This window comes from Clostridium collagenovorans DSM 3089, assembly GCF_900130005.1.
GTDB classification, from domain to species: Bacteria; Bacillota; Clostridia; order Clostridiales; family Clostridiaceae; genus Clostridium_D; species Clostridium_D collagenovorans.
Map to the genome: position 1 here is coordinate 1 of NZ_FQXP01000015.1, position 42,482 is coordinate 42,482.

Here is a 42,482-nt window from a genome sequence, read left to right on the forward strand (position 1 = left end):
GGTGTAAGTATGGTAACATATTCAGCTGACCGATACTAATAGGTCGAGGACTTGACCAAAAAACTCTTAGCATTATGCAATTTTGAGAGAACATCTCAACAATTGAATCTGGTGACAATAGCGTAAAGGTAACACCCCTTCCCATTCCGAACAGGCAGGTTAAGCTTTACAGCGCTGATGGTACTGCAGGGGAGGCCCTGTGGGAGAGTAAGACATCGCCAGGTAATATGATTCACTAGCTCAGTCGGTAGAGCACATGACTTTTAATCATGGTGTCCGGGGTTCGATCCCCCGGTGGATCACCAAATCCTAGCTTATTAGCTAGGATTTTTTATTTTTTGTAGGTTTATTTTATAATAAGTAATATCTATGTTTTTATAATATCTATGTTTTTTAGAATAAATAATGGATGAATAATATTTGTAGTTTTTTCTTAAGATGAATCATACTTCTAGGTATTTATTAACTAGGTATTTGTAAATTGAAATAAACTAAATCTATTTAAACTAAGATGTTAATGTAAACTGCGCAATATTTTAATGAATATATTAAATAAAAGTATATTTAGGGTAAAAAATATATTCAAATTTTAGTTATTATTGAAAAAAACTATAAATAGAGAATAATTTATTATAAAATACATTATTTTTAAAAAAAGTCTTTTAATTTCAATAAAAGTATGTTATTATTATTAATGTAGTCGGAAGACATGATCTACTAGCTCAGTTGGTAGAGCACATGACTCTTAATCATGGGGTCCAGGGTTCGAGCCCCTGGTGGATCACCAAAAGCACTTAGTTTAAATACTAAGTGCTTTTTATTTTTTTGATTCTAATTATAAATTTTAATTTTAAAATTGAAGTTTAACTGAAGATTTTTAGATAATCTCAGCAACATAGTTGTGTGGATATATTGGTAAGGTATAAACAAAGTAAGTAGTTAATTCAATATAAAAAGAATTTTTAAATTTTAAAAAGAGTTTTAGAATTTTGATAAATAATTAATAGTTGATAAATAATTAATATAGGGAGTTTTATAAAAATTACTACAGAAATTACCTTTATAAAATCAGCTATAACTTAATATAATACATAGTTAATATGGTGATTTTATAATATAATTGTAATGTATACATATATATGATTTAAGGTTTAATAATATATAGGGTGTAAATTTAAAATAGGAGGATTACTTATAAATTATATTTGATAAGATGGTTTTTATATTATTTATAGGTATAAGGGACATATGAATTTTAATTTAATATTTTCTTTCCCTAATATAGGGATAATTGATAACATATTTAAGTTCTTTACAGATAATTCTTATAGCAATTTAATTAGATTAGGCTTTGCTATATTAACGTTTTTCTTATTTATTCTTATGAAAAACATGTTCACTAAATATGTTTTAAGATTGGCAAAAAAACTTACTGATAAAACTAAGTTTGTTATGGATTCAAAATTATTAGAAGCAGCGGAGGGTCCTGTAAGAGCTGGATTTATGATTTTTGGTATTTATATGGCTGCGGTTATTTTGGGTACTGACTATAAAATAAACATGATAGTTGCACATAAATTTTTAAGGTCAGCTATAACAATACTATTAGCTAAAATACTTATAAATTTTGCGGATGACTCATCTTGCTTTTTTGATGGTATAAAGGAAAGGTTCGGAATTAAGATAGATAAGATTTTAATTCCTTTTATATCTAAGACAATTAAGTTAATTATATTTATATTTGCATCTAGTATAGTACTAGCTGAGTGGAATATAGATATTAAGATGTTAGTTACAGGCATTGGACTTGGAGGTTTGGCTGTGTCATTAGCGGCTAAGGATGCAGCAGCTAATATAATAGCAGGTATCACTCTAATTGTAGAGAAGTCTTTTGATATTGGTGATTATGTAATGGTTAATAATATTGAGGGTTCAGTTGAGGAGATCTCTTTTAGAAGTACTAGAATTAGGACTGTAAATAAGGAGCTTATAACGATTCCTAATTCATCTATTGCTAATGCACCTATCATGAACTTTACTAAGAGAGACATGAGAAGGATGAGTTTTATTATTGGTGTTACTTATGATACTCCAAGAGAGAAGTTAGATAGATGTATTGATAAGATTAAGAATATTTTAAAGTCTCATGATAGAATTAATAAGGATGATATAATTGTTGTCTTTGATAAATTTAATGATAGTAGCTTAGATATAATGATTAGTTGTTATACTATAGGAAATCTTTTATCTGAACATTTAAAGATTAAAGAAGAGGTTAACTTTGAGATTATGGATGCTCTTGAGAATCTTGGCGTTAGTGTAGCATTCCCTAGTAGAAGTTTATATCTTGAAACTCCATTGAGCTATGAAAATAAAAAGGATGTTTTAGATGATAATGAGGTTAATTATAAAAATATAATATCATAGTATAATATGAAGTATATATAACCAATTAACATTTTTATACATAGGAAAACATATATTAAGAAATGATTTTAGTTATTAAAGTCACTTAATTATTAGAGAAACCACACATAACTGGTAGCAAGAACTAGTTAACTGTGTGGTTTTTTGCTTATTTAAACAATACTTATTTTTGTTGTAACATTGTTATAATCTATTTTAATTATTTATATTATATAATTTTAGGCAAGGAACGATTTAAAGTTTTAAAGTAATGTAAAGGAGCTTTTAATATATTTATTTTAAGATTACAATTTAGATATTAGATATTACTTAGTTAGTAAACCTATATATAAGTTGTATAAACTTTAAACAGTTGGTGTAGTACTCCTTTAGTATTTAAATATATTTAATGCTTTAAATTTGATTTTCATTCTAATCATGTATTTCATCATAATATTTATTGTAGATAATATGAAAACTAAGCAAAACCTAAGTAAAATAAAGTATAACGACAATATTTTATTGAGTGAATTTATAGAATATTACTAAATTTAAATTAGAGTTAAATTATTTAAAAAATATATTGATGTAGATATAAAATTAGTATATTATAAGTAAGGTTTAATATATATGAGATCTAAGGAAATTAGGATATTTAAGTAATACGCTTAAATGAGTACAAGCTATTAGTACAATTTATAAACTTTGAAGTATCATAAAGAGGTATTGCAAATGAGTTTTTAATTAGGTCTTTATAGGGTTAAAGGTTTAACTCTATAACTTAAGGGAAGGAGTTTAAATATATTTTATATGAATTTAAATTAAAAGTTTAAGTTTTAATTTAGAAGTATATTTATTGTATATTGATCTTTCATTAAATAGGCTTCATTTCTTTTTAGAACTTTATAGTTAAATATTAAGACTTAACTAGGATATTATAATATAGTTTTAATATTATAAGGTATATAAGTAATTTTGAATACAATCTAATATTTAACAATGTAGATTAAATGTTGGACAGATATATATAAATAATGTAAAAGATAAAAATAAGGTGGTGGGATTATATGTTTTTATTAAGTCTTTTTGAATTTGTTGGTACGGTTGCTTTCGCTATTTCTGGTACGCTTATAGCTATGCAGAAAAGGCTCGATCTTTTTGGTGTTTTAACTTTAGCCACTATTACAGCAGTAGGTGGAGGTATTTTTAGAGACGTTATACTTGGGCATACTCCTCCACAGGCTTTAAGAAATCCATTTTATTGCTTACTTAGTATTTTCACAGCTATAGTAATTGTAATTATATATCCTTGGTTGATTGAACGTGGTATAAAGATATATAGAAAAAAATATAACCAAGAGGGTTTAGACGAAAGTTCTATTGATATAGAAATACAACAAAAGATACAAATGTTTCGTGGAAGAACTGAAATTTTAAGAAAAGTAAATGTATGGGTTGATGCTATAGGATTAGGTGCTTTTACAGCTGTTGGTGCTAATATTGCTATGACTCATGATGCATCTAACGTATTCGTGGTTATTTGCATGGGTACTATAACAGGAGTAGGTGGAGGAATAGTTAGGGACATGTTTGTACAGGATATTCCTATGGTATTTAAGAAGGAAATTTATGCAGTTGCATCTGTATTAGGTGCCTTTGTACTTTGGTTATTTCAAAAATATATACCAAGCATTAATGCCTTATATGTTTCAGCTTTTGTAACAATATCTTTTAAGCTTTTATCTATAAGATATAATTGGAATTTACCTAAGGCCACTTTAGATAAGCTACTAATAAAGCATAGAATGTAGATTTATTTAACTTAAAAATTAAGCTACGAGTATATGATAATAAATAAGGCTATTTTAAAAATTAGATATTAGATATAAGTGAAAGTAGATATTTTATAGTAAATAGTAAGATACAATTTTAAATTATAATTAAGATAAAGAGCATAGAAATGAGATGAAAATCTTACTTCTATGCTCTTTTATTTGTGTATTATGTCCATTGTATATATTTGTTTTTAAGCTTAAAATAAGTATAATGTTATAAAATTTGAATTAAATATATAGTTATGCAATAAAATTGTATTAGATATTAAAAAAGCAACTATATTATAATAGTAGCTATCTTTATGATAATAGCTTAATTACAGTTATTTAGTAGTTATACATTTGAGTGTGTATATAAGAAGTGTTATTTAAACTATAGAGATTAATGAGAATTTATATATAGCTTTGGTCAGTGATAAATAATTTTTAGAAAGGACATTAGGTATGAGAAAAAGGATATCAATAGGAATTATTTTAGGGCTTCTTTGTTTAACTTTTTTAACTAATTATTATTTTAAAATTGAATATGGATTAAATATTATAAGTTACATAGAAAGGGCGATGCCTATAAGTAAGTCTGAAAAGCAGTGGTTAGATAATCATGGACCAATAATTTATGGTTCGGACCAAAGCTCTCCACCTCTTAGATATATAGATAATGATAACCAATACACAGGTTCTGTAGTGGATTATATTAGAGCTTTATCAATAGAAATAGGACAAGTTATAGAGTTTGTTCCACTAAAAAATTGGGATGAATCTTTATATAATGTTGCAGAGAGTAAAAAGGATTTTTTTGATTTAATACCTTCATATGAAAGAAGCAATGCATTTGATTTTTCAGATCCTATATATGTACTTAAAGGGGCTATAGCAGTAGATAAGGATAATAAGTCAATTAATTCTTTGAATGATTTAGCTGGAAAGGAAGTTGCCATTCCAAAGAATGATTATGCAATAGAATTTATTAATAATAATATCAAGGATGTAAAGATTATTTATACTAAGAATTTAGAGGATGCACTTAAGTTATTAGGTGATGGAAATGTTGATGCAGTTGTTGGAGATGAGCCTGTTTTAAGATATTCCTTAGATACTTTATCTTTAAGGGAAAAAGTCAGAATATTAGAACAGGTAATATATGATGAGGATGCTGTTTTAGCTGTACCTAAGGGTGAAAAGGAACTTCTTAGTATATTAAATAAGGGGATATTAAGTGTAAAGAAAAAAGATATTCTAAGTAATATTGATAATAAGTGGTATGGAGTTTCTTTACCATTAAAGCGCTCAAATACAAAGAAACATATTACTTTAATATGCTTAATTTTTGCTTCAATAATCTCTGTAATAGTTTATATTTATCATGCTATTAATTTAATATTAAAAAATGAAATTGATAATAAAACAGCAGAACTAAATAAAAGTAAAAAACAATTACAGGTTACCTTTGATGGATTAACCCACCTTCTAATAGTATTAGATAAAAGATTAAATATAATAAATATAAACAAGGCTTCATGCAACTTTTTAAATAAGCCAAGGGAAAAAATAATAGGTAAAAACTATTCTATCTTGAAAAGGGGTTTTCAAACAAAGGAGTTGGATGAAGTAATAAACGAAACCTTTACTCAAAAGAAAAACCTAAAGATAGATTTTAATTATAGGAAGAAGATATATAGGGTAAGCACATTTATATTATGTGAACAAGAGGAGCCCTTAGAAAACATATTAGTTATGATAGATGATATAACTCAGGTAAAGATGGGTGAAAGAAAGCTAGTATATGAAAATAAAATGGTGGCAATTGGTCAATTAGCATCAGGAGTAGCTCATGAGATACGAAATCCTTTAGGAATAATAAGGAATTATGCTTATTTACTTAAGGTAGATACTGAGGAGGAGGAACAATTAGAATATATAGATGTAATAGAGTCATCTGTTGATAGAGCCAGTGGTATAATAGATAACTTATTAGACTTTGGAAGACTATCTGATAATGAATATTCAATTATTAATATAAGTAGATTTTTAAAGGGAATAGCTAATTTAAATAAGAAAGCATTAAAGGATAAGAGTATTGCCCTGGTAATAAATTGTAATAACGAATTAGAGTATAGTGTAAATCAAGGCTCTTTAAAGCATGTTATTTTTAATCTGTTATCTAATGCCATAGATGCTGTAGATAAGGGGGGAGAAATCATTATTGATTGTGAAGTTAATAATGATAACTTAGAAATTGAATTTATTGATAATGGCAATGGTATAAAGAAAGAGGACTTAGAGAATATATTCAATCCATTTTTCACAACTAAGTTAGACAAAAAGGGAACAGGGCTAGGATTATATATAACTTATACGGAAGTTAAGAAGTTTGGAGGAAACATAAGTGTTAGTAGCAAAGTTAATAAAGGAACAGTATTTCATATAGACATTCCATGGGGAGGGGGTAATTAATATGGCTAATTCTTTAAGTAATTTAAGAATTATGGTTGTAGATGATGAGGCTCATCAAAGATTAGTTCTTAAAAAAATATTAGAGAAGAAGGGATATTTTGTAGAGGTTGCATCAAATGGAATAGAGGCATTACAGAGGATAAAAAGTGAAGCATTTGACTTAGTCTTAACTGATTTAATAATGGATAACATGAATGGTGTTGAGCTTTTAGAAAAAATAAAACTATTTGATAAAAGCATAGAAGTAATTTTGGTTACGGGCTATGGAAGTATTGAAAATGCAGTAGATGCTATGAAGAAGGGGGCTTTTTCTTACTTTGTAAAAAGTCATGATCCTAAGGAGCTTTTAGATGAAATTGATAAGGTAGAGAAAAAAATTACAAGTAATAATTACTATGAAGATTTTGGAGCTATAAGTGAAAATTTTATATTAACAAGTAAAAATAAGAAGTTTCAAGAAAAGTTGAGTATGATAAAGAGGGCAGCACAAAGTAATGTTAACATATTACTTCTAGGAGAATCTGGAGTTGGTAAAGAGATTATAGCTAGGTATATACACAGTTGTAGTGAAAAGAAAAACGAAAATTTTGTTCCAGTAAACTGTTCAGCTTTTTATAAAGGACTTCTAGAATCAGAGTTATTTGGATATGAGAAGGGTGCTTTTACAGGAGCAAATGAAAATAGAAAAGGAAGATTTGAAATAGCTAATAATGGAACCTTATTTTTAGATGAGATAGGAGATATATCCTTAGAAACACAGGTTAAGTTACTTAGGGTTATAGAAAATAGGACTATAGAAAGGATAGGAAGCAATAAGGGTGTTAAGGTAGACTTTAGACTTATATCAGCTACTAATAAGGAGTTAAGTGAAGAGGTCTTAAATGGTAATTTTAGAGAAGACTTTTTTTATAGAATAAGTACAATAATAATAAAGATTCCTCCATTAAGAGAGCGTAAAGAGGATTTAGAAGATTTTATTGAGTATTTTTTCAATAAATCTCAAGAAAAGTTTAAGAGATCTTTAAAGGGTATAAGTAAAGAGGCTATGAATTTTCTACTTAACTATGAATATAAGGGTAATATAAGAGAGCTTAAAAATATAATGGAACGTATAGTAGTTTTATGTGATAGTGATTATATAACTTTAAAGGAGCTCGATATATATAGCTTAAAGGACTCTAGAGAAGAATCTTGCAATGAAGAACAAATATCAATAGGTGATATTAAGTTTCTAAAAGATATGAGAAGAGAGGTTGAGAGTAAGTATATAAGAAGGGTTATTGAGATATGTGATAATAACATATCAGAAGCAGCTAGAAGGTTGGGGATAAGTAGAAGGCAGCTTTTTAATAAAGTTTGTGAATATGAAATAAAATAAAAATATATGTTGACAAAGCAAATGAGAACAGTTATCATATAGGTATAGTTGATAAAGGTTATCAACTAACCTTAAAAGACTAGTGTACAAATTAATTAACATATAATCAAACCTTTTTAATTTTAATGATCCTAGTAAGCAAAGCTGACTTACTAGGTATTTTTTTATCTATTTTTAAAATGAGAAAAAAATTTCCTACCCCTGAGAAATAAATTTCCTAAATTTATGAAAAGATCAATAAATGAGAAAAAAATTTCCTAGCTTAATAAGAATTAAGCTAGGAAATTTTTATTTTGTAGGAGTTTTAATAATGGCTATATAAATAATTTTACTCTAAGAAAAATTACTAAAGCAGATTGCCATTTATATAGAGAACTCAAGACCTTTCCTTGGTATGCGATTAGAAGTAATTCTGTAAGTCAGAATTTGAGATAAGGTTATTTAGGCATAAAAGAAATATTATTTTTTTAAATTTAGTTTTAATTCTAGTTAAAGTTAAAATTTGGCATGAGAATTGCTATATAAAGGTCAAAGGCAACTTAGGGAGGTGATTATATGTGGACAGTAATAACAAATAATAGCTATGTTTATGAAAAGTTTAAGGATGATTTAAATGTAGTTTATCTTGATGATGGGTCTTACATGGAGGTTTTATATAAGGTTAGGGATAAGGTGCATGAAGGATTTAAGTTGCTAACACATCCTTTAGCTGGGAGCATAAAACCGAATCAAACTCCTTATAGATCTGTTGTACTTCAGGAGCAAAAGCAAGGTTTAGATTTTTATAGTTTACAGTTAGTTGAAAATAGTATTAGTTCTGCTGAAAAATTTTTAAAGATGAAGGCTCTACCTAAGTGGAGTGATAAAACCTTAGGTGATTTTAAAACTATAGATTTGTCTTTAGTAAGTGGAGCAGTTGCAAATAAGTTTATTAATAAAATTCAAATATATTAAGGGGGTGCTCTAGTTTGAGATTAGAACTAGGTAAAATACACATTAATGATGTGCAATTTGGAGAGGTAACAAAGGTTGAAAATGGAGTTTTGTATGTAAATTCAGAGGAGATAAAGAGGATTGTCCTAGAAGACGATATGATTAAATCAGTAAAGGTTGAACTTGCGAGACCTGGTGAATCAATAAGAATAGCTCCAGTTAAGGATGTAATAGAGCCAAGAGTAAAGGTTTCAGGTAAGGGTGCTATTTTCCCAGGTATGATAAACAAGGTTAAAACTGTTGGTAGTGGTAGAACTCATGCACTTGTAGGCTCAACTGTTATTACCTGTGGTAAGATTGTAGGTTTCCAAGAAGGTATTATTGATATGTCTGGACCAGTAGCGCAGTACACTCCTTTTTCTAAAACTAATAATGTATGTGTAGTTTTAGAACCAAGAGAGGGCTTAGAAACTCATGAATATGAGGGAGCAGCAAGAATGGCTGGTTTAAGAGTTGCAACTTATATAGGTGAGGCAGGTAGAAATGTTGAACCTGATGAGTTAGTAGTTTATGAAACTAAGCCTTACTTAGAGCAGGTTAAACAGTATCCTGATTTACCTAAGGTTGGGTATATACACATGCTACAGTCTCAAGGGTTACTTCATGACACTTATTATTACGGAGTAGATGCTAAGCAAATAGTGCCTACACTAATGTGTCCTACTGAGATAATGGATGGAGCTATAACTAGCGGTAACTGTGTTGCTCCTTGTGATAAGGTTACAACATTCCATCACTTAAATAATCCAGTTATTGAGGATTTATATAAGAGACATGGTAAAGATGTAAACTTCATTGGTGTTATTTTAACTAATGAAAATGTATTCTTAGCTGATAAGGAAAGATGCTCAGATATGGTTGGAAATCTAGTTGAGTTCTTAGGACTAGATGGGGTTTTAATAACTGAAGAGGGATATGGAAATCCAGATACAGATTTAATGATGAATTGTAAAAAAGCTACTTTAGCTGGAGCAAAGGTTGTTTTAATAACTGATGAGTTCCCAGGTAGAGATGGTAAATCACAATCATTAGCAGATGCGACTTCAGAGGCAGATGCCTTAGTTTCTTGTGGACAAGGAAATATAATTATTAACTTCCCTCCTATGGATAGGGTTATAGGAACTCTTGATTTTGTGGAAACCATGATTGGTGGATATGAAGGTAGCTTAAAGGAAGATGGAAGTATAGAGGCTGAACTTCAAATAGTAATTGCAGCTACAATTGCTAATGGATATAACAAGTTAGCAGCTAGAACTTACTAAGAAGGGGGAAGAGTAATGGAGAAATTAAGAGTAGTTCATTATATAAATAACTTTTTTGCTGGAATTGGAGGAGAAGAAAAGGCTGATATTCCTCCTATGATAAAGGAAGGTGCTGTAGGGCCAGGATTATCTTTAAATGCTAAGTTAGGTGATAATGGAGAAATTGTTGCTACGGCTATATGTGGTGATAGTTACTTTGGTGAGAACTTAGAGGAAGCTAAGGATGCTTTAATATCAATGATTAAAGTTTACAATCCTGATGTATTTATAGCTGGGCCAGCATTTAATGCAGGAAGATATGGGGTTGCATGTGGTACCATTGCTAAGGCTGTAGAGGAAGAGCTTAAAATACCAGTAATAACAGCTATGTATAAGGAAAACCCTGGTGTGGACATGTTTAAAAAGGATTTACACATAATAGAAACTGCTATATCTGCTGCAGATATGAGAAATACAGTTCCTAAGATGGTTAAGCTTATTTTAAAAATGGCTAAAGGGGAAGAAATATTATCACCTAAGGAAGAGGGATATATTGAAAGAGGTATAAGAGTTAATTACTTTAGTGATAAGAGAGGTTCAGATAGAGCTATAGACATGCTTTTGAAAAAGGTAAAAGGAGAAGAGTTCACAACAGAGTATCCAATGCCTGTATTTGACAGAGTTGATCCTAATCCAGCGGTTAAGGATTTAGCTCATACAAAGGTAGCTATAGTTACATCAGGTGGAGTAGTTCCACAAGGAAATCCAGATAGAATAGAATCATCAAGTGCTACTAAGTATGGAATTTATGATATTACAGGAATGAACTCATTAAGTGCAAATGACTTTATGACTGTCCATGGAGGTTACGATAGAGCATTCGTTACCAAGAATCCTAACTTGGTTGTACCTTTAGATGTTATGAGGGATTTAGAAAAGGAAGGAGTTATAGGAGAACTTGCTAACTATTTTGTAACAACAACAGGAACAGGTACATCAGTAGGTAATGCTAAGGGATTTGGAGAGGATTTTTCTAAAAAGCTAGTCGCTGATGGTGTGGGAGCAGTTATATTAACTTCTACATGAGGAACTTGTACTCGTTGCGGTGCAACAATGGTAAAAGAAATTGAAAGAGCAGGAATACCTGTAGTTCACGTTGCTACAGTAGTTCCTATTTCCCTTACAATAGGTGCCAATAGAATAGTACCAGCTATAGGAATACCATATCCTTTAGGAGACCCTCATTTAGGAGAAGAAGGAGATAAAAAGCTAAGAAGAAAAATAGTTGAGAGAGCATTAAAGGCACTTCAAACAGAGGTAGAAGAACAAACTGTTTTTGAAGGTTAAGATTTAAAATATAAAGCTAAGTATTGAAATATGACGTTCATTTAATTAAAAGTATGTGAGGATGTTTCATTAAAAGTAAATATATAGGTATAAAGTAAGGCTTAAGATTAAAAGCTTGTAACTAATATTATATAAATCTTTAGTGTGACATCCTCATAAATAAAGGAGATGTTCATATGGAAAAGACCAGAGAATCATGGGGTAGTAGATTTGGATTTATTATGGCTACAGCTGGATTCGCCATAGGACTAGGAGCAATATGGAGATTTCCATATATGGTTGGAGTTAATGGTGGAGGAGCTTTCTTAATAGTATATATTATTTTATCAGCAGTAATAGGTATTCCACTATTTATAGCAGAAGTTACCCTTGGTAGAAAGACTCAAAAGGGTCCTATATTAGGAATGAGAGATCTAACTAAGAAGGGAAGTCCATGGCGTGTGATTGGATGGCTAGGTGGTATAGCCTCACTAATGATTATGAGCTATTATGTTGTCATTTTAGGCTGGATGGTAGCGTATTTAGTTAAGATGATTACTGGAGAGTTTGCAGGCGCTAGTACAGTGCAGATTCAAGCAATTTATAGTTCATTTACAAGCAATATGCCTCAAGTTACTTTCTATACTATTTTAGTAACCATATTATTAGGTATTATAGTTACTAGAGGATTGAAAGATGGTATAGAGAAATATTGTAAGGTATTAATGCCAGCGTTATTTGTACTATTAATTGTTTTAGCAGTAAAATCTCTTTTATTGCCAGGTGCAATGGAGGGGGTAAAATGGTATTTAACTCCTGACTTTTCAAAGATAAATGGACAGGTAATATTAGCAGCTCTGGGGCAAGCATTCTTTGCAATAGGAATAGGAGTTGCTACTGCATTTATATATGGTAGCTATTTAGAAAGAGGAAAAAGTAGCATACCAAGTGATTCAAGTATTATAGTTTTAGCTAATACTATGATTGCTATTGTTGCAGGACTTATAATATTCCCTGCTATTTTCTCATTAGGATTATCACCAGATTCAGGTCCAGGACTTGTTTTTGTAACAATGCCTAACTTATTTGCTCAAATGACTGGTGGAAGAATATTTGGTATTATGTTTTTCTTTCTTGTAGTAATTGCAGGATTAACTTCAGGAATGGGATATTTAGAAGCAGTTGCAGTATGTATTTCTGAAATATTTAATATAGATCGTAAAAAATCTACTTTGGTGGCACTTGGTACTATATTATTAATGAGTATATTACCTATATTATCATATGGTCCACTTAAGGATGTATTAATTGGAGGAAGAAACTTCTTTGACTTGGCAGACTTTTTATCAGGAAATGTATTAATGCCTGTTGGGGCGTTGATAATATCTTTATATACAGCCTTTGTATGGAAGTTTAAAAATTATAAGGAAGAAGCCAATCTTGGATGCGGAAAATTTAGAATTTATAATTGGTGGAAACCAGTAGTAGTATTTGTTATTCCTGTAGCTGTTGCAGTTATAATGGTAACAGGATTAATATAATAATTAGCAATACACAATCCCTTTAAAATAATTACTAGATACAAAAAAAGGCTCATGAATTCATCATGGGCCTTTTAAATATACTAAATTTAATTATTGCTCATTTATTATTAGAAGTTCTGAGGCTATACCCATATATCCATAGGTAGCAACTACATAGTCCTCCTTCTTAAGTAATTCAGGAGATAGAAGTTCTCCATACATGTTTTTTATTACTGTAGTATTAGTAATATTTACGTGGATTTTATCAAATTCATCTTTATATAGTTTCTTTCCTTCAACTGTAAGAGTAAATAAGCCCGTGTCTTTGCATATACGGCTTATTGCACCTACAGTAGCCATGAGGTTATTACTCTCTAAATACTCCATAAGTATAAGATCAGTTCCTTTCATAAAAATTAAAATTAAGTTATTTATTACTAATACTAATTTATGAGAAATACTATGAAATAGTTCATCTTATAATAACTATATTTATTAAAATAAAAAGTATTTTTTATAAGAATGATTAAGAGAAAGTTTAGTGCTATTTCAATAACGAAAATGTTTACATATAGTGAAGCGTTAAAAAAATCAATGTAAGTATTATAGTAATGCATAGGAAGCTTTTGCTATAAAAACTCGAAAAATTAGAATAAATGTTATTTACAAAAAGTTTATTTTAAATTAATATATAGATAAATACACTATATATTACTAAAAGAACAATTAAATGTATTAAAGTTCGCAAATAAGAAATTTTAAAAAAAGTCATATCAGAGAGACCTCAAGAGAGAATTAAAACATTATAAGTTTAATTTATATTGATCTTTACTTATAGAAAAACTCTATAGATAATTCTAAACCTATACGATATTCCTATTAATACCTTATTATTATATAAGTTTATTAGATTTTCTTATATAATTTTAAGTGTTAAGAAATTAACTATGACAGTGGAGGGATGCTTTTATGAAAGAATGTATAACTGTTGCAGTTGCGGGATTTGGGTTAAGAGGTAAAACTTATTCAGAGTTTGAGAAGTTAAGTGAAGGAAAAATGAAGGTTGTTGCTGTTGCAGATATAGTAGCAGAAAAGGTTGAGGAAGCAGCTAAGGAATATAATATTTCTAAGGAAATGTGTTTTACAAGTGCTGAGGAGATGTTAAAACATCCTAAGCTTGCAGATGTTATGTTTGTTACAACTCAAGATAGGCAACATGTAGCTCAGGCGGTAAAAGCAATAGAACAGGGTTATGATGTTTTAGTTGAGAAACCTATATCTCCAGATTTAGAAGAATGTTTAGAATTACAAAGTAAAGCTCATGAGTATAATAAAATAGTAACAGTATGTCATGTACTTAGATATACTAAATTCTTTGAAATTATAAAGAAATGTATTGATAGCGGAAAGTTAGGGGAAATAAGAACAATCCAAGCTATAGAGAATGTTGGATATTACCATCAGGCACATAGTTTTGTAAGGGGAAATTGGAGAAATTCTATAGAAACAAGCCCTATGATTTTAGCTAAAAGCTGTCATGACATGGATATATTACAATGGCTTATGGGTAAAAGATGTGAAAAAATATCTTCCTTTGGAAGTCTAAGTTTATTTAAAGAGGAGAATGCTCCAGAGGGTTCAACTGATAGATGTTTAGAGGGCTGTAAATGTAAAGAGTCATGCCCTTATGATGCAGAAAAAATTTATATAAGTGACAAATTAACAGGTATAAGACACGGAGCTAAATGGCCTTGTGAAGCTTTAACTTTAAATCCATCAGAGGATAGAGTATATGAAGCTTTAAAGACAGGACCTTATGGACGTTGTGTTTATAAATGTGATAATGATGTTGTAGATCACCAAGTAGTAATAATGCAATTTGAAGATGGTTCAACAGCAGATTTTACAATGACAGCCTTTACAGAAAAGTGTAGTCGTCAAATTAAAGTTATGGGAACCATGGGAGAAATAATTGGTGATTTAGAAAACAATATAATCAAAATATGTTACTTTGGTAAAGAAGCTGAGATTATAAATGTTAATGAAGTTACATCTTCATCAACTTCTAAATTAGGCGGACATGGTGGAGGAGACGAAGGATTAATTAGAAATACTGTTGATGTGTTTTTAGATAATAATCCTGAGAATAATCTTACATCTATAGATGCATCAGTGCATAGTCATGTTATGGCTTTAGCAGCAGAGTACTCAAGAATCAACAAGGGAACTTTAGTTGATTTAACTGATTTTATAAAAAAAGAACAGTATAAAGAACTTTAATATAGACCTATCAAAAGCATATATTTATAATAAAATTTTAAGTTTATGTAGTAACTTTTTAAGATATAAGAAAATTATATAAATGGCTATGAATTTAATCTTTATAAATTTATAGCCTTTTCATAAACTTAAGTTCAGCTCAAAAAATAAACGGAAAACATTTATAAATATTTTACAAAAATAGTAATAAAACTTAATCTTGTTCATAGTATATATAGAATTTAAATTTATATTAATGGGGTAAGAAAAAATGAATATGAATCAGGAAGGTAAATCAAGGGGACAGCTTGGAATAAAGGACTTATTAGTAAATAGTGTAGACGGTTTTAAAGACAATATTTTAGGAATCCTATGTATAATGGGGATATTATTAGTTCTACCTATGATAGTATTAGGAATGCTTATGGTACCACTTGCTGGAATGATAACTTTTACTTTAATAAGTGGCTCAACTAATGCAATTGGTAGCATTATATTACTTGTTTTGGCCATTGTATTTATTTTTGGAATTTTAGGAAACATATTTATGGTTGCGGTTGTAAAGTTAATTCATGAAAAGGAAGGTTATATGGGGTATGGCCCATTAGATGCAATTAAATTTGCTATGGGGAAAATTAAAACTATTACTGTATTAGTTTTATTAATAGTTGCGATTTCTATATCAGCAACTATAGGGGTAGGTCTTATAGCAGCTATTCTTACACTTATATCTAAGACGGTAGCTGGAATATTCCTTGTAGTTGCAGTACTTGCATCAATTATGTTATTTATATATGTAACATTCTCATATCAAGCTATTGCTATACATGAATTAGGTGCAATAGATGCTCTAAAATATAGCATAAATATAGTAAGAGGTAGATTTGGTAATGTATTCTGTAAACTTCTTGTTGTTGCTGTAATTGGAGGTATAATAGACTATATACTAGGATTGATTTTTGGTGATGCAGGGGCTGCAAGTTTTATAGCTAGCATTATTACTGCTATTATTAGTCAATACCAAGTTATCTATCATACACTTATGTTTAAGGACTATGATCAAGAAGATAGCAGAGTAATGTAAGTCTGAGGATTGAAATGTAAAACTAAAATGGCTTTTATATAAATAGAGTTTTTTAAGAGGAGTAGGTGAGGAGCTTATTCCTTTTATTTTTTATAATTTTTATTATAGACATTACAATAGATGAATAGAAACTTTAAAGTATAATTATTTTGTATAAAAGGTGATGAGTAGAGGTATAAAGCTTTTTACTAGAAGTTATTCATTAGGATATTAGATAAAATTTATAAAATATGACTTATGTAAAATATATTAATTGTAATTAAGTTTTTTTGGTTATATAATAATAACAAATATATACATAAATTCTATATAATAATTTAACTTCAATATGAAAGAAATATATTAAAGGGGGAAGATTTATGGAAAACACTGTTGAGAAGGATATGGTAATTAGAGAGCTACAAGAAAAAATTCATATTATCAGAGGAGAGTTTGCACAAACTGACGCTATAGTAAAAAGTATGATGGATGACGATAAAACATCTGATGAAATTAGAGAGAGATTTAACTTTCAAAGATGTAAGTTAGAGGGATTAAGAAAACAGTTAGGAGATTTAGAAAGAAAACTAGTTGCTGAAAGAAATAGATAGATATAAGATCGAATATATAAATATAAAAAATTGCATAGATAGGGGTGCTATCTATGCATAATTATAGGGAATTATTATTTATATATATATGTAAGCTTTTTTAAAAGCCAATTTCCTAAAAAAAGATGAAAAACAAAGGGGTGTTTTTCATCATAATAAAGGGATTTTAGGGGTATGATTAAAAATTTATATAATCTCTAAACTAAAAAATTCTTAATGAATACTCTTAATCCATTGGTTTAATCATCTGAATCTCTTTATGTCTTCATTATAGTACAATGAACAGGCTAAGAAGTTACGTAAAAGTAAAAAATGGTTACAACATAAAGAAGTTTTTGTAACTGTTTTTTTAAGTGTGAATAAGCAATGAATATATAGTAATAATAGGTATAAATTCTTAACAAAATACATTAAAATTATAAATAAATAATATAAAACACTGTGAGTTAAAAAAACAATAAAAAAGTTTAGTGATGTTTGTCGACAAGCTAAACTTTTTTTGTTGCTTAAAAGTCCTCTATATATTCTAATAAACGACATTTGAATATATAGAGGTAAGATTCAATATAAAGTAAATATAGGTATTATTAAAAATGTAGAACATTAATTAGAATTTATACAATAATTGAAATATTGAAGATTAACTTTTAGATTTTAATTTTAAAGATAAAGTTAGGCAATAATATTAATAAAAAAGTTAATACGAATGCAATTAGAAATATAAGAATAATTTTCCTAAGTAGTTAGTTATTGAAGAATTTATATGTGAATTAAATATAAGATTTCATCAAATACTTAAGTGTAGATCTTAAATATAAAGCTTCAGAAATTATAAAATTTATTTAATGCTTTGAAGATGTAATATTAAGATTTTGAGTAAAACTTTGTTAAGAGGTGATAACTTTATGATGAAATTATTTAAGCTTCTAAAACCATATAAATTCTTAGTAATAGGAGTTTTTATATTGGTATTTTTTCAGGCACTTTCAGATTTATATTTACCTAACTTAATGTCTGATATAGTAAATACCGGTATAGTAAATGGAGATACTAGCTATATAACAAGAACAGGAGGATTTATGCTATTAGTAGCTGCAATAGGTGCTATTTGTGTAATTGCATCAAATTATTTCGCATCTAAAGTAGCAGTTGGTTTTGGTAGAGATTTAAGAAAAAGTTTATTTGAAAAGGTTGAAACGTTTTCTTTAGAGGAATTTGATAAATTCGGAACATCTTCATTGATAACTAGAACTACTAATGATATAAATCAAATTCAACAAGTACTTATAATTATGTTGCGTATGATGATTAGTGCTCCAATGATGGCAATTGGAGGCTTTATCATGGCTGTATCTAAGGATGCTAAATTATCACTTATAATATTAGTGGTTATACCAGTTGTTGCAGTGATTATAGGTATTATTGCTAAGATGGGTATACCTTTATTTAAGAGTATGCAAATTAAATTAGATAAGTTGAACTTAGTATTACGTGAACAATTGACAGGAATAAGGGTAATAAGAGCTTTTAACCGTATAGAGGTGGAAAAAAAGAGGTTTTTTATAGCAAATAAAGATATAACAGAAACCGCTATAAAGGTTAATAGAATTATGGGGGCTTTAATGCCAGCTATGATGTTATGTATTAATATTACTACTATCATAATAGTATGGATAAGTGGTAAACGTATAGATATAGGGGCAATGCAAGTTGGAGATTTAATGGCCTTTATACAATATTTAATGCAAATAATGTTTTCATTGATGATGCTATCAATGATGTTTGTATTAATTCCTCGTGCCTCTGTTTCAGCAGATAGAATAAATAAGGTATTAGATGAAGAGTTAGACATAACTGATCCTAAGATAGAAGAGGATTATAGTAATAAAAGAGGGTATATTGAATTTAAGGATGTATGCTTTGCTTATCCTGGAAGCTCAAATTATGCTATAGAAAATATAAGTTTTTCTACAAGCCCTGGGGAAACAACTGCAATTATAGGTGGTACAGGATCAGGAAAATCAACTTTAGTTAACTTAATTCCTAGGTTTTACGATGTATTAGAAGGGACTATATTAGTTGATGGAATAGATATAAAGGATATGTCGCAGGAGCATCTTAGAGATAAAATTGGTTTTGTGCCACAAAAAGCAGTTTTATTTTCAGGAACAATAAATGAAAATATTAGATATGGTAAAGAGGATGCAACAAAAGAAGAGATAAGAAAAGCTGCTGATATAGCTCAAGCTAGTGAGTTTATAAATAATATGGAAGATGGATATGAATCAATGATATCTCAAGGTGGTACTAATGTATCCGGTGGGCAAAAACAACGTCTATCAATAGCAAGAGCTTTAGTTAGGAAACCAGAGATATATGTTTTTGATGACAGTTTCTCAGCACTAGATTTTAAAACGGATGCAAAATTAAGAAAGTCACTTAAAGAGGAAACTAAGGACTCCGCTGTAATAATAGTTGCTCAAAGGGTAAGTTCGATTATGGATGCAAATAGAATTATAGTCTTGGACGATGGAAAGGTTGCTGGAATTGGAACTCATAAAGAATTATTGGAAAACTGCAAAGTTTATTATGAGATAGTTTCATCACAGCTTTCAGAGGAGGAACTAGAAAATGAAAGGAAATAGCAATTCTAATAAAGGCCCTATGGGACATGGTCCTAGAATGGGAATGCCAACAGAAAAGGCAAAGGATTTTAAAGGAACCTTAAAAAGACTTTTATCTTACTTAAAGCCACAAGGATTTAAATTGACTTTAGTATTTATAGCAGCAATTTTAAGTACATTATTTACTGTTTTAGCACCTAAAGTATTGGGAGAAGCTATTAATAAATTATTTGAAGGAGCTGTATCAAAGATAAATGGTGTACCAGGTGCAGCTATAGACTTTCAAGCAATATATAGAATCTTATTTATACTATTAGGGTTTTATGTTTTAAGTTCAGTTTTTTCATATATTCAACAGTATATAATGGCTACGGTTGCCCAAAATACTGTTTTTAATATGCGTGATGATATAAATAATAAGCTTGCTCGTTTACCTTTAAAGTATTTTGATAATAACACTCATGGAGAAGTATTAAGTCGTGTTACCAATGATATTGACAATGTAAGTAGTACTCTTCAACAAAGTATAACGCAACTTATAACTTCTGTTATAACTATTATTGGTGTATTATACATGATGTTTACTATAAGTGGAGTTATGACTGTAATAGCCTTAATAACCCTACCATTATCAGCAATAGCTACAAAATTAATTGCTGGGAGATCTCAAAAATACTTTGCAGGTCAGCAACGTGTCTTAGGGAATTTAAATGGTCATGTTGAGGAGATGTATACAGGTCATAAAGTGGTAAAGGCATTTAATCATGAACATACTTCTATAGAAACCTTTAATGAAATAAATGAAGAGCTTTATAATGTTGGATGGAAGGCTCAATTTATATCCGGGGCAATAATGCCAGCTATAAACTTCATTAATAATTTAGGCTATGTTATGGTATGTGTTTTAGGTGGTGTTCTTGTAACACAAGGAAGAATAAATTTAGGCGATGTTCAAGCATTTATTCAATACTCTAGACAATTTACTCAGCCAATAGTTCAAACAGCTAATATTGCAAATATACTTCAGTCTACAGTAGCTTCAGCAGAACGTGTATTTGAAGTTTTAGATGAAGCAGAGGTTATTCCAGATCCTAAAGAACCTATAGTTTTAGAGCAATTTAGAAAAGCTGATAATGGTAAAGAGGTTGAGGTGAAATTTGAACATGTTAAATTTGGATACAATGAAGATCATATTTTAATAGAGGATATGAATTTAGATGTTCACAAGGGAGAAACTATTGCTATAGTTGGACCAACAGGAGCAGGAAAAACGACTTTGATAAATTTATTAATGCGTTTTTATGAATTAAATGGTGGAACTATATACATAGAAGGTGCAGATATAACCAAATTAACAAGAGCTGAATTACGTAGCAAATTTGGTATGGTTCTTCAAGATACTTGGTTATTTAATGGGACTATTATGGAAAATATAGCTTATGGAAGAGAAGGAGCAACTAAAGAAGAAGTAATTGAAGCTGCAAAGATGGCATATGCAGACCATTTTATAAATACCTTACCAGAGGGATATGACACAGTACTTAATGAGGAAGGAACTAACATATCTCAAGGGCAAAGACAGTTGCTTACTATAGCTCGTGCCATTCTTGCTAATCCATCAATACTAATATTAGATGAGGCAACAAGTAGTGTAGATACAAGAACAGAAGCTAATATCCAAAAGGCTATGAATGCCTTAATGGAGGGAAGAACAAGTTTTGTAATAGCTCATAGATTGTCTACTATAAAAAATGCTGACTTAATATTAGTAATGAAGAGTGGTACAGTAATAGAACAAGGAAACCATGAAGAATTAATGGAGAAACAAGGTTTCTATGCAGATTTATATAATAGTCAATTTGCAAACAAAAATTTAGGTGAAGCTATGTAATAAAAAAATGAGACTGCAATAGTAAGAGCTACGATTATGATATATTGCACTTAAGGTTAAAACAATATATTATAAAAGGCTTCTTAATACAGTCTCATTTTTCTTTAATCAGAGTCAAAAAATATATGTGATATAAGAATTAATATATATCTTGCATTAAGTAAACTTCACTAATATTTTATAAGTTAAAAAAATTAACATGTAATAAATTAAGATGATGTAGATTTAATATTACAAAGTATAATACTTAGATGAAATTTTCTTAATAAAACCTAATTTTTATTTTTTGAAAGTAAGTATAGCTTCTAATAAAATAAGATCCTCTGGAGTAGTAACTTTAAAATTAAGCTTGTTGCCCTTAGCGAACTGAACTTTATTACCTAATTTAAACACTAATTGACAATCGTCAGTAGCATCTATACTCTCACTCTTTAAAGCTACATTATGAGCTTTCATAATTAACCCATATTCAAAACTTTGAGGAGTTTGAGCTAAAAACAATTCACTTCTATCAGGAACACTAGAAATAGAGCTTTTGTCAACACTTTTGATTACAGTATCTGAACTAGGTATAACAGTGTTTACAGCCTTATATTTTTTAGCTAAAACTATATTATCATTAATTATATCTGAAGATACTAATGCCCTAGCACCGTCATGTATAAGTACAACGTCATTTTCACAGCAAATATCTTTTAAGTAAGTAAGACCTTTAAACACTGATTCTTGTCTTGTAGTTCCTCCACTTATAATATCTTTAACCTTTGATATGTTAAAATCATCAATCCATGTTTTTAAAGTTAATTTGAAATCTTCTCTACAAACTACAATGATATAATCTATATTGGCATTAGAATTAAAAGCATCTAATGTGTGGATAATCAATGGTTTTCCACATATATCAATAAATTGTTTAGGTAAGTTACCACCAACTCTAGTTCCGCTTCCACCAGCTAACACAATAGCAATATTCATACTTTATCCTTAGTGAGAATAAGTACCTTTAGTACAAATAACCCACTAAATCCTCCCCTCTCTCTTATTGCGTACTTGTATATGTTTAATAAGCACATTAATATTAAAATCTTAATACAGTTAATGAAAATAGTAAACATTTAAAAATTTCTAAAATAGGTATTTACAAATTCAATTTACTATGGTAGCATGGTAGCATGATAAAGTTAATAAAAAAACACTGTGATAAGAAATAGTAGAAATGAAGAGTCTTTTACAGAGAGTTTCCGGTTGGTGAGAGGAGCATAAGAAGTCATTTTGAACACATCTTTGAGTTGAACACCGAAACCTAAATAGGAAGTAGACTGTTTCCGGGTGCGCCCGTTATAGTGCCGGAGTATAAGCTATTATAAATAGCCGTACTTTTAGAGGTTAAGTAGGCGACTATTTAACAAATAGAGGTGGGACCGTGGAAGTGAATACTTTCGCCCTCTAAGTTTTTAAGAAACTTAGGGGGCGTTTTTTATTGCATAAATGAACCCTAAGGTAATGCTAAGTAACTTTAATAAAATTATTTTAGGAGGAGTTTGAAAATGAAAAAAAATCTATTAAAAGTTGTGGCAATGCTTATTGCTTGTTTATCTATTTTATTTAGTCTTACTGGGTGTGGCAAAGCTAAAGATAAGGGAGAAGCTAACTTAAAGGATGAAGTGGTTATTGGTATGGATGATACCTTTGTACCTATGGGATTTAGGGATGATAAGGGTAATATAGTTGGCTTTGATGTAGACCTTGCAAGGGAAGCCTTTAAAAGAATGAATAAGAAGGTTAAGTTCCAACCAATAGATTGGTCTATGAAGGAACAAGAATTAAAAAATAAGAATATCGATATGATTTGGAATGGTTATTCTATAAATGAAAAGAGAAAAGAACAGGTTGCTTTTACTAAGGCATATTTAAAAAATAGACAAGTTATTATAACCTTAAGTGAATCAAAGATTAATTCAAAGGAAGATTTGAAGAATAGGGTAGTTGCAGCACAAGCAGAATCAAGCTCCCTAGAAGCTATAAATTCAGAACCAGAGTTAGTTAATCAATTTAAAAATGGAGAGGTTGTATTATTTGATACTAACAATGATGCTTTAATGGACTTAGAGGCTGGGAGAACAGATGCAGTAGTGGCTGATGAAATAATGATTAGATACTATATAAAAAGCAGAGGAGAAAACAAATATAAGATACTTAAGGATGACTTTGGAGATGAGGAATACGGTATAGGTATTAGAAAGGAAGATAAAGAATTTTTAAAGGAACTAAATAATACCTTAGATGATATGAAAAAGGATGGAGCTATGGGAGAAATATCAATAAAGTGGTTTGGTGAAAATATAATAAATACAGAAGAGTAAGGAGGAGTTTGAAGTGGAGTATATATTTAGTTTAATCCCCTCTATGGTGGAAGGATTAGGAGTTACTTTAGAGGTATTTGCAATAACTTTAGTTTTATCGATTCCTTTAGGAATAATAGTAGCCTTAGCTAGGCTTTCTGAAATAAAAATATTAAGAGTAATAAGTAGTTCTTACATTTATATAATGAGGGGTACTCCCTTACTACTTCAATTAGTAGTAATTTTCTTTGGATTTCCTATTTTGAATATTTCACTTGAGAGGTTTACGGCAGCTATTATAGCCTTTGTATTTAATTATACAGCCTACTTTGCAGAAATATTTAGAGGGGGGATTAAGGATATTGATGAAGGGCAGTATGAGGCTGCTGAGGTTTTGGGATTTTCTAAGATATATACACTAAGAAAGATTTTAATTCCACAAATGATAAAGAAGGTCTTACCCTCAGTTACTAATGAAGTTATAACCTTAGTTAAGGATACTTCACTTATATATGTAGTTGGTATTTCGGAACTACTTAGAGTGGGGAAGATCGCTAGTAATAGAGATACATCACTTATACCTTTATTTTTAGTTGGAGCAATATATTTAGCTATAATAGCTATTTTAAGTAAGCTATTAAGTGGTATTGAAACTAAATATACCCATTATAAGTCATAGAAAGGAGGAGTAGTGAGCTAAGGTGTTACTTACAATTACACACCTTCACTAAATTTAAAATATGATAAAGGTAAGAAATATAAATAAAAGCTTTAAGGGAATACAGGTTTTAGAAGATGTATCCTTTGATTTAGAACAGGGAGAGATTCTTAGTATAATTGGACCATCAGGAGCGGGAAAGACAACCTTATTAAGAACTATCAATGCTTTAGAGAAGTGTGATAATGGAAATATCTATATTGATGATAAGTGTTTGTGTAAAGATGGTGAATATATTAAGGGTAAAGAGCTAAGAGAAATAAGAAGAGATTTAAGTTTTGTATTTCAAAGTTTAAATTTATTTCCTCACATGACCGTTATGGAGAATATTTCAGAAGCTGTTATAAATGTCTTAGAAGTTAATAAGGCAGATGCACTTAAGAAGTGTGCGGAGATACTTAAGAATCTAGGGCTAGAAGAAAAGGAAAATAGCTATCCTTATGAACTATCGGGAGGACAGAGGCAAAGAGTTGCAATAGGACGAGCATTGGCAATGGAACCTAAGTATATATGCTTTGATGAACCAACATCTGCACTTGATCCAAGCTTAACATGCGAAGTAGCTAATATTATAAAGGGGTTAGCTAAAGACGGTATAGGAATATTAATCATTACTCATGATATGGAGTTTGTGAGTAAGGTTTCTACTAGAGTTTTAGAGTTAGGATCTGGTAAGGTTAAAGTAACTAACTAATATATAAAATAAAAGATAGCCAAGGATTTTATAATTACAATCTCTGGTTATCTTTTTTATTATATAAATATATTATAGATTTAATTCAACAATAAACTTTAATAAGTTAAGTATATTTTTATATGTTAATATCAAGATTTAAATAGCTAGTACCATTAATTGAGTGAATTTCTTTAGGTATTATATTTATTCTTTTGGAAAATAAAGGACCTGCAATAACTAATGTGTGATACTCCCCATTTTTACCCCAAACATCTACACCTTTAAGTTCTAGTTCTTCTATTAAACTCTTATTTAGGTGGCGTCCTAAGTAGCTTGTATCTAAAACCTCATCTTTAACAGCTATAATTATAGCTTCAAAACCTAAATCTAAGAATTCAGTTAATAAATCCTTTGAGTTGTTATCAGATAGAGGATAACAAGCTTCTATGTCATATTTAGAACAAACCTTACTATTCCAGTCACTTTCAGCAATTACGTCTGTTCCACCAAAAACTCCAAAGTCAATAAATAAGCTTTTAAAATTTTCAAGAGAAGATAAAAAAGTTTTTTCGTAATCATCTTCAGTAGCTTCAGCTATTTCGATTGGAAGATTTAAAGACTTAGCTTGAGCATAGATTATATCTCTAGAAAGCCTGTGATTATAAGAATTTTCAAATTGGTCATCAAATAATGTAAACAAAAGTTGAGGTTGGCCTCCTTGATCTATGGCTCTATATAGTGACAAACAGCAATCCTTTCCTCCGCTCCATAAACAGAAAAAGGGTTTATCCTTTATATCTACAGTCATAATATGAACTCCTTTTTAATAAAAATTTATTTTATATACGTAATGTTAAATATATAAAATTTATTAGTTAAACTTATTATATCATTTTAAAAAAATAAAATTCTACAAAATCATAATAAATGTATATAAATTACTAAAAAATTCAAAGTTTTAATAGATAGGTTAAAATTTAAAAATGAAAATTACCCTATATTTAGTTATAGTTATTGATATTAAGTTAGTTTTTTAACAATATGTAGGTTTATTTAGTATAAAGATTTACTTATACAAATATACATCCAATAAATTAGTACTAAGTTAATTATCTAGTGTTGTATAAATTATATAAGTTAAAAAGTTAAGGTGGTATAAAGGTGTTGCTTAAAAATTAAAGAGATGCTTTTAATTTTTAAGCATCTCTTTAAACTTAACATATAACAGTAAAAATCTATAATTTAGAAACTTTATATATTTAGGGATTTATGTAATTCAAGTAAGTAAGTATTTATTTAATTATTTTTAGTATATAACTTGGATCGATAAATTAAAATTCAGTAGCTTCATATATTAGCCATGAACTTTTAATCAGTGAAGTTCATGGCTATAAATTAATGATTTTTACTAAAGTGATTATCTATTTAAAGTGATTTTCTATAAATATCGCTTATTAGTTCAGGTGTAGCTTTTACAGGTGAACAATCTAGCAATAATCCTAAGCTTGGGGTATTGAAAGTTAAATCAGTAAGTTCACTTATGTGATCTTCTGTGAAGCCATGGTCTTTAAGTGTGTCTGCCACTCCCATTTTTGCAAGCCAAGATTTAACTCCAGCGGCTACCATATCAGCTTCTTCTTTAACACCTTTTATATTAGGTACTATTGGACTTAGAACAGTTGCTAAAACCTCTGGTTTAGCTTCATAAGTATATTTTACTATTGGAGGAAGTATCATTGATAATCCCAATCCATGTGCTAAGTCTGGTTTTATTGCACTTAATGGATGCTCAAGAGCATGAGTTAAGTGTAGCAAAGTATTATCAAAAGCTATACCTGCAATTAGTGAAGCATAAGTTAAGTAATATCTAGCTTCAATATTATTACCATCTTCTAAAGCTAATGGTAAGTATTTAGCTATTAACCTTACAGTTTCTTGAGCAAGCATGATAGAGTAAGGATTAGCTACAGTTGTAGTTGATGCTTCAATAACGTGATTCATAGCATCTATTGCAGTATATGCAGTTTGATTTTTAGGAAGTCCTGTCATTAAAGCTGGATCATCTATTGAATACATAGGATATCCTAAATCGTATGCAGTACAAGGTTTATATTTCTTTTCAAGAACACTAACAACGGCAAATCTATCTCCCTCTGTTCCAGTTCCATGAGTAGTATTTACTGCAATTACAGGAAGAGCAACTTCAGGGGTAAATTTATATTCAAATAAGTCAGAACATGTTTTATCTGGATAGTTAACCATAATAGCAGTACTTTTAGCAGCATCTATTACGCTACCACCACCAATAGCTATTATAGCTTTAGCACCTAATTTACGTGCCATATCAGTAGCTTCATCTACATGAGTGGTTGTTGGGTTTGCAGTAATTTTATCATATAATACGAATTCAACATTGTTTTCATTCAATGCCTTTTCTACATGATCCCATGCACCAGTTTTTTTGTAAGAAGCATGACCAGTAATAACTATAATTTTGTTTATGTTTTTACTTTTAAGTTCTTTTACTATATCAAAGATTTTAGTTATAGCACCAACACCTAAGTATACAGTAGACTTACATCTTATTTCAGCGATTTGATTTAATGATAGAGTTTGTTCCCACATAATAAAACCTCCTAAAATAAACTTTGTTTGTTATAATTTTAACAAAATAACTTTGTTAAATCAAGAGAAAAATGCTATATTAAAGAAATTTTAACTTGTTTTTAATAAATACAAGAGTCAATTTCAATAATTCCACTCTATAGTATATGCAATACTTTGTTAAAATATTATAAAAGAAGTTTGTGGAAAGAGGGAAAAGAGCGTGGATTAAGAAGAGTGAAAGTGTGGAGAAACTTAGACAAGCTATATCCTATAGTGCGGATAAGTTAAGAAGAAGGAAATTATGAAAATGCATGAAAGCTCAAAAGAGAAGATTAAGCAAAATGATTTATGAATAGAAATAAAAAATGAAATAAAAAAATAAAGGATAAGGGGTAATTAGGAATAGGTAAATGAGAAGTGAGTAAAGATAAGGTAGGATTGAAGAAGTTTAGATTTTTATAGAGTAATTATATTTTGGATAATAATAGAGGTTTTTCACATTATTTATAGAAATCTATTTATAGTAGTTTTTTATAAGACTTATATGTTTTATAATAGTTATATAGTAGTTAATTAGTTTTGGCACAATAATATATTAAAAATGAGTAGGTGATTTTATGATAGAAAAGGATTTGCTAAAGAAGCTTTGTTTAACTAATGCACCTAGTGGGAGAGAGGATTTACTTTATCCTGTTATAAGGGAAGGTTTCATGCCTTATTGTGATGAGGTTAAACAAGGAAACTTATATAATACCTATGCTATTAAAAGGGGAAATGGAAAGGCTAGCATAATGCTTATGGCTCATGCTGATGAGGTATTTTTATACGTTACAGAGGTATGTGAAAATGGTTTTTTAAAGTTTGTAGGGGTAGGTATTGATGCTAAAACGCTTGTATCTCAAGAGGTTTTAATTCACGGAAAAGAAAAGATAGATGGAATTATAGGTATAAAACCACCTCATTTAATGAGTGATGAGGATAGAAAGGCCGGAGTTAAAATTGAAGATCTTTTAATTGATACAGGTAGAAGTAAGGAAGAAGTAGAGAAAACAGTTAAAATAGGCGACTTTGTTACATTAAAAAGGGATTTTCATGAACTTTTAAATGATAACGTTGTTTGCAAGGCTTTAGATGATAGAGTTGGTATAGCTGCTATGTTTAGTTGTGCTAAGGAACTTCAAAATATAAAACATGATTTAAATGTTTACTTTGTAGCATCTTGCCAAGAAGAGGTAGGACATAGGGGAGCTAAGATGAGTAGCTTTGATTTAAATCCTACATTAGGTATAGCAATAGATGTAACCTTCGATAGTGGAAATATGGGATATAAGGGAACAGAAACTAAGCTAGGTAATGGCCCGGTTATATGTATTGGACCTAATATACATCCAAAATTCAGAGAGAAGTTAACTGAAATTGCAAGGGAGTATGATATTCCTTATCAAGTTGAGGTGGAAGCTGGATGCACAGGAACAGATGCTTGGGATATTCAAACAGTTAGAAAGAGTATACCAACACTTCTTATTTCAATACCTCAAAAATATATGCATACTACTGTAGAAATGATTAATATGCAAGATGTCTTAAATACAGGAAGAATAATTGCTAAATTCATTGAAAAGGTAGCTAGTAGTGATTTGGAGGAATTATTATGTTATTAGAAAAATTATCTATGGCACATGGACCTTCAGGTTATGAGGGGGATGTAAGAAACATTATAAAAGAAGAAATAAAACCTTATGTAGATGAAATTAAGGTTGATTTAATGGGTAATATAATTGCTCATAAAAAAGGAAATGGACCTAAGGTGCTTTTAGATGCACATATGGATGAGGTTGGATTCATTATAACTAAATATAATGAAGATGGTACTTTGAAGTTTGCATCTTTAGGTGGAGTTAATGCTAAGGTAGCACCTTGTAAGGTTGTATATATAGGTAAAAATAAAATTAAGGGTGTAATTGGTTTAAAGCCTATACATCTTCAAAGTGCTAAGGAAAGAACTAGTGCCTTAAGTTATGATGATTATTGCATTGATATAGGAGCTAACTCTAAGGAAGAAGTTAAGAAAGTAATTGCCTTAGGAGATTACGCTATATTTGATACTGTCTTTGGTGACTTTGGAAACGGACTTTTAAAAGGAAAAGCCTTTGATGATAGAGTTGGTTGTGCAGTTCTAATAGAAGCACTAAAGGAAAACTATAATTGTGATTTATATGCAGCCTTTACAGTGCAAGAGGAAATAGGAGATAGAGGGGCACTTATATCTTCCTATGAAGTTCAACCAGATATAGGATTAGCATTAGAAGGAACTATTTGTGCTGACATGGCTAATGTTCCAAAACATTTAAGAGCTACAGAGATTGGAAAGGGTCCAGCTATTTCAATGATGGACAGAACAAGCATTTTTGATAGAGAGCTAACAGAGAAAATAATGAAGGTTGCAGAGGACAGCAATATACCATATCAACGTAGACGTGCAACAGCAGGTGGAAATGATGCTGGAGCTATGGTATCAACAGGGGTAGGAGCTAAGGTTGCTACTATTTCTGTTCCATGTAGATATATACATTCTTCTGTTTCTGTTATTAGTAAAGATGATTTTGAAAATACTACGAAGCTAGTTAAAGCTTGGCTAAAATCTTTTAAATAGGGTGGGTTAGATATGAAAAAGATGTTAATGGATATAATAAATTCTTTTAGAGTAAGTGGAAGTGAAACTGGAGCAATAGAAGTAATAAAAGAGCAACTTAAAGATGTAGATTGCAAAATAGAAGAGGATTGCTTAAAGAACTTAATTGTTAAAATAGGTAGTGGAAAAGAAAAAATAATGTTCACAGCTAACATGGATGAAGTTGGATTAATGGTAACTTATATAGAAGATAACGGTTTTTTAAGAGTAGAGAACATTGGAGAAGTTGAATGTTCAGAGGCTGTAGGTGCTTTTGTAGAATTTGCTAATGGAACTAGAGGTAGAGTCATAGCTGCGAAGGAAAAACCTAACTTCTCAGATTTATTTATTGATATAATGGTTGAAAATAAAGAAGAAGCTACTAAGCTTGTAACAGAGGGCGACATTTGTAAATTTAATTATCCTTCTTTAAATAAAAAGGGTAGAATTCAAGCATCAGGACTTAATAATGCTTTAGGATGCGTTGCTTTATTAAAGGCTATAAAAGAATTAGAGAATCCTTCTAAAGAATGTTATTTTGTATTCTCTTCTCAAGGTGAGCTTGAAGGAAGAGGAGGAAGAGCTGCAGCCTTTAGTATAAGACCAGATGAATGTGTTGTGGTATCTACTCATGGAGCAGGTGACTTCATAGGTGGAGAAGGAAAAATAGAATTAGGTAAAGGCCCAGTTCTTAGAATAAAGGATAAAAACTTAATTGCTTCTCAAGAATTAAGAGAGGAAATAGAAAAGGCAGCAGAAAAGGATAATGTAAGTCTACAATTAAATGTAGGAACTGAAACATCTGAGGGAGGTCCTATTCATAAAGAAGTAGGCGGAATAAAAACAGCTGTATTAGCAGTACCTCTTAGATATAAAAAGTCATTAGTATCTATGGCAAGTGCTAGTGATGTAGAAGATGTAGCAACTATAATAAAAGCTTTATGCTAGGGCTAGAATATATACTAATCTCTTAATATTGAAAAACAATTTTGAAATATTATCAATAAAAGAGAATATAAGTTTTTTGAAGATAAAAATCTAAAATGACTGAAAATAAGTATAGTTAAAGAGATCAACATGAAAAAAATTATAATATATGTAGGTTTAATATTGTAAAGTATATATATTTAAAGAATAAGTTTTTATCATATGTATCTTTAATTATTAAATAAAATGTAGATAATCAATTTAAGATTACTGCAGGTAATTAGTTTAAACTTAGTATATAAGTTAGGTATTAGAAGTAAAAAAAATATAAGATAAATTTTAAGCTTCATGTGGAGATGGATTCTCTATATGAAGCTTATTTATTTATAGGGTAGAAATATCAAAGATTAAATTTGTAGTAAATACAAGATATTATGTGTTATGCATGAATATTGGATTAAAGATATGTATTAAAAGTCTAGTATTAATAAAATGTTTTGAGGTAGATATATTGTTAGGAAAATATAAATAAAATATAAAATAAATGTAAATAAAACTATAAAAATATTATATAATAAGTAGTAATAAAAGTTTTAAGTATATAATGATCTCAACAAGTAAATTCATACGCAATAAAAATTCTGAATAATCTGACAATATAAAAAGAGCTGGTTTTATTTAAATCATCAAACAAAATTTAAGGGGATTAAAGCAAAAAATAAGTGGATGTGAAGCTGTACATTTTATTAAGGTTTAAATTTATAGGTAGGTAAATTGTATAATTTTAAGGGGGAAGTTATATGGTGTCTTCAGTGATTAGTGGCGAAAATATGAAAAAAAAGTATAGCCTAGGAGAAGTAGAGGTTATAGCACTTGATATTGACAGTCTAAAAATAGAAAAAGGTGACTTTATCTCTATTATGGGGCCTTCAGGCTCTGGAAAGTCTACGCTTTTAAACATATTGGGATGTGAAGATGAACTTACAGATGGAGAATTAACTATAGATAGTAAGAGTGTAAAGGATCTATCTAAAAAGGAGATTAATAAACTAAGAAGGGAAGATATAGGGTATGTATTTCAATCCTTTAATCTATTAGCTCATTTATCAGCAATTGAGAATGTAATTTTACCATTAATACCTTATAAGACAAGTTTTAATTTAAGAAACAGAGGAGAGGAACTTTTAAGGAGTGTTGGATTAGAAAATAGAACTAAACATTTACCATCTCAAATGTCAGGTGGAGAGCAGCAAAGATTAGCTATTGCTAGGTCGCTTATAAATTCACCTAAAATTATAATTGCAGATGAGCCAACGGGGAATTTAGATACTAAGTTTAGGGACGACATAATGAATATATTTGAAAAGCTTAATAATGATGGATATACAATTATAATGGCAACACATGATATGGAGGCAGCTAAAAGAGCAAAAAAAACTATTTATTTAAGAGATGGCAAGATAATAAAAGTTGAGGTAAATAATAATGCTGAATTATATATTTAAGTCAATAAAAAAATATAAGGGAAGTTTTATATTTGTAATGGTTGGTTTATTTACTATATTCAGTTGCATTCCTGTGGGAATAGCATCCTTATATACATCTAAAGCTATAATCACAGAGGATATAGAAAAATACGGAAGAGGTCAGTATGATATTCTGGTTAGAAATGAAGATTCTATAACTGCTTTAGAAAAGGAAAATAAGCTTATAGAAGAAAATTATATTGATGGTATTAAGGGTTCAATATCCTTAGATAATTATGAAACTATAAAAGGAATACCTGGTATTGAGGTAGTTGCACCAATAGCATCACTTGGATATTTTGCTGATAGCAATAGTACTTTAGGTGTTACTTTACCAAGGGATGATAAGGGTTATAAAATAAAACTTGATTATGTAACTTCAGATGGGGTGAAGGATTATACAATTAAAAGTGGTGAGGTTTTTGCGATTCCAACTATTAGAAAAAATATTTTAACAAGGGAAACAACACAACAGGGTATAGTTGATATAGCCACTACAATTAGAGAAAATGGTTCTGTGAATGAGCAAACAACTAATAGTAGTACAGACCCTATTATGCCATATTGTCTTTCTTATGGAATTGGTATGTATAGTACTTATTTTAAGGGGAATATGTCTCAAGTATTTTATGGAGATAAAGAAGATGAATATGGAGCATTATTTTATAAGCCGGAGTATTTTAATTATATATTAGAAATGCCTAAAACATGGTCTATGTTAGTAGCAATCGACCCAGATGCAGAAGCTAAATTATCTGGTATTGATAGTTTTATAGAGGAAGGGATATATTTAAAGAATGGCGAGATTAAAGAGCGTAATGAAAGAATTAGCGAGTTTAGTGATTTAAGAATAAATTATAATGAAATACCTATAATTAGAAACACATCTGCTACTTATCCTTTTAGTGTAAATATGAAAATAGACAAACTTGATATAGATAGACATAAGGGAGAGAAATTATTAGAGGATAACCTTGGGGATCATAAAAAATTAGAGGAGTATGATGTTTCACGAGTAGATTTTGAAGAAAATAAGGATAATCCATATTTAAAATTTAAAGATTCTACTTATGAAAGTATTAATAATATAGGGGTTTTATCTTCAGAAGAAAAAACGATTGATTTAACAGAGTATATTACTCCCTTTAAACCAGTAAATATTGATGTAGAGCCTCAAAATGATTGGAAATCTGAGACTGGAAAGGTTTCACCTAATATTTATCAAGGTACAAAATATTATTCTTCAACTCCACTTGAGTACAGCAAAAATGGAGAAGAGATAAGTGTAAAAGCTAAGAATGCTATTGGTGACCTTCTTGTTTTTAGAGAGTTAGAGGAGCATGGAGAAGAGGTTAAAGCTATAGTAGATAATAATAAAGCTGCATTTAAGTTTACCACTGTAGGATCTTTTGATGGTGGAAAATTGTACAACAGTGATGAAGTAAAGTTAAATGGGACTCCACTTGGTATATATGGAGACACTTATTTAACTCAAGTTGAAAATGAATATGGAGAAAAGGTAGAGAATAAGAAGGTATACCCAACCTGTGTACCAGGAACTATTGCTTCATCAGTACCTCAAGGCTATACAACATTAGAGGCGGCGACGCTTATTAAGGGAGAGAATCCAATTGATGCAATAAGAGTTAAAGTTGCTGGAATTGATAAATATGATGATATAGCAAAAAGTAAAATTCAACAAATAGCTATGGAAATCAATGAAAAGACAGGGCTTCATGTTGATATAGTGGCAGGAAGTTCCACACAAAATATAGTTGCATCAATAGAAGGAAAAGGGGAAGTTCAAGGAATAGGAAAAGTTATTCAAAGGTGGGTTACACTTGGGACAGCTTTAAAAATAACAGACTCATGGGATATGATAGGCTTTATATTAGTAATGTTATTTGTTATATGTGGTTTTTTATTTATAATAAATAGAATAAGCTCATATTTATTAACAAGAAAAAATGAAATCCAGATATTAAAGAGTGTTGGATGGGGAGATAAGGAAATAGCTAAGGTTATATGCGGGGAGAATATTCTAGCATCAATTATTTCTAGTGCCTTAGTTATAATTATGACTATAATTTTGAATATGAAATTTGAAATAAAATTCTTAACAGAAATAGTAACTGTAACACTAATAATAGGTAATTTATTAGTTGTTTTAATTTCATATTTATATCCATTAATAAGTAGTCGTAAGAGAATAAGTTATAGAGGGAGTATGTTTAATGATTCTTTAAATAAAATGATTATAAATGAAGTAATAAGAAACAAAGGTAGATATATTCTTACTGTAACTCAAATAGCATTGAGTGGAGCACTGGGAATATTCACTTATCTATCTTTACAAGCAACAAGAAATAATATAGGGAATACGGCTTTAGGAAGCCAAGTAAACTTATCAACAAATAACATGGCTTTAATTTTAACTATAGGAGCCTTTGCATTAATTATATTTACAACCTTTGATAGGTTTTCTTCTATAGTAGAAAGTAGAAAGAGAGAAATAGGAATACTAAATACCTTAGGATGGGATAGATTAAATATTGGGGTTGTGATATATGGCTCACTTATTTTAATAGCCTTTATTGGAAATGTAATAGCTTTTATAATAAGCTTGAGTTGTTATGATGTATTATATTCTCAATTACCTATAACGACTTTTAAATTAATATTACTTATAATATTAATGTTAGGATTAAGTATAGTAAGTGGTGTAGTTCCATTAATTAAAGCAACTAATGCTACAATTAATGAAAATATGAAGAATAATAGATAGACTTTTTTATATAAACAAAATGAAGTTGTCATAAAAAGAAATATAAAAACAATAAAATAAGTTATTTTAATTAAATAACCCATCGTATTGTTCTTATATATTTTAATATGATAACTTCATTTATTTTTTATAATAGGATTTTAAAATAAGTAATTGTATAATTAGGCATTATAAAATAAAAAAAGTAATGGATAAGTAAAAAAAGTAAAAATTATATCAAAGGTAATATGTGATATAATGGAAATAATAAAAAATACTTGTAAGAACTTATTAAGATTATAAAAAATAGTGATTTATGATTTGGAGTTCGTAGTATGGAGGTTAAAAGAGGCATTTATTCTTCGAGAAAATTCTATGATTTAGGTATTGTAAGGGTAACTATAGGTTATAGATATAAACTAGAGAAGAAGAGATTAATAGAAAAAGAGGTGATAATTTAGATGTCTACTATAATGCAAGGAGTACATATAGTATTAAGTATGATGATAATGATGGGGGTTGGATATGTCTTAACAGGCAACCACTGGTTTGATGAAGAGTTCACAAACACTATAGTTAAGGTTATTTTAAATATATCCATGCCTCTTATGATGTTAAATACAATTACATCAAATTTTGAAAAGTCGAGCTTTTTATCTATGGTTAAGGCAGCTATAATACCATTTATAGCTATAATAATATGTTATTGGGTATCTATACTATTTTCTAATATGTTAAAGATTAACTCTGATAGTAAGGGGTTATATAGAACATTATTCTTTAACTCTAATAGTATATTTATGGGGTTACCAATTAACATAGCTTTGTTAGGCGAAGTTTGTGTTCCTTATGTATTACTATATTACATAGCAAATACCACTTGTTTTTGGACACTAGGGATAAGTGAGATTAGTAAGGATGGAGCGAAGAGGTTTGGAAGACGTGTAGAGCCTATATTCTCTAAGGATGGTTTTAAAAAGATTTTATCACCATCATTGTTCGGATATATAGCAGGTATAATATTAGTACTTTTAGGAATTAAACTTCCTTTATTTCTACAAGATTCAAGCAAAAGTTTAGGTGGATTAACTACACCTTTATCTATGATTTTTATAGGGTGTATTTTATATAAAATCAAATTTAGTGATGTAAAGTTAGATAAATTTAATGTAAGTATATTAATTGGACGATTCATAATAAGTCCTGGAATCATGCTAATACTTACTAGAATTATACCTATTCCACAAATGATGAGAACTGTATTTGTTATACAATCAGCAATGCCTACCATGACTAGTTCAGCTATAGTAGCTAAGAGTTATGGCTCAGATGAGAAAAAAGCCGTTGTATCTATAGGATTAACTACAGTTATGTTTTTAATAGCATTACCTTTTTATATTTGGCTTTTAAATATGTAGGGGGATAAAGGGATATATAATTATTGATTTTAAATTGAAATTCAGCATGTTTTATGAAGATGAAGAAATGAAGTAAGAATTTAAATTTTTTATCTTATAAAATATGAATGGAGTTTATTTAATGCAGTATATATTTGACTGTTCTTTCCAACGTTATTTGATAAATAGAATTAATATGAAATCTTATTTATCCTTTTTAAATTTTCTTTAAACTTATCAGCCTTTAGCTTAAAAAATGGAGCAAATTTATTTGTCCAGCTAGCTATTGTTACATGGGATACTTTAATATTTTGTGTAACCCATAAGAATTGAGCTATCGCTCTAGTTGATGAGTTGTTAAGAAAATATAAAGTAAGTGCAGTAAGGAAAGTATTTAAGGGAAATCTCATACCTTTCATTGACAATGAACCAGAAACAAGTTCACTGGAAGCTAAGTCAATATTGGTATTGTGATATTGAACTATAACATGATTACACTTTTTACATTGATATTTTTGATTAGCCTGCTTATCCATTCCAAACTTGTATAATTGATCAGAATGGCAGCGAGGACATTTTATGTTTGTTTTGTTCATTGCTCTTCTCTCCTTCGGGGGGAATATTTTGTCTTAGGAAAACTTAGTATACTTCTAAGGTGAGAGAAGTGCAATGTTCATATAACTTAACAGAACGCAAATTTTTTAAAGGGGAAAGTTTATGAAAAAAAAATTAAACTTAATTAATGTACTGTTGTTTAATTTTCCACTTATAATTAGTTCGATAATAATTAGTTGTATCGTAACAATATGCAATATTCAATTACGTAAATATAGTGGTAATATAATTGATCAAATAGGTATAGTCAATGAAATACATTATACACTAATTAGAATTACAGGTTGTATATTTATATTAGTCACTGGAAGCTTTATAAATAAATATATATTAAAAAGATTAATTGGATTTACATGTAAACAGCTATTAGATAAATTAACTTATTCAATATCCAACTGTAATCAAGCATGGTTAAATAATCAAAATAATGGAGATGCCATTAATACTTTTACAACAGATGTAAATGGTGTTGGAAACTATATAAATAGAATAGTTGGTATTGCAGTTTCTGATGCTTTTTTATTTTTTATTACATGCATACTTATTTTTAAAATAAATTTTTACTTAGCTATACTACTAATAATATCATCTACAATTCCTGTTTTTGTAATAAATATATCAAGTAATTTATTACAAAAAAAATATAAAACTTTTCAGGAAATTTTTTCAAATGCAAATAAAACATTACATGATACTCTGAGTAATATAGAGTTAGTGAAAGCTTATTCAATTCAAGTTAATTCATTAGATAATTATAGTGGTAAACTTAAACAATCTAATGAATATAATAGAACTTTAGCAAAGCTTGAATCACTTGGTGGTGCTATTTCTATATTAACTAGCTTTTTAACTGTATTAGTTACTGTTGGTTATGGTGGTTGGCTTGTTAGTAATTCTTATATCACTATTGGGACATTTTTCACAATCCTTATGCTTACTGATTATATTATTGATCCTATTATGAAGTTTTCAAATACTATTTTTATAACAAAAAAAACTAAGGTTAATATTGAGAGGTTAAATAAATATTTACTTGCTCCATGTGAGAACTTAGGTAACAAAGAACTAGTTCAAATCGATAGTAAAATAGTTTTAGAAATGAGGAATGTATCATTTTCTTATAATGAAAATGATATAATCTTAAATGAATTTAATTTAAAAATAAAAAAAGGAGAGCATATATACATAATCGGTCCTATTGGAAGTGGTAAAAGCTCTATATTAAAGATTATTGCAGGTTTTTTACAGCACTATAAAGGTGACGTATATCTGTATGAACAAAATTTAAAAGAATGTAATATTGAAAGTTTAAGATCAATAATTTCGTTTGTTACACAAGATGTATTTCTTTTCAGTGGTACTATTTATGACAATGTATCAATAGTCAAACCTAATTCTACAAAAGAAGATATTGAAGAAGTATGCAAATTAGCTGGAATACATACTGAAATAGTAAACATGGAAAAGGGTTATTTTACTAATATTGGGGAAGATGGATATGGTATTTCAGGAGGACAAAAACAAAGATTATCCCTAGCAAGAGCTTTTTTAGCTAATTCACCTATTTTTTTATTAGACGAGCCTTATTCAGCATTAGATATTAAAAATAAAGAACATATAAAGAAAACACTTTCAAAAATTGGTAAAAATAAAGTTATAATTACAGTTACTCATGATACTAGTATTATTGATGATAACAGTAGAGTTATTAGTTTAGAAAGTTTGGTGAAAGGTTGAAAATTAAACTGTGAGTTACCACAAAAATAAAGGCGCATGGCAAATATGCTACATGCCGATATACGTGTAAAAAGTGTTGGCCTTTTCAAAATATTAGCAAATAGTATCCGAAATTATTAGTTTTTTAGGGTAAAGTCTATTTAAATAAATATTTTATGAAATCAAATGGCATATTTTCATTACGTTTTGTACCTTGAGCTTGCGAAAGGAATGGATATAACTATGAAAAGAGATTTTAAACGATTATTTAATATGTTTTTTTTAATAAAGAAATACTGGTTATCTTACGGAATAGCTACATTTGGTGTAGCAAGTAGAAATTTATTTATAAACTTACTTAATGCATTACTATATTCATCGATTATAACTATAATACAAAATTATAGTAACATACTTTTATTTAAAAGTATTTCCAAGTTTGTTTTTATACTAATTATATTTTTAATATCAGATTCAATATTTCAATTTTTACAATCAATTACTTTAAAAAATATAACAGATTATATTAGAAATAAAATGTTCAAATCTATTCTTTATGGCAAAATTGAAAATATAAATAAAATTGGGAAACATTCTGAATTATTATTCAGAATAAATTCTGATGTTGATATAGCAGCTACTATATATGGAAATGATATTATTCAACCATTATTATATTTAATATCTGGAGTTGGAGCTATAATAGTACTTATTAAAGTAAACTATTTTTTAATATTTTGGGCTTTAATTTTAAGTTTTATATTTTTATCTATAAATATCTTTATGGGTAAAATTTTTAGGAGAATATTTATTCTTAATCAGAAAAATAATAGTACACTTTTAATGCAGTTTTCTGAGATATTTTCTAACGGATTTGCAATAAAGTCACTTAATATATCAAATTATTTGTATAATGGCTTTAGAATAGGATTACATAAGTATGATACTATCAATAAACAATCTGCTAAGGTTGAGGCGACTGTAACTGTAGTTGATACAATACAATCTATTTTTAAATATACGGGTACAATTCTTTTATGTATTTATTTATTTTCACAAAATATAATTAAGCTTAATGAAATTATACTTAGCACTCAAATGGTAGGTCTTATAATTACCATGATAACATCAATAGGAAGTTCTTATTTAAGATTGCAACAATCATTAGCAGGTGCCGAAAGAATTTTTGATGTAATTAATCTTCCAACTGAAAATTATGAAGTTAAAATAGCTGATATAGAATTTGGATGTAAAGATGCAATAGTATTTGAAAATTTAAATGTTTCATATACAAAAGATAATTATGTCTTAAAAGATTTCAATAGTTCTATTGATAATAATAAATTGACAATATTATCAGGCTGCAGTGGTAAAGGGAAGTCAACACTACTTAAAGTTATTATGGGGTTTTGTACTTATGATGAAGGTAATGTAAAGCTTTGGAACATTGACTTAAAGAAATATAGTGTTAAAGATCTGCGTAATCTTATATCATATATTCCACAAAATAATTTGATTTTTGAAGGCTCAATAAAATATAATATTGCATTAGGAACCACTGATAGCACCATGGAAGAGATAGAAAATGCTGCTCGTATGGCATGTATACATGATTTTATTATTAATTTACCTGATGGATATGAAACTCAAATTTTTTCTCAAAATGTAACACTTTCAGGTGGTCAAAAACAATGTATAGCCATAGCTAGAGGGCTATTACAAGATAGACCATTGTTATTATTTGATGAGGCTTTTTCTGCTATGGGATCTGGACTTGCTACACAAATCATAAATAATATAAATAATAAAACTATTGTTATAGTATCTCATGATACTAATATATTGAAATTAGGCAAAGAGATCTGCCTGTAAATTTATAGAAACCGAGATTCGTATAAAAAATAGCTACTAGAATATCCTCTTTCTCTGAGAATATCAGTAATTTTTTCATAGGTGATTTTTGTGATCTAAGGGTTAATATTTCATCTCTATATGGGGCTAATGGACTAGATCTCGATACCCCATATTGACCGTGAACTGCATTATAATCTTTTGAAAGATATTTGGAAATACTAGAACAGCTATAACCTGTAATATTTGATATTTCTGTTATCTGTAAGCCTTGGTTATTTAACATATGAACTCGTTCAATCTTGAATTTCACTTTGTTGACGGCATCTATATGTTCTTGTCCTCTTTTGTGGTACAAGTATCTTTTATGTCTAATACATCCATTTTTACATACTTAATAGCTGTAGATGTACTTATACGTAGCTGATTAGCGATTTTTTCAAATGACAGTAGTTCTTGACGTAGCTTTTTAGATTCAAGTATTTTTTCTTTTCCGAGTTAATTCTGTAAGATACATATAACGTTGCTTCGCTTCCTCGGAGGTGAGAGGTATCTCTATTCTTCCAACAATTAATCTTTGAATAGCTTTTTTTAATGCTTTAATTAAATTTTTAAGCATATGAAATCTATCATTTACTTGAATTGCTTTTGGATGAGAAATATCTATAGCAGCCTTGAAACTAATAGATCCATCTCTTACAATTACTTTTAAATTGGCATACGCCTTCAGCCATGTGGCAACATCTTTAGCATCTCTTGAATCTAATATATCAACAATACATCTTGTATTTATATCAATCATAATAGTTCCATATGTATGTCTTTTTTTAGTAGCAAAATCATCAATACATATATGAGTTATTTTTTCTTTATCTATTTTAAATGTTTTTTTTAGGTAGTTACAGATAGAGCTTTTCCTTATACTCACTGTTGATTCGCTTAAATAAGCACTAGCTGAAACAGAGCTCTGAGTTAGTGAAACACGAATAACTTAATCTATAAGTCGTTTAGTTTTCTTAGCCTTTGCATCTAAGAAAGTAAAAGTTTCTGAAAATGTATATTTAGGAC

General features: G+C 29.1%; 30 protein-coding genes, 2 tRNA genes, 1 rRNA gene, 1 pseudogene and 1 other annotated feature. Of the genes and pseudogenes, 28 read left to right on the forward strand and 6 right to left on the reverse strand.

What is annotated here, in order from left to right; all coding sequences use genetic code 11:
• Positions 1 to 107 precede the first annotated feature (107 nt).
• The 11 genes from rrf to BUA48_RS14400 all read left to right on the forward strand — a co-directional run bounded on the left by rrf (position 108) and on the right by BUA48_RS14400 (position 13,174).
• A 5S ribosomal RNA gene (rrf, locus tag BUA48_RS14345) occupies positions 108 to 224 on the forward strand.
• Positions 225 to 229: 5 nt separating this feature from the next.
• Positions 230 to 305, forward strand: a tRNA-Lys gene (locus BUA48_RS14350).
• A gap of 406 nt (positions 306 to 711) precedes the next feature.
• Positions 712 to 787, forward strand: a tRNA-Lys gene (locus tag BUA48_RS14355).
• Between the two features lie 461 nt (positions 788 to 1,248).
• Positions 1,249 to 2,427, forward strand: a complete 1,179-nt coding sequence (locus BUA48_RS14360; protein WP_084666374.1) for a mechanosensitive ion channel family protein — start codon at positions 1,249 to 1,251, stop codon at positions 2,425 to 2,427.
• A 1,046-nt stretch (positions 2,428 to 3,473) separates the two neighbouring features.
• Positions 3,474 to 4,217 (forward strand): trimeric intracellular cation channel family protein, encoded by a 744-nt coding sequence (locus BUA48_RS14365; protein ID WP_072832754.1) that lies wholly within the window; start codon positions 3,474 to 3,476, stop codon positions 4,215 to 4,217.
• 468 nt (positions 4,218 to 4,685) lie between these two features.
• Positions 4,686 to 6,695, forward strand: a complete 2,010-nt coding sequence (locus tag BUA48_RS14370) for an ATP-binding protein (RefSeq protein WP_072832755.1) — start codon at positions 4,686 to 4,688, stop codon at positions 6,693 to 6,695.
• Between the two features lies 1 nt (position 6,696).
• Complete coding sequence (locus BUA48_RS14375; RefSeq protein WP_072832756.1) at positions 6,697 to 8,073, forward strand: sigma-54-dependent transcriptional regulator; 1,377 nt, start codon at positions 6,697 to 6,699, stop codon at positions 8,071 to 8,073.
• A gap of 555 nt (positions 8,074 to 8,628) precedes the next feature.
• A complete protein-coding gene (locus tag BUA48_RS14380) occupies positions 8,629 to 9,027 on the forward strand; it encodes a GrdX family protein (RefSeq protein ID WP_072832757.1) in 399 nt (132 codons plus the stop codon).
• A gap of 14 nt (positions 9,028 to 9,041) precedes the next feature.
• Positions 9,042 to 10,328, forward strand: a complete 1,287-nt coding sequence (gene grdG / locus BUA48_RS14385) for a sarcosine reductase complex component B subunit alpha (protein WP_072832758.1) — start codon at positions 9,042 to 9,044, stop codon at positions 10,326 to 10,328.
• 15 nt (positions 10,329 to 10,343) lie between these two features.
• On the forward strand, positions 10,344 to 11,654 hold the full coding sequence (gene grdF, locus BUA48_RS14390) for a sarcosine reductase complex component B subunit beta (protein ID WP_084666376.1): 1,311 nt from the start codon (positions 10,344 to 10,346) through the stop codon (positions 11,652 to 11,654).
• Between the two features lie 176 nt (positions 11,655 to 11,830).
• Positions 11,831 to 13,174: a sodium-dependent transporter gene (locus BUA48_RS14400; protein WP_072832761.1), complete on the forward strand. Its 1,344-nt coding sequence runs from the start codon at positions 11,831 to 11,833 to the stop codon at positions 13,172 to 13,174.
• Between the two features lie 93 nt (positions 13,175 to 13,267).
• On the opposite strand, the gene BUA48_RS14405 is transcribed toward BUA48_RS14400, so the two are convergent.
• On the reverse strand, positions 13,268 to 13,516 hold the full coding sequence (locus tag BUA48_RS14405) for a hypothetical protein (RefSeq protein ID WP_072832762.1): 249 nt from the start codon (positions 13,514 to 13,516) through the stop codon (positions 13,268 to 13,270).
• Between the two features lie 609 nt (positions 13,517 to 14,125).
• On the opposite strand from BUA48_RS14405, the gene BUA48_RS14410 reads away from it, so the two are divergent.
• The 5 genes from BUA48_RS14410 to BUA48_RS14430 all read left to right on the forward strand — a co-directional run bounded on the left by BUA48_RS14410 (position 14,126) and on the right by BUA48_RS14430 (position 21,604).
• Positions 14,126 to 15,436 (forward strand): Gfo/Idh/MocA family protein, encoded by a 1,311-nt coding sequence (locus BUA48_RS14410; protein WP_072832763.1) that lies wholly within the window; start codon positions 14,126 to 14,128, stop codon positions 15,434 to 15,436.
• A 250-nt stretch (positions 15,437 to 15,686) separates the two neighbouring features.
• Positions 15,687 to 16,499, forward strand: coding sequence for a DUF7847 domain-containing protein (locus BUA48_RS14415; protein ID WP_072832764.1), 813 nt, complete (start codon positions 15,687 to 15,689; stop codon positions 16,497 to 16,499).
• Between the two features lie 359 nt (positions 16,500 to 16,858).
• Complete coding sequence (locus BUA48_RS14420; RefSeq protein WP_072832765.1) at positions 16,859 to 17,089, forward strand: hypothetical protein; 231 nt, start codon at positions 16,859 to 16,861, stop codon at positions 17,087 to 17,089.
• 905 nt (positions 17,090 to 17,994) lie between these two features.
• Positions 17,995 to 19,734: an ABC transporter ATP-binding protein gene (locus BUA48_RS14425; protein WP_072832766.1), complete on the forward strand. Its 1,740-nt coding sequence runs from the start codon at positions 17,995 to 17,997 to the stop codon at positions 19,732 to 19,734.
• Complete coding sequence (locus BUA48_RS14430) at positions 19,721 to 21,604, forward strand: ABC transporter ATP-binding protein (RefSeq protein ID WP_072832767.1); 1,884 nt, start codon at positions 19,721 to 19,723, stop codon at positions 21,602 to 21,604. The genes BUA48_RS14425 and BUA48_RS14430 overlap by 14 nt, the downstream gene beginning before the upstream one ends.
• Before the next feature lie 279 nt (positions 21,605 to 21,883).
• Here the strand turns inward: BUA48_RS14430 and ispD are convergent, their stop codons facing one another.
• The gene (gene ispD / locus BUA48_RS14435) at positions 21,884 to 22,579 is read right to left on the reverse strand and encodes a 2-C-methyl-D-erythritol 4-phosphate cytidylyltransferase (protein WP_072832768.1); all 696 of its coding nucleotides are present in this window, start codon (positions 22,577 to 22,579) and stop codon (positions 21,884 to 21,886) included.
• Positions 22,580 to 22,792: 213 nt separating this feature from the next.
• Positions 22,793 to 23,054: a binding site (T-box leader), on the forward strand.
• A gap of 97 nt (positions 23,055 to 23,151) precedes the next feature.
• Here ispD and BUA48_RS14440 point away from each other — a divergent pair.
• The 3 genes from BUA48_RS14440 (at position 23,152) to BUA48_RS14450 (ending at position 25,358) form a co-directional block, all read left to right on the forward strand.
• Entirely contained in the window at positions 23,152 to 23,967 is an 816-nt protein-coding gene (locus tag BUA48_RS14440) for an amino acid ABC transporter substrate-binding protein (protein ID WP_072832769.1), read from the forward strand.
• A gap of 13 nt (positions 23,968 to 23,980) precedes the next feature.
• Entirely contained in the window at positions 23,981 to 24,625 is a 645-nt protein-coding gene (locus BUA48_RS14445; protein ID WP_072832770.1) for an amino acid ABC transporter permease, read from the forward strand.
• A gap of 61 nt (positions 24,626 to 24,686) precedes the next feature.
• Positions 24,687 to 25,358 carry an amino acid ABC transporter ATP-binding protein gene (locus BUA48_RS14450; RefSeq protein ID WP_072832771.1) on the forward strand — a complete coding sequence of 224 codons (672 nt, stop codon included), beginning with the start codon at positions 24,687 to 24,689 and terminating at the stop codon, positions 25,356 to 25,358.
• Positions 25,359 to 25,476: 118 nt separating this feature from the next.
• Here the strand turns inward: BUA48_RS14450 and BUA48_RS14455 are convergent, their stop codons facing one another.
• Together BUA48_RS14455 and BUA48_RS14460 are read right to left on the reverse strand one after the other, a co-directional pair.
• Positions 25,477 to 26,148, reverse strand: coding sequence for a Dph6-related ATP pyrophosphatase (locus BUA48_RS14455; RefSeq protein WP_072832772.1), 672 nt, complete (start codon positions 26,146 to 26,148; stop codon positions 25,477 to 25,479).
• Positions 26,149 to 26,765: 617 nt separating this feature from the next.
• Complete coding sequence (locus BUA48_RS14460) at positions 26,766 to 27,965, reverse strand: iron-containing alcohol dehydrogenase (RefSeq protein ID WP_072832773.1); 1,200 nt, start codon at positions 27,963 to 27,965, stop codon at positions 26,766 to 26,768.
• 599 nt (positions 27,966 to 28,564) lie between these two features.
• Here BUA48_RS14460 and BUA48_RS14465 point away from each other — a divergent pair.
• The 7 genes from BUA48_RS14465 to BUA48_RS14490 all read left to right on the forward strand — a co-directional run bounded on the left by BUA48_RS14465 (position 28,565) and on the right by BUA48_RS14490 (position 37,253).
• Positions 28,565 to 29,608, forward strand: a complete 1,044-nt coding sequence (locus tag BUA48_RS14465) for a M42 family metallopeptidase (protein WP_072832774.1) — start codon at positions 28,565 to 28,567, stop codon at positions 29,606 to 29,608.
• A complete protein-coding gene (locus BUA48_RS14470) occupies positions 29,599 to 30,600 on the forward strand; it encodes a M42 family metallopeptidase (protein WP_072832775.1) in 1,002 nt (333 codons plus the stop codon). The genes BUA48_RS14465 and BUA48_RS14470 overlap by 10 nt, the downstream gene beginning before the upstream one ends.
• 12 nt (positions 30,601 to 30,612) lie before the next feature.
• Complete coding sequence (locus tag BUA48_RS14475; RefSeq protein ID WP_072832776.1) at positions 30,613 to 31,566, forward strand: zinc-binding metallopeptidase family protein; 954 nt, start codon at positions 30,613 to 30,615, stop codon at positions 31,564 to 31,566.
• 779 nt (positions 31,567 to 32,345) lie between these two features.
• The gene (locus BUA48_RS14480; protein WP_072832777.1) at positions 32,346 to 33,050 is read left to right on the forward strand and encodes an ABC transporter ATP-binding protein; all 705 of its coding nucleotides are present in this window, start codon (positions 32,346 to 32,348) and stop codon (positions 33,048 to 33,050) included.
• Positions 33,031 to 35,856 carry an FtsX-like permease family protein gene (locus tag BUA48_RS14485; RefSeq protein WP_072832778.1) on the forward strand — a complete coding sequence of 942 codons (2,826 nt, stop codon included), beginning with the start codon at positions 33,031 to 33,033 and terminating at the stop codon, positions 35,854 to 35,856. The genes BUA48_RS14480 and BUA48_RS14485 overlap by 20 nt, the downstream gene beginning before the upstream one ends.
• 314 nt (positions 35,857 to 36,170) lie before the next feature.
• Positions 36,171 to 36,296, forward strand: coding sequence for a hypothetical protein (locus BUA48_RS15965; RefSeq protein ID WP_278336849.1), 126 nt, complete (start codon positions 36,171 to 36,173; stop codon positions 36,294 to 36,296).
• Positions 36,297 to 37,253, forward strand: a complete 957-nt coding sequence (locus BUA48_RS14490; RefSeq protein ID WP_072832779.1) for an AEC family transporter — start codon at positions 36,297 to 36,299, stop codon at positions 37,251 to 37,253.
• 197 nt (positions 37,254 to 37,450) lie between these two features.
• Here the strand turns inward: BUA48_RS14490 and BUA48_RS14495 are convergent.
• Positions 37,451 to 37,828, reverse strand: a pseudogene (locus BUA48_RS14495) (transposase); the annotation flags it as partial.
• A gap of 121 nt (positions 37,829 to 37,949) precedes the next feature.
• Between BUA48_RS14495 and BUA48_RS14500 the strand changes: the two are divergent.
• The gene (locus BUA48_RS14500; RefSeq protein ID WP_072832781.1) at positions 37,950 to 39,584 is read left to right on the forward strand and encodes an ABC transporter ATP-binding protein; all 1,635 of its coding nucleotides are present in this window, start codon (positions 37,950 to 37,952) and stop codon (positions 39,582 to 39,584) included.
• 222 nt (positions 39,585 to 39,806) lie between these two features.
• Positions 39,807 to 41,435, forward strand: a complete 1,629-nt coding sequence (locus tag BUA48_RS14505) for an ABC transporter ATP-binding protein (protein WP_072832782.1) — start codon at positions 39,807 to 39,809, stop codon at positions 41,433 to 41,435.
• A 454-nt stretch (positions 41,436 to 41,889) separates the two neighbouring features.
• Here BUA48_RS14505 and BUA48_RS14510 read toward each other — a convergent pair whose 3' ends face one another.
• Positions 41,890 to 42,342: a transposase gene (locus BUA48_RS14510; RefSeq protein WP_072832783.1), complete on the reverse strand. Its 453-nt coding sequence runs from the start codon at positions 42,340 to 42,342 to the stop codon at positions 41,890 to 41,892.
• Between the last annotated feature and the right edge of the window lie 140 nt (positions 42,343 to 42,482).

Excerpts from the sequence above, each read along its gene's own strand:
- BUA48_RS14465 (WP_072832774.1), top strand. The coding sequence starts at position 28,565 with ATGATAGAAAAGGATTTGCTAAAGAAGCTTTGTTTAACTAATGCACCT.
- BUA48_RS14490 (WP_072832779.1), top strand. The coding sequence starts at position 36,297 with ATGTCTACTATAATGCAAGGAGTACATATAGTATTAAGTATGATGATA.
- BUA48_RS14415 (WP_072832764.1), top strand. The coding sequence starts at position 15,687 with ATGAATATGAATCAGGAAGGTAAATCAAGGGGACAGCTTGGAATAAAG.
- BUA48_RS14430 (WP_072832767.1), top strand. The coding sequence starts at position 19,721 with ATGAAAGGAAATAGCAATTCTAATAAAGGCCCTATGGGACATGGTCCT.
- BUA48_RS14500 (WP_072832781.1), top strand. The coding sequence starts at position 37,950 with ATGAAAAAAAAATTAAACTTAATTAATGTACTGTTGTTTAATTTTCCA.
- BUA48_RS14455 (WP_072832772.1), bottom strand. The coding sequence starts at position 26,148 with ATGACTGTAGATATAAAGGATAAACCCTTTTTCTGTTTATGGAGCGGA.
- BUA48_RS15965 (WP_278336849.1), top strand. The coding sequence starts at position 36,171 with ATGGAGGTTAAAAGAGGCATTTATTCTTCGAGAAAATTCTATGATTTA.
- BUA48_RS14365 (WP_072832754.1), top strand. The coding sequence starts at position 3,474 with ATGTTTTTATTAAGTCTTTTTGAATTTGTTGGTACGGTTGCTTTCGCT.
- BUA48_RS14440 (WP_072832769.1), top strand. The coding sequence starts at position 23,152 with ATGAAAAAAAATCTATTAAAAGTTGTGGCAATGCTTATTGCTTGTTTA.
- BUA48_RS14375 (WP_072832756.1), top strand. The coding sequence starts at position 6,697 with ATGGCTAATTCTTTAAGTAATTTAAGAATTATGGTTGTAGATGATGAG.
- BUA48_RS14460 (WP_072832773.1), bottom strand. The coding sequence starts at position 27,965 with ATGTGGGAACAAACTCTATCATTAAATCAAATCGCTGAAATAAGATGT.
- BUA48_RS14405 (WP_072832762.1), bottom strand. The coding sequence starts at position 13,516 with ATGGCTACTGTAGGTGCAATAAGCCGTATATGCAAAGACACGGGCTTA.
- BUA48_RS14400 (WP_072832761.1), top strand. The coding sequence starts at position 11,831 with ATGGAAAAGACCAGAGAATCATGGGGTAGTAGATTTGGATTTATTATG.
- BUA48_RS14370 (WP_072832755.1), top strand. The coding sequence starts at position 4,686 with ATGAGAAAAAGGATATCAATAGGAATTATTTTAGGGCTTCTTTGTTTA.
- BUA48_RS14505 (WP_072832782.1), top strand. The coding sequence starts at position 39,807 with ATGAAAAGAGATTTTAAACGATTATTTAATATGTTTTTTTTAATAAAG.
- BUA48_RS14420 (WP_072832765.1), top strand. The coding sequence starts at position 16,859 with ATGGAAAACACTGTTGAGAAGGATATGGTAATTAGAGAGCTACAAGAA.
- ispD (WP_072832768.1), bottom strand. The coding sequence starts at position 22,579 with ATGAATATTGCTATTGTGTTAGCTGGTGGAAGCGGAACTAGAGTTGGT.
- BUA48_RS14450 (WP_072832771.1), top strand. The coding sequence starts at position 24,687 with ATGATAAAGGTAAGAAATATAAATAAAAGCTTTAAGGGAATACAGGTT.
- BUA48_RS14410 (WP_072832763.1), top strand. The coding sequence starts at position 14,126 with ATGAAAGAATGTATAACTGTTGCAGTTGCGGGATTTGGGTTAAGAGGT.
- BUA48_RS14360 (WP_084666374.1), top strand. The coding sequence starts at position 1,249 with ATGAATTTTAATTTAATATTTTCTTTCCCTAATATAGGGATAATTGAT.
- BUA48_RS14475 (WP_072832776.1), top strand. The coding sequence starts at position 30,613 with ATGAAAAAGATGTTAATGGATATAATAAATTCTTTTAGAGTAAGTGGA.
- BUA48_RS14380 (WP_072832757.1), top strand. The coding sequence starts at position 8,629 with ATGTGGACAGTAATAACAAATAATAGCTATGTTTATGAAAAGTTTAAG.
- BUA48_RS14480 (WP_072832777.1), top strand. The coding sequence starts at position 32,346 with ATGGTGTCTTCAGTGATTAGTGGCGAAAATATGAAAAAAAAGTATAGC.
- BUA48_RS14485 (WP_072832778.1), top strand. The coding sequence starts at position 33,031 with ATGCTGAATTATATATTTAAGTCAATAAAAAAATATAAGGGAAGTTTT.
- BUA48_RS14470 (WP_072832775.1), top strand. The coding sequence starts at position 29,599 with ATGTTATTAGAAAAATTATCTATGGCACATGGACCTTCAGGTTATGAG.
- BUA48_RS14425 (WP_072832766.1), top strand. The coding sequence starts at position 17,995 with ATGATGAAATTATTTAAGCTTCTAAAACCATATAAATTCTTAGTAATA.